Consider the following 56515-nt stretch of genomic DNA (forward strand, 5'->3'; position numbering starts at 1 on the left):
TGTTTTTCTGGGGGCCGCGTTGGCGGGGGCGCTATTTGGGGGGCGCGCGCCAAATGCCCCCATTCATAAAATCTCCTTTTTTCCCACCCCTCAAAAACCTCGGGGCGGGCGCCGGCCCCCCCCCCCTTCGTTTGGGAGGTTGTATCAGGCAGCGATGTCGAAACGGTCGGCGTTCATCACCTTGGTCCACGCCTTGACGAAATCGCCAACGAATTTCTGCCCGGCATCCGCCGACCCGTAGACCTCGGCCAGCGCGCGCAGCTGCGCATGCGAGCCGAAGATCAGGTCGGCGCGTGTGGCGGTCCACCTGACTGCCCTGGTCTTGCGGTCGCGTGCTTCATAGACCTCATGCGAGCCCGGCTCGGAGGCCGGATCCCAGATGGTGCTCATCGAGAGCAGGTTGACGAAGAAGTCGTTCGTCAGCGTGCCCGGCCTGTCGGTCAACACACCATGCTTCGAGCCGCCGGTGTTGGCGCCGAGCACGCGCAGGCCACCAACCAGCACCGTCATCTCCGGCGCCGTCAGGTTGAGCAGTTGCGCCCGGTCGACCAGCATGGCTTCGACCGACATCGGCGGTTTGCCCCTGACATAGTTGCGGAAGCCGTCAATTTTCGGCTCGAGCGCCGCAAAGGAATGGACGTCGGTCTGCGCCTGCGAGGCGTCGGTGCGGCCGGGCGTGAAGGGAACCTTCACCGCATTGCCGCCATCCTGCACCGCTTTCTCGACCGCGGCGACGCCGCCGAGCACGATGAGGTCGGCCAGCGAGACCTTCTTGCCGCCTGCGTTGAACTCGTTCTGGATGGCTTCGAGCTTCGCCAGCACGGTGGCCAGTTCGACAGGCTGGTTGACCTCCCAGTCCTTCTGCGGCGCCAGACGAATGCGCGCGCCATTGGCGCCGCCGCGCTTGTCGGAGTTGCGGAAGGTCGAGGCCGAGGCCCAGGCGGTCGAGACCAATTGCGAAACGCTGAGGTCCGAAGCCAGGATCTTGGCCTTCAGCAATGCGATATCCTGGTCGCTGACCAGCTCATGGTCGACGGCCGGAACCGGATCCTGCCAGATCAGCTCTTCCTTCGGCACCAGCGGGCCGAGATACCGCACGACCGGCCCCATGTCGCGATGGGTGAGCTTGTACCAGGCACGGGCGAAGGCATCGGCGAACTGCTCCGGATGCTCGTGGAAGCGGCGCGAGATCTTCTCATAGGCCGGGTCGGCCCGCAGCGCGAGGTCGGTGGTCAGCATTGCCGGCGCATGACGCTTCGAGGGATTGTGCGCGTCCGGCACCGTAGCCGCGCCAGAGCCGCCCTTCGGCGTCCACTGATGGGCCCCGGCCGGGCTCTTGGTCAGCTCCCATTCGAAGTTGAAGAGATTGTCGAAGAAGTTGTTGCTCCACTTGGTCGGCGTCGTCGTCCAGGTAACTTCGAGGCCGGACGTGATCGCATCGCCGGCAATGCCGGTGGCATGCTTGCTCGACCAGCCGAGGCCCTGCGCCTCGATGCCCGCGCCTTCCGGCTCGGCGCCGACCAGTGTTGCATCACCGGCGCCATGGGTCTTGCCGAAGGTGTGGCCGCCGGCGATCAGCGCCACGGTTTCCTCATCGTTCATTGCCATGCGTCCGAAGGTCTCGCGGATGTCGCGGGCCGAGGCCAGCGGATCCGGCTTGCCGTTCGGCCCTTCCGGGTTGACGTAGATCAGGCCCATCTGCACCGCGCCGAGATGGCCGTGCAACTCACGGTCGCCGGAATAGCGCTTGTCGTCGAGCCACTTGGTTTCCGAACCCCAGTCGACATCCTGCTCGGGCTCCCAGACATCGGCGCGGCCACCGGCAAAGCCAAAGGTCTTGAAGCCCATCGATTCCAGCGCGACGTTGCCGGTGAGAATCAACAGGTCGGCCCAGGAGATCTTGCGGCCGTATTTCTGCTTGACCGGCCACAGCAGCCGGCGCGCCTTGTCGAGATTGGCGTTGTCCGGCCAACTGTTCAGCGGCGCGAAACGCTGCTGGCCCGCACCGGCGCCACCCCGGCCGTCGCCGATGCGATAGGTGCCGGCGCTGTGCCAGGCCATGCGGATGAACAGCGGCCCGTAATGGCCGAAATCGGCCGGCCACCAATCCTGCGAATCCGTCATCACCTTGTGCAAATCCTCGATCACCGCGTCGAGGTCGAGCGTCTTGAACTCCGCGGCGTAGTCGAAAGCTTCGCCCATCGGGTCCGAAAGGCTCGACTGCTGGTGGAGAACGCCGATGTCGAGCTGGTTCGGCCACCAGTCGCGGTTGGTCCTGGCGGAGGTTCCATGCGCGACCGGGCATTTGCCGGCGCTGTTGTCGTCGGTCATCGCGTCCATCTTGGCCTCCGAATTGCTGATTTATGTGTTGTTTTTTCCGGGCCGGCCGGGAGCCGCGCCACTCTGGAATGGTTCCAGACTAAGCCGTCTCTTCGATAAAAACAAATTGCCTTTCCTGTTTGTTGCGATAGGCTTTCCTTATGATTGGCTTGACCGTGCGGCAGATGCAATATTTCGAGGCTTTGGCGCAAACGCTGCATTTCGGCCGCGCCGCAAAACTCGCCGGCGTCAGCCAGCCGGCGCTGTCCGCGCAAATCGCCGAGATGGAGCAAAGGCTGAACTGCCGGCTGTTCGAGCGCGGCGGCAAGACGGTGCGGATGACGGAAGAGGCGCAAGCGCTGCTGCCACGCATCGAGCGCATCCTGCGCGACATCAGTGATGTCGAGACGACGGCCCGGCGCGGCCGCCCGGCCATGGAAGGCCGCTTCCGGCTGGGCATCATCCCGACCGTGGCGCCGTATCTTTTGCCGCATGTGCTCCCGGAGCTGAAGCGGCATTTTCCGTCCCTGCAGCTCGAACTGCGCGAAGCAGTGACGGCATCACTGGTCGAGGACACGGCAACCGGACGGCTCGACGCCTTCATCGCCGCGCTGCCGCTCGAGCAGCCGGGCCTGGTCACCGAGGAACTGTTCGCCGACCGCTTCTTCCTCGCCGTGCCAGCCGGAGATCCAGCCTTCGCCTCGCCACCGGTGCCGCCGGAAAGCCCGGCGCTGGAGCGGTTGATGCTTTTGGAGGAAGGCCACTGCCTGCGCGAACAGGCGCTGGCCCTGTGCGGCAGCGTGCGTCCCGTAGCGATGGCAAGCTACGGCGCCACCAGCCTGACGACGCTGCTGCAGATGGTGGCGCATGGTCTCGGCGTCACGCTCATCCCCGAAATGGCGGCAAGGCCGGCCAGCGCCATGCCGGACCTCAAGATCGTGCCGTTCCAGGAGCCAATGCCGCAACGCACGATCTGCCTCGCCTGGCGCCGCAACAAGGTGCGGCATGATGAGTGCGTCGAGTTGGCGAAGATCATTCGCGGGCTGGATGGGGCGGTGCTGGGGTGTGAGGGGCTTGCACACTAGGTCGATGGATGAAGCGATGAGCTATGCTCTAAACGCGGTCACGCCATTTGGTCGAGAAATTGAGCTCTCGAACTAGCAAGAAACTATCACCCCATACCACATGCATTTGGTTGCAGACATCAGGAATTCTGCGATTTGCACGTTGTGCTGCCGGTTTTGAAACTTCGGTCGTGATAACCGTCCGGACATCCGGAGCAAACATGGCATACGATATCAGAAAAGGATCACGTCCGATCTTGATGATTTCGGCGTCGGTAAGGTCATGGGCATAGCCGTTCGCCAAGACATCTTGAACCCGCCCGACATCGGCTTCTTCCTCGAGGCAAAGCGCATTCTTATTGTCTTTGTCACCAAGCCATTGAGCCAGGTCGTCTGTACCCCCTACGATTTCCTCGAGGATTTCGACGGGAATCTTGATTGCACCTTGTTCACCCCAATGCAGCAACCAGTCCCAGAACTCGGGCACGCGATCAAATGCGTAATACGAGTTCTTGGCGGTGATTAGGACGTTGGCATCGAGGAGATAAATCGTTACCCCCTCAAGCTGCGCGGCCAGAGGTGCCAGCAGTCGACAACCCCGTCAGAGCGTAAACGTTGGTCGGCTTAACGCCCAAGATTCGACTCGCCATAGATGGCGAGAGAACGCCCTCGGCAAGCATCCGCCCAGAAAGGGCCACTAGTCGGTTACCCAGCCTATGCCGTCGGACTACATAATAATCGGGTCCGTTCTCGTTCTCCTTATTTCGCTCTCGCGCGGTCGCCCGGTTCTGAAGCCACAAGCGGCGAAAGATGCCACTAATCTCGGCCCACACTTCGCGCGAAATAATGCCCTCGCGAAACAGCTTATAGTTGACTGCAGAATGGCTCACGCGCCAAGCCTCAGCGAGCTGCCTTATTCTAGCGATGACTTGTTCGGTTGGCGCGCCGCGCAAAGCGTCCTCACGACCAGCTTCACCTTCGGGCATGAGGATTTGGCCAGCAACGTCGTTGCAGAATACCTCGACTGCAGTGGAAGGATTTGCGCCGCTGATTCCCGTGCGGCCGATCCAGATATGCGCCAATTCATGCAGCAGTGAAAAAGACCACGCTGCTTCACTATCCTGATCGTTTATGACGACGAAAGGCGCGATAGGATCCGCCAAGGCAACCCCACGAAAAAGCTCAACGTCAAGAGCACTGTGGTGACTTCCAAGATTCCCAATCAACAGCACGAAGACACCGATTTGTTCGGTGAGGTTCCTCAAATAAGCGAAGGCGTCATTTCGGCCACCCCGCCTGAATTGAGTAAGATTGAAACTAAGAGCGTCCTTAATTTCCTTTGCTAGTGCCTTGGTACTGCCATTAGCGTCGAAGCTTCCGACGAAAGACAGCTTTTTTGCCTCGTCTTCAACTTCGAGCAGGGAGCGAACCATCTCTTGTCTTGCCCTAACTTCGCGCAGCAAAGCATCAACTAATGCCTCGTCTCGCCGAGCATAATCCACCGGCAAGGTGCGGAAATCCTCACCACGCTCCGCCCGCTTAGGGGGTGCGGGCAGATAGAACGCAAGCAACGGGCGCCGGTAGTGTTTTGCCATCTTTAGGAGCAAGGGCCGGGAAGGTTCGCCATCGCCATTTTCCAACGCCGCAAGACGATCTGGACCTGCGACAGAACGCGTGTCCTTGAGGCCCAGCCTTTTTGCTGCACCTTCGAGATCGAACCCGGCCGTTTCGCGGGCCCACTTTAGCACGTCAGGATTGACGCTTGGCATTCCTCACCTTTGTTGAGCCGGTCATGTTTCCCGGCACCATGGTACAACCTGCAAGCAAACGCTTCGTTACGAGGTGGTCATATATTTAGGAAGTGGTCAACGGTTTCGCCCTGAGGGGAAATCGCCAATACGCTACCGATAACGACCATTGTCAGCGGCAATCCAGTCTCGTAACGCAGGCAATTAGATCACCCTACGCCGTCTTCTGCACCACCAGCCCCAGTTCCTCCACCATCGCTTCCCGCATCAGAAACTTCTGCGGCTTGCCCGTCACCGTCATCGGCAGTTCGGTGCGGAAGCGGATGTAGCGGGGGATTTTGTAGTGGGCGATCTGGCCGGCGCAGAAATTCTTGATCTCCTGCTCGGTCGCGATCTGGTTGGGCTTCAGCACGATCCAGGCGCACAGCTCCTCGCCATATTTGGCGTCGGGAATGCCGAACACCTGCACCTCCTTGACCTTGGGATGGCGATAGAGAAATTCCTCGACCTCTCTGGGATAGACGTTTTCGCCGCCGCGGATGACCATGTCCTTGACCCGGCCGACAATGTTGCAATAGCCCTCGGAGTCGATGGTGGCGAGATCACCGGTGTGCATCCAGCCATCGCTGTCGATCGCCTCGCGGGTTTTTTCCGCGTCGTCCCAATAACCCTTCATCACGGAATAGCCGCGGGTGCACAGCTCCCCGGGCGTGCCGATTGCGACGGTGGCGCCCTCGGCGTCGATGGCCTTGACCTCGACATGCGGATGGATGCGGCCGACAGTGGAGACGCGTTTTTCCAGCGGATCGTCGACGCTGCTCTGGAACGAGACCGGGCTGGTCTCGGTCATGCCGTAGGCGATGGTCACCTCTTCCATATGCATCAGCGTCACCACCTTCTTCATCACCTCGATCGGGCATGGTGAGCCCGCCATGATGCCGGTGCGCAGGCTGGAGAGATCGAAGCTGGTGAAGTCGGCGTGGTCAAGCATGGCGACGAACATGGTCGGCACGCCGTAGAGGCCGGTGCAGCGTTCCTGCGCCACCGCCTTCAGCGTCGCGCCGGCGTCAAAACCCTCGCCAGGAAACACCATGGTCGCGCCCTTGGTGACGCAGCCCATCGTGCCCATCGACATGCCGAAGCAGTGGTAGAGCGGCACCGGGATGCAGAGCCGGTCGTCGACGGTGAGCTTGATCGCAGCGGTGACGAAATTGCCATTGTTGACGATGTTGGTGTGGGTCAGCGTCGCGCCCTTGGGCGCGCCCGTCGTGCCTGATGTGAACTGGATGTTGATGGCCTCGCCCGGCTTCAGCCCTTCGGAGATGCGGTCGAGGCTGTCATGCTCGTCGCGGCCGGCCATCGACAGCACATCGGCGAAATTGAACATGCCGGGCGAGTTGTCGTCGCCCATGCTAATGACGATCTTCAGCGTCGGCAATTTCTGCGCCTTGAGCTTGCCGGGGGTGGCCTTGGCGAGCTCCGGCGCCAGCGTCTCGATCATGCCGAGATAGTCGGAGGTCTTGAAACTGGCGGCGGTGACCAGCGCCTTGCAGCCGACCTTGTTGAGGGCATATTCCAGCTCCGTCAGCCGGTAGGCCGGGTTGATGTTGACCAGGATCAGGCCGATGCGAGCGGTGGCGAATTGGGTGACCAGCCATTCCCAGCGGTTGGGCGACCAGATGCCGACACGGTCGCCTTTTTCGAGGCCGAGCGCCAGGAAGCCGGCGGCGAGCGTATCGACCGTGTCCGACAATTCGCTCCAGGTGAAGCGCTTGTCCTGTCCGACGAAGACGGCAGCATCCTGCGTGGCGTATCTGCCGACCGTGTCGGAGAAAAGCTGAGGGATCGTCTTGTCGAGCAGCGGCACCGAACGGTCGCCCGACACATGTGCCCGGCCGTCGAGCGGAGCGATGAACGCCCTGCCGCGCCCGCGCAGATTGGTGGCGTTCTTGAGCTCGTCGAGATTGATCGCCATCGCCGTTTCCTCCCGGGATATGGCGAGCCTATCAGCCTGATGGGATGGTGGAAAGTAGAGGCGGTTCCCCTCCCCCTCGCGGGGAGGGTGCCTCGCGAAGCGAGGCGGGTGGGGTCCTCGGCGAAGTGCTCGACTTCCTTGGTCACGGTCGACCCGGCTTGGGTGGTCTCGCGTCGAGCACTGCCGGAGCGACCCCACCCGTCCATCCGCCTTTGGCGGCTGTCCACCCTCCCCTCAAGGGGGAGGGAGCGCGCTCATCTTCGCGGCTATTTCCCGCACTAGCGCCTCATCCGCAGCAGCACGATCTTTCCTGGCAGCCACGAGGCAGGCCTGCGACTTCAGCACAACCCCATCGGCCAGCACCTTGAGATGGTTGGCGCGCAGGGTCGAGCCGGTGGTGGTGATGTCGACGATGACGTCGGCGAGGCCTGCCGCCGGTGCGCCTTCGGTGGCCCCGAGGCTTTCGACGATGCGGTAGACCTGGATGCCGTGCTTTTGCGAGAAGAACTGCTGCGTGAGCCGCCAGTATTTGGTTGCGATCCTCAGTCGCCTGCCGTGGCGCTGGCGGAAATCGGCGGCGACATCGTCGAGATCGGCCATAGTATCGACGTCGAGCCAGATGCCGGGCACCGCGACCACGACATCGGCATGGCCGAAGCCGAGGCGAGCGACGATTTCGGCGCGCGCCTCCCAGTCGGCGAGGTTTTCGCGCAGCAGATCCTCGCCGGTAATGCCGAGGTCGACCGAACCTTGCCCAATCTCGCCGGCGATTTCGGACGCCGACAGGAACGCCACCTCGATGCCCTCGGCGCCGTCGATGCGGGCGCGGTACTGGCGCTCATCGCCGGGCAGGCTGACGGCAAGCCCGGCCCTGGCCAGTACCTCCAAGGCCTGCTCCTTGAGCCGGCCTTTCGATGGGATCGCCAGCGTGATCATTGCGGCTCTCCCCGCAGCGCTTCGATGCGGTCGAGCCAGACAGAGAAGCCGACGCCGGGGATCGGCGTCTTGGCGCCGAGCAGGGTCAGCAGCCGGTCGTAGCGACCGCCGCCGGCCAGCGGCCGCTCGCCACCAAGTGCTGCGATCTCGAAGACGATGCCGGTGTAGTAATCCAGCGGACGGCCGAAGGCAGCGTCGTAGCGGATCGTCTTTGCAGGCAGGCCATGTGCCTCGATGGCTTTGGCGCGGGCGGCGAATTTTTCGAGCGCCGCGCCCAGAGAAAGCCCGGCAGAGGCCGCAAAACTTTCGAGCGCAGCACTCGAGCCGTCGAGCGGCACGTCAATGGCGAGAAAATCCCTGAGCGCCGCAAACGCTCCGTTCGACAGCCGCACGCTGCGCAATTCGGCCTTTTCGATCAGCCGCCGGGCAATGTCGGCGGGCGCGCGTCCGCCGGATGCCAGCAGGCCGGCCTCTTCCATGCCGCCGGCAATGTGGGCGGAAAGCGCTTCGAGATCGCCATCGAGGACAAGGGCCGCGACTTCGCCGTCAAGCTGACCGTTGCGTGGCGGGTTGGCGAGATCGGACAACGCTGCCTGCAGCATCGGCGCCGAACCGAAGGCGCGCGCAAGTCGCATGCGCCAGCCGCGCGGCAGGCCGAGGGCCGCCAGCACCGCCTCGAAGATGGTCTGGTCGCCGAGCGTGATCGCCAGAGGTTGCGCCGGCAGCACCAGCTGCAGCAGCGCATGCGCATCGGCCAGCGAACGCGCATCGGCCTTGGCCGTGTCGCGGTCGCCGAGATCCTCGATGCCGGCCTGAAAGAACTCGTTGCCGCCCTCGCGGCGCTGGCGGAACACTTCGCCGAGATAGGAATAGCGGCGCGGCGTGCCGGCCTGCGAGGCGATGTGGTCGAGGCAGACGGGGATGGTGAATTCGGGACGAAGGCACAGCGTCTTGCCGGTCTCGCTTTCGGTGAGAAAGATGCGGCGGCGCAGATCCTCGCCGGCCATATCGAGGAATGGGTCGGCCGGCTGCAGCACCGCCACCTCGACCGCATGGGTGTTGCGGGTGGCGAAGAGCTTGGTGATTTCGGATGCGATGGCGGGATAGCGAGTCATCGGCTGGTTGGGTGCGAGGCACCCCCCTCTGGCCTGCCGGCCATCTCCCCCTCAAGGGGGTAGATTGGCAGCTTGGAGCGCAGCGCCTCTTCTTCAACGCCGGAGATTGGCGAAACCATGCGCGACATCCAATCTCCCCCCTTGAGGGGGAGATGGCCGGCAGGCCAGAGGGGGGCGTTCAAGCGCCACCCTTCGCACGGTCAGCGGCCTGCGCAGCCAAAATCTTCTTCACCTCGGCGACCAGCTCAGCCTCCGCCACCGTGACCTGTGCCGGCCTTGCGGCGCGCCATTCGGCGTTGTCGGTGATCTCTGCCGACATGCGCGCGCCTTCGATCAGATCCTTGATCTGCAGCTCGCCCTTGGCGCGCTCGTCGCCGCCCTGGATAACGGCGACCGGGCTGCCGCGGCGGTCGGCATATTTCAGCTGCGCCTTCATGCCGGCGCCGCCGAGATACATTTCGGAGCGGATGCCGGCGGCGCGCAGTTGCGCGACCATCTTCTGGTAGCGGCCGAGGCTTTCGGTGTCCTTGTCCATCACCAGCACGACGACCGGCGCGATGACATCGGTGCTGTCCAGCTTGCCGAGGTTCTTCAGCGCCGTCATCAGGCGGGAGACGCCGATCGAAAAGCCGGTCGCCGGCACCGGCTCGCCACGGAAGCGCGAGACCAGCCCGTCATAGCGGCCGCCACCGCCGACCGAACCGAAGCGCACGATCTGGCCGTCTTCGTTGGGGATTTCGGCCAGAAGCTCGGCCTCGAAAACCGGGCCGGTGTAGTATTCGAGGCCACGCACGACGGAGGGATCGATTGCAACTCGGTCATCGTAGCCTGCCGCAACTAACATCTTTCCGATATCGAACAACTCGTTGTAGCCATCGAAGCCACTTTGAGTTGCGTTGGCATCGCCACCAAATTTGAAGAAAGCGGAACGCAGCACACCTAACGGCAGCGAATAGCAGCCAGCTTCTTGAGCTTGGGCAGCTAGGAGGTCTAACTCGTTAGGTTTCCTATAAACTGGCTCGTCGGGTGATAAACCGACATCTGCTACTGTACGCCCTTCAAAGCAGGCAAACAGAAATTCAAACTTATCAATCTGCCCCTCATTCAGTCCGGCGCCCTTGGCGAAATCGCCATCCCCTTCCTTGCCGCCGTCCCACCGTCCTGGGCCAAGCAGGAGCCTCACGCCTTCCGGTCGGAGCTTGTCCAGCTTGTCGATGGCGCGCAGCACCGTCAGCCGGCGGCCGGCATTCTCATCGCCGCCAAGGCCAATCGCCTCCAGCACGCCATCCAGGACTTTGCGGTTGTTAACGCGGATGACGTAGTCGCCGCGTTTGATGCCGAGCGCTTCCATCACGTCGGCCATCATCATGGCCATCTCGGCATCGGCCGCGACCCCCGGCGTGCCGATGGTGTCGGCGTCGAACTGCATGAACTGGCGGAAGCGGCCCGGGCCGGGCTTTTCATTGCGGAACACCCAGCCGGACCGGTAGCTGCGATAGGGTTTTGGCAGCCGCTCAAAATTCTCGGCGACATAGCGCGCCGTCGGCGCGGTCAAATCGTAGCGCAGCGACAGCCACTGCTCGTCATCGTCCTGGAAAGAAAATACGCCCTCATTAGGCCGGTCCTGGTCGGGCAGGAACTTGCCCAGCGCATCGGTGTATTCGATCAGGGGCTGGTCGGCCGGCTCGAAACCGTAGAGCTCATAGACCGAACGGATCGTCGCCATCATCTTCTCGACGGCGCGGATATCGTCGGCGCTGCGGTCGGCAAAGCCGCGCGGCAGCCGCGCTTTCGTCTTTTCCGATTTGTCGGCCATGGGATGGGTCTTTTCGCTAAGTAATCGATGACTTGTTTGGAGTCGGCGTGTCCTAACCGAAGCGGCTTGGTGCGGCAAGGGTTTGCGCTCTTTCCTTCTCCTTCGAAACAAAACGCACCAAAAGGAAACAATTCCGCCATCGGCGCGGCATCGTGCCGACACAATCAGAGCCGATAAGCGCGCCGAAACAAAGGGTTGGGGCCATGACTGCGGCACGCAAATTCGATATCAGAGACGGCGGCTTGCATGAAGTCCGGCTGCGGCCGGCCGAGAGCCGTGCGCATGTGACGGCGAGCCCCGGTCCGTTTGAGGTCACTGCCGACGAGCGCAAGGGTTCCACCGTGCGCGAGGCGCTGATGACTGGATTGCTGGTGATTTATCCGGCCTTTGCGGCACTGGCGGCGATTGTCGCCGGGCTTTTTCTGACGGGCGCCAGCGGGACGTGAGTTCCTTACCCTCCCCCTTGTGGGGAGGGTCGACGCGTAGCGTCGGGGTGGGGGTGCGGCGCCAAGATACCCCCACCCGCGCCTTCGGCGCGACCTCCCCACAAGGGCCCACAAGGGGGAGGTCGGGGGACAGCGCCCTACTTCGGCCTCTTAAAGGCCTTGCGTTCCTTCTCCACCTGCTCCCGGCACACGCACCCTTCGAGATGGTCATTGACCAGGCCCATCGCTTGCATGAAGGCATAGACCGTCGTCGGTCCGACAAAGCTCCAGCCGCGCTTTTTCAACTCCTTCGAAATCCTGATCGAAACCGCTGTCGTTGGGTTGGCGCGCAGGTGGGCGAGGTCGACGATCTCCGGCCGCTCGTCCGGCCCCGGCTCGAACTTCCAGAACCAGGCGGCCAGCGAACCGAACTCGTCGACCATTTCCCACGCCCGTTTGGCGTTGTTGATGGTCGAGACGATCTTGCCGCGGTGACGGATGATGCCGGCATTGGCGACCAAGCGCTCGACATCCTCGTCGGTGAAGGCGGCGACCTTGTCGAAGTCGAAACCGGCGAAGGCCTCGCGGAAATTCTCGCGCTTGCGCAGAATGGTCAGCCAGGACAGGCCGGACTGAAAGCCTTCCAAGCAGATTTTTTCGAACAGCCTGCGGTCGTCGGCGACCGGCCGGCCCCATTCATGGTCGTGGTAGTGCAGATAGTCCGGCAGATTGCCGTGCCAGAAGCAGCGCGTGATCCCGTCGGAGCCGGTAAGCAGTCCGGTGTTGTCTTGCGCCATGGCCGATCCATCCGTTAACGCGCTTTCGCGCTGCATTTACCACGGCTTTACCAGATTCCTGAACCCGGCGGTAACCACACCAAAAGGTTTACTGACAAAGCGGCATTTTACGCATTCCGATTCATGTTTCGGTTGCCGCTTCGCGCCAAGGATCGCGCAACCGGGGGCAAGTTCCGCCTCCGTCCGTTCGACGATCAAGGTGCGTTCCGATGAAGATCTTTTTGCGTTCCGTGCTCGGCGCCGTGGCCATTCTGGCCGCCGGCGTCACCTCGTCTGCCGCCAACGACCGCTATGCCGAAAGGCCGCCGGTGATGGTGAGCCCCGACCTTTCCGCACCCTGGGTGCTGCAGCTTGGCCGGGCGCCCGGCATCGTGCGGCAGAGCCGACAGGTGGTCCAACAGCCGCGCGTTCGCTATGCGCAGCCGGCGCGACCCGATCGGGTTCGCACTGCTTCCGTGCAGGCGCCGGTCAAGCGCGTGGTGATGCGGCCGCAGATCAATCCGCTCTATCTGCCGCAGGAAGTCGCCTATGACGGCCCACAGAAGCCGGGCACGATCGTCATCGATACGACGCAGAACTTCCTGTTCCTGGTCGAGAAGAACGGCAAGGCGCGGCGCTATGGCGTCGGCACCGGCAAGCCTGGGTTCGAATGGTCTGGCACGCACAAGATCACCAACAAGCGCGTCTGGCCGGACTGGCGCCCGCCAGCGGAGATGATCAAGCGCGAGGCTGCCAGGGGCCGCTACCTCCCGACCTATCTGGCCGGTGGCGAAGAGAATCCGCTCGGCGCCCGCGCGCTCTATCTCGGCACGACGGAATACCGCATCCACGGCACCAACCAGCCATGGACCATCGGCGGCTCGGTATCTTCCGGCTGTATCCGCATGCGCAACGAGGACGTGGTTGACCTTTACGAGAGGGTCAATGTTGGAACGACCGTGGTCGTGATATAGTCGGCTACCGAATCATCTGGTTCAGAAGGCTAGACCTTCAGGGATCGGGAAGAGTTTACGGGGGACGGGCCGTGTGGGGATGCGGCCAGTCAGGAAAGGGCAGCCCGGGAAACCGCGCTGCCCTTTCTCTTTGCGGCTATAGCTGAGCCAGGCTGCGCCAGAACGTCGCGCCAGGGGGATGACGGTTCGCTTTCACGCTGCCTTGCCGCATTTCCCCTGCTATAGGGACGGCCAAACTCCCCTGCGCCAAACTCGCTGCAAAGGTTCAGCCATGTCTCCGCCAGACGATAGCCGCTATCTCCGGGGCGGCCCGGTCGCCCAGCGCATCATGGCATCCGTGCGCGAGGATGCCGCCATCGCCACCGCCGAAGGTTTTCCGCCCAAGCTGGTGTCGATCACCGTCGGCGATACCGCTGCCGTCGATGTCTATGTGCGCAACCAGCGCGCCAAGGCCGCGCTTGCCGGCATCGGTTTCGAGGAGCGGCGGTTCCCCGCCGACATCAGCGCCGGCGAACTCGAGGCGGCGATCCACGGCCTGAACGCCGACCCGCGCGTCACCGGCATCATCATCCAGCGGCCGGTGCCGGCGCATATCCCGATCAAGACGCTGCAAGCGGCGGTGCATCCACTGAAGGACGTCGAGGGCATGCATCCGGCGTCGATCGGCAATATCGTCTACAACCAGCTCGACCTCGCGCCTTGCACGGCTGCGGCCTCGGTCGAGCTGCTCAAGGAAACCGGCCTCGACCTCAAGGGGCTCGAAGTCGTCGTCGTCGGCCATTCCGAGATCGTCGGCAAGCCGATTGCCTTCCTGCTGATGAGCGAAGGCGCAACGGTGACGGTGTGCCATCACATGACGCGCTCGGTGGCGGCACATGCGCGCCGCGCCGATGCGCTGTTCGTCGCCGTCGGCAAGCCGCGGCTGATCAAGGCCGACATGGTGAAGCCCGGTGCGGCCGTCATCGACATCGGCATCAATTCCGAGATCGGCCCGGACGGCACGAGCCGCATCGTCGGCGACGTCGACACCGAGAGCGTGAAGGAAGTCGCGTCCTGGATCACGCCGGTGCCGGGCGGCGTCGGCCCGATCACTGTGGCGATCCTCTTGCGCAACACAATGGTCGCGCTCAGCCGCCAGCGCGCGCGCTACCAGGCGACGTATGGCGTGGTGGACCGGCTGGCAGCGGAATAGCTGCTTACTCGGCGGCGACCAGGTTTCCTTCGGAGACGCCCTCCGGCTTCGGACCACCATAGGCCCAGTCGAGCAGCTTGATCGTGTGCACCACCGGCAGCTTCGCGGCGGAAGCGATCTGGGTGATGCAGCCGATGTTGCCGGTGGCGACGATTTCGGCGTCGGTCGCCTCGATGTTCTTCACCTTGCGGTCACGCAACCTTGCGGAAATCTCCGGCTGCAGGATGTTGTAGGTGCCGGCGGAGCCGCAGCACAGATGCCCCTCGCGCGGTTCGCGCACGACGAAGCCCGCCTTGGACAGCAATTCCTTCGGCTGGCGGATGATCTTCTGACCGTGCTGCATCGAGCAGGCGGAGTGATAGGCGACGACGGTGCCGGGTTTGCGCACCGGCTCGGGCAGGTCGAGGCTTGCGAGATATTCGGTAATGTCCCTGGCCAGCGCCGAGACCCGCGCGGCCTTGTCGGCATAGGCCGGATCGAGGCGCAGCATGAAGCCGTAGTCCTTGATCGTTGTGCCGCAGCCGGACGCGGTGATGACGATGGCATCGAGCCCGCCCTGGTCGATGGCACGCGTCCACGCATCGACATTCTGCCGGGCCGAGGCAAGGGCTGCTGCCTCGCGGCCCATATGATGGACAACCGCGCCACAGCAGGCTTCGCCCTGCGGCACCACGACCTCGACGCCAAGCCTGGTCAGCAATGCAATCGTCGTCTCGTTGATGGCGGGGTCGAGTACCGATTGGGCGCAGCCGGTGAGGATGGCGACGCGGCCTCTCTTCGTCCCCTGCCCGGCATGAATGCCGGAAGAGGCCATTGGCGAGACCGTCGGGATCGAGGCCGGTGCCAGCTTCAGCATCGCGCTGAGCGGCTTCAGGGCCGACACCTTTTCGAACAGACGAATGAATGGCTTGCCGAGTCTCGCCAATTTCAGCGCGGCGCGAAAGCGCGCGGGATAGGGCAGCACGAAGGCCAGCATGGCGCGGGTGAGCCGGTCGAGCAGCGGCCGCTTGTAAGTTTCCTCGATATGGGCGCGGGCATGGTCGACCAAGTGCATGTAATTGACGCCCGACGGGCAGGTCGTCATGCAGGCGAGGCAGGACAGGCAGCGGTCGATATGGGTGACGATCTCCTTGTCGGCCGGGCGGCCGTTCTCCAGCATGTCCTTGATGAGATAGATCCGCCCGCGTGGCGAATCCAGCTCGTTGCCCAATGTCACATAGGTCGGGCAAGTGGCGGTGCAGAAGCCGCAATGCACGCATTTGCGCAGGATCTTCTCCGATTCCGCGACATGCGGATCAGCAAGCTGGGCAAGGGAGAAGTTGGTTTGCATTATCTTAGCCTTGGGCCATGCGGCCGGGATTGAGGATGGACTTGGGATCGAACTCGGCCTTGAGCCGCGCCGACAGTGCGGCCAGATGCGGCGCCTGCGGCTCGAACACCGGAACGGCGGCGCGATACGAAGGGGTGGCGCGCACCAGCGTCGCGTGGCCGCCGCGATGCTTTCTGATCAGCCCGCGCAGCAGGGCGGCCTCGGGATCGCCCTCCTCCATGCGCAGCCAGACCAGCCCGCCCTGCCAGTCGTAGAAGGCGCTGACACCGATCTGCATGCGCAGCGTCAGCACCATCTGATGGGCCTGAGACGGCGCCATGGAGACGCGCCAGACCGGCTTTTCGCTACGGTCGGCGAATGGCGTGCAGTCCCTTATGTCACGCCAGAGGGTATGCGATGTCTCACCTGCGATCTCCTGCAGCGGGCCGGCATTTTTCAGCAGGGTCTTCAGCGCCTCAATGCGATAGGCGACCGATGGGCCAAACCCTTCGACGCGCAGCAGCGTTGCAGCGTCAGTGCCTAGACTGCCCCCGGCAATGCGCGCGGCGATGCGTTCGGGCAGATGGGCCGCGCTCGACACTTCGGCGCTGGAGCCGAGCGCCAGCGCCATGGCGGCAGAGGCGGCATCGTCGAGTAGGCCGCGCATGGCAAGCGTCACCTCGGTCTCGGCCGCCGGCAGCACCTTGAAGGTGACATCGGTGAACACGGCCAGCGTGCCCCAGCTGTTGGCCATCAGCTTCGACAGATCGTAGCCGGTGACATTCTTGACGACGCGGCCGCCGGACTTGAAGGCCTCGCCGCGTCCGGCAACCGCATTGATTCCCAGAATATGGTCTCGTGCAGCCCCCGCCTTCAGCCGGCGCGGGCCGGACAGGTTCGCGGCGAGCACGCTGCCGATCGTGCCCTTGCCGGGCTCGCCGCCGAGTAAAGGACCGTAATCCATCGGTTCGAAGGCGAGTTGCTGGCCGCTTTCGGCGAGCAGGTTTTCGATCTCGGAAAGCGGCGTGCCGGCCTTGGCCGACAGTACCAACTCGGCCGGCTCGTAGAGGGTGACGCCGGTGAGCTTCGAAAGATCGAGCGTGTGTTCGCTCTGCTGTGGCCGGCCGATGCCGCGCTTGGAGCCGTGGCCGATGATTTCCAAAGGTGACTCTTCCGCCGCCGCCCATTGGACGGTGGAGAGGATCTCGGCCGATGTGGTGGGGGTGAAGGTCGTCATGGCGAAGATGGGTCGAGTTCCTTCGCGCCCCCCTCTGTCCTGCCGGACATCTCCCCCACTTGGGGGGAGATTAGCAGCTTTGGCGACCGCGCCTCTCTAGCAACGTCGAAGGTTGGCGAAGGCAGAGATGACTGGTGATCTCCCCCCTTGTGGGTGAGATGTCCGGCAGGACAGAGGGGGGCGCGAAGGATCGCCGACGTGAGACATTCCGCCCCCATCAAAACCTCGGAATATCCGGAAATGCCAGCTGCCCCCGATGCACGTGCATGCGCCCAAGCTCCGCACAGCGGCGCAGTTGTGGAAACACTTTTCCCGGGTTAAGCAGATGGTTGGGATCGAAGGCGCATTTGACGCGCATTTGTTGGTCGAGGTCGATCTGGTTGAACATCTCCGGCATCAAATCGCGCTTCTCGACGCCGACGCCGTGCTCGCCGGTCAAGACGCCGCCGACCTTGACGCAGAGCCGCAAGATGTCGGCGCCAAAACTTTCCGCCTTGTCGAGTTCGCCCGGCACGTTGGCGTCGTAGAGGATCAGCGGATGCAGATTGCCGTCGCCGGCGTGGAAGACGTTGGCGACGCCGAGGCCGTATTTCTCCGACAGTTCGCGCATGCCGGCGAGCACACCCGGCAATTCCTTGCGCGGGATGGTGCCATCCATGCAGTAATAGTCGGGCGAGATGCGGCCGACCGCCGGGAAGGCCGCCTTGCGGCCAGCCCAGAAACTCAGCCGCTCCTGTTCGGATTGCGAGATGCGACAGGTGGTGGAGCTGTTCCTATAGGCGATCGCTTCGACGAGACCGATCAGGTGATCGACCTCGACGCCCGGCCCGTCGAGTTCGACGATCAGCAGCGCCTCGACATCAAGGGGGTAGCCAGCATTAACGAAATCCTCCGCGGCATGGATTGCCGGCCGGTCCATCATCTCCATGCCGCCGGGGATAATGCCGGCGCCGATGATGTCGGCGACGCACTGGCCGCCCTGCTCGCTGGTCGGAAAGCCGATCAGCAGAGCGCGGGCCGTCTCCGGCTTTTTCAGGATGCGCACGGTGACCTCGGTGACGACGCCGAGCAGGCCTTCGGACCCCGTCATGACGCCGAGGAGATCATAGCCTTCCGAGTCCAGATGATTGCCGCCAAGCCGCACCACCTCGCCGTTCATCAGCACCATCTCGATGCCGAGCACATTGTTGGCGGTCAGGCCGTATTTCAGGCAGTGCACGCCGCCGGAATTTTCCGCGACATTGCCGCCGATCGAGCAGGCGATCTGCGAGGATGGATCGGGCGCATAGTAGAAGCCCTCCTGCTCGACGGCGGTGGTGATGCCGAGATTGGTGACGCCGGGCTGAGCGACGACGACGCGATCGGGATAGTCGATGGCAAGGATGCGGTTGAAGCGGCTCATGACCAGCAGCACGGCATCCTCGAGCGGCAACGCGCCGCCCGACAATGAGGTTCCGGAGCCGCGCGGCACGACACGGATGTTGCGGTCGTTGCAGTATTTCAGCACCCGCGACACCTGCGCCACCGTTTCCGGCAGCACCACGACCAGCGGCAATTGCCGGTAGGCGGTGAGGCCGTCGCTTTCGAAGGCGCGCATCTCATTGGTGGCGTCGACGACGCCCTCGCCCGGCACGATGATGCGGATGTCGGCGACGATCTCCGCCCGCCTTCGCATAGTGGCGTCGTCTGGCTTGGGCATGACAAGGCCGGACATCGGCGGCGTTCTCCGCTTGGCTGGTAAAAATCTTTTACCAATTACATTCGGATGTTGCAAACACCGCGTCGGGCAAAGAGCGTACTGCCCGCCTTCCGCAGCGGCAATCTGCCGCTATTCACCCTCCCCCTTGTGGGGAGGGTCGCGAACGCAGTGAGCGGGGTGGGGGTCCGCGCGACGAAAGCTCTTTACGAGCACCCCCACCCCGATCCGCTATGCGGATCGACCCTCCCCACAAGGGGGAGGGTAAAGTGCGCTCCTACTCCCCCGGATGTTTCGCCGGCTCGGAGTGCATCCGCCTCACTCGCCGCACCCCCCACCAGACCAGCACGATGGCGACCGGCACCGAGGCGGCGGTGACGACTTCGGGCGCAATGGCATGGCCGAAGATCGAGGCGCCCTTGGCAAGGTAGGAGATCAGACCGACGACATAGTAGGACACTGCTGCCACCGACAGGCCCTCGACCGTCTGCTGCAACCGCAGTTGCAGCCGGGCGCGGTTGTTCATCGACGCCAGCAGATCGCGGTTCTGCTTCTCGACCTCGACATCAACCCACGTGCGCAGCAGCGTCGTGGCGCGGGTTAGTTTGCGCGACAGGTTGGCCTGGCGCTCCTCGACCGAACGGCAGGTGCGCATGGCAGGCGCCACCCGCCGCTGCAGGAAGCCGCCCCAAGTGTCGTAGCCGGGCACGGCTTCTTCGTCCAGCGCCTCCAGCCGCTCGACAACGATGCCGTCATAGGCGCGGCTGGCGCCGAAGCGATAGAGGCTGGAGGCGGCATCGGCTTCCAGCTCGGCGGCAAGCTCGGTCAGGTCGGCGAGCAGCGTCTGGCTGTCGCGGGTTTCAGTGACCTTCATTTCCAGCGTGGTCTGCGCCAACCGGTCTTCGATGCGGCGGGCGCGGCTCGACAGGGTCAGCGCCAGCGGCAGGCCGAGCATGGCAAGGGTGCGGTAGGTCTCGACGTCGATCAGCCGCTGCGACAGCGCCCCGGTCCGCGCCGGCGTCAGGCCGCGATCAAGCACCAGGATGCGGGTCAGGCCGTCGCCGTCCTGGCGGAAATCGGTGACGATGGCCGCATTGCCGCGCTCGACCAGCGAATAGCAGAGGCTCGTCGGGTCGAAGGCCGCAATCAGCTTCTCGCTTGCCGGCGTCCATTTGCGGATCTCCAGCCTTATGCCTGAGATCACCGTTCCCGGCGGCGAGAACCCGTTGCCGAAAGGAGAATCCTCCTGCGCCCTGCCGCTTTCGGCAAGCGGCCCTTCCCAAAGATAGGTCGAGAATTCCGTATGCCGCTCCCAGCGCAGCGTGCCCTTGCCCCACTTCATGGCGTGGTGGCGGGCATGACGGTCGGGCGCCGCGATGCCGAGGCGCCGCGACAGTTCGGAGAGCACGGCCATGTCGACGCCGGAGCCGCCCTCGGTCATGAAGGCGAGTTGCACAAGCACGCGCGGCTTCTCGATCAGCGGATGCGGCCGGGCATGGACCTCGCCGATCGCGCCGGGCCGTCCCTCATGCGCGGGAAAGCCCATCACGCTGCCCTGGGCGCGCGGCTGGAATTCGAGGTTGGACGTCTCGTCCGACACGGTGGTCCCCCTGTTCTCGACCCTTCGTGTGATGGCGTCCTCTAAAGGCAATCCATGAGGCGCGTAAACACCAAAGTCTAGCATCGTAGGTCCTGCCGGCGCGACGCGCAGACCGACCCGATTGGGCAAATTGGATAAATATTTGACCAGTTGGCGACGCTGGCTTTATCTTGCGCGACGCCGGTTCAATTTCCCAGGCCCCCGTTGAGCGATATTTTCTCCAGGATCGAGCATTCGCGCACCGCCGACGAGGTGGTGCAGCAGATCGAAAGCCTGATCCTTGAAGGCGTGCTGCGCACCGGCGACCGGCTGCCGGGCGAGCGCGAGCTGGCGCGCCAGTTCGACGTGTCGCGGCCGATCCTGCGCGATGCGCTGAAGGCGCTGGAAGGGCGCGGGCTGCTGATCACCAAGGCCGGCGGCGGCACCCATGTCGCCGACGTCATCGGCCAGTTGTTCACCAAGCCGGTGACCGACCTCATCTCGATGCACCGCAAGGCGGTGACCGACTATCTGGAATACCGCCGCGAGATCGAAGGTGTTGCGGCCGAATATGCGGCGCGGCGCGCGACAGCGGACGACATTGCGCTGCTCGACCGCATCGTGGCGCGCATGGACGAGGCGCACCGCACCGGCGATTTCGACGACGAGGCGGAAATCGACGTCGAGTTCCACCATGCTGTGTGCGAATGCGCGCACAACATCATCCTCTTGCACACGCTGCGCTCCTGCTACCGGCTGCTGTCTGAAGGCGTGTTCCAGAACCGGCTTCTGGTGTTCAGCGTGCCCGGAGCGCGCGAGGCGCTGCTGGCCCAGCACGGCGCGATCTACAAAGCCGTGAAGGCCGGCGATCCCTCAGCTGCCCGCCAAGCGGCGATGGACCATATCTCCTATGTCGAGCGCTCGATGCTCGAGGCCGAACGCAGCGGCGACTGGCAGCGCGTGTCGCGGCTCAGGCTTAAGCAGCGCTCCGACGCCGACGACGGCTTCAAGACGACTGGCTAACGAGGAACCACCATGAGCGACATCCTCACCATTGCCGATCTCAAGGACCTGGCGCGCCGGCGGGTGCCGAAGATGTTCTTCGACTATGCCGATTCCGGCGCCTGGACCGAAAGCACCTACCGCGCCAACGAAGAGGACTTCCAGAAGATAAAATTCCGTCAGCGCGTACTGGTCGACATGAGCAACCGCTCGCTGGAATCGACCATGATCGGCGAGAAAGTGGCGATGCCGGTGGCGCTTGCCCCAACTGGAATGACCGGCATGCAGCATGCCGATGGCGAGATGCTGGCCGCGCAGGCGGCAGAGGAATTCGGCGTGCCGTTCACGCTGTCGACGATGAGCATCTGCTCGATCGAGGATGTCGCGTCGGTGACCAAGAAGCCGTTCTGGTTCCAGCTCTACGTGCTTCGCGACAAGGATTTCGTGCTCGACCTGATCGACAGGGCGAAGGCTGCAAAATGCTCGGCGCTGGTGTTGACGCTCGACCTGCAGATCTTGGGGCAGCGCCACAAGGATGTCCGCAACGGGCTGTCGGCGCCGCCCAAGATGACGCTGGCCAACATTGCCAACATCGCCATGCGGCCACGCTGGCTGATGGGCATTGCCGGCACCAAGCGCCGCACCTTCCGCAACATTGTCGGCCATGCCAAGGGCGTCGGCGACGTCGCTTCGCTGGCATCGTGGACGACGGAGCAGTTCGACCCGCATCTGTCGTGGAAGGATGTCGCCTGGATCAAGGAACGTTGGGGCGGCAAGCTGATCCTGAAAGGCATTCTCGACAAGGAGGACGCGCTGATGGCGGTCGAGACCGGCGCCGACGCCATCATCGTTTCCAACCATGGCGGGCGCCAGCTCGACGGCGCATCGTCGTCAATCATGGCGCTGGAAGAGATCGCCGATGCCGTCGGCGACAGGATCGAGGTGCATATGGACGGCGGCATCCGCTCGGGCCAGGACGTGCTGAAGGCGCTTTGCCTCGGCGCCAAGGGCACCTATATCGGCCGCCCGTTCCTGTACGGATTGGGCGCCATGGGCAACCAAGGCGTGACCCTGGCGCTGGACATCATCCGCAAGGAGATGGACATCACGCTGGCACTGTGCGGCAAGCGGCTGGTGACCGACATGGGCAAGGACCAGTTGCGGCGCTAGGGTCTTGTTCACCGATTAGACCCTAGCCTCGCTGGATCACGGAGACGAAGCCGCCTTGACCGAGACCGGCATCCACTACCTCGACGCGCGCGCACCCGATGGCATGCGCCTCTATGCGATCGGCGACGTGCATGGCCGGCTCGATCTGCTCGCCGCCATGCATCGCCGCATCGAGAGCGAACTCGAATACAAGCCGACCAGCGATTGGCGCGTCATCCACCTCGGCGACTATGTCGACCGCGGACCAGAGTCCAAGGGCGTCATAGACTTCCTGATCGAGGCACAGAAACGCGATCCGCGGCATCTGATGCTCGCCGGCAACCACGATATCGGCTTCCTCGACTTTCTCGACGAGCCTGACCCGGAAGGGCTGTTCATCCGTTATGGCGGCGTGCAGACGGCACAATCCTATGGTGTCGACTTAGCGGGACACGCAAGCTGGTTCGGCAAGGCCGAGGCGTTACGGCGGGGACACCAGGCACTGGTCAATGCTGTACCGCAAGCCCATGTCGACTTCCTGCGGTCGCTGCAATTGTCACTGATATCAGGTGATTTCTTCTTATGCCATGCCGGCGTCAGGCCTGACGTGCCGCTGGCGAGCCAGAGCCCGCAGGATCTGGTCTGGATCCGCGACGTCTTCCACAACCATCCAGGGCTTTACCCGAAGGTGATCGTGCACGGCCACACACCGGTGCCGCAGGCGGAGGTGATGCCGAACCGCGTCAATGTCGACACACTCGCCTGGCAGTCAGGCATGCTCAGCGCGCTCGCCGTGGACGGCGCGGACAAGCGTATCCTGACTGTGCAGGGAAAAGCGTTTTAGCGAAGCGCGGCGGTGACGCCGTAGCCGTCGACGGCCTGATGGTTGTTGGCTGCATCGGCGGAATAAATGCCGAGACCGCACAAAACGATGGCAGACAGCATGACAAAGGACAGAAGCGCTGCTTTCACGGACGTCATCTCTAGTTGAGCTTCCTGCATCTGGGCACGAGGCGGTTACCAATGGGTTGAAACCGAGAATTCGTCTCAAAGTTTCGACGATTTCGCGTTTGTAGGTCGATTCTGTATCGGCGGTGTGTCGCGCGGATCACACAGAAGGTTCATCGCGGTTGCATTGCCGTTGCATAGCGCGCGCCTTGTAGGATAGCGTTCGGCCACAAACCAAGGACGAAAGAAGTTGTCCCCGGCAGATTCCCCGCCGCGTGCCAATTATGCAACGGATAGAGCGGTTCGCCGCTACGGCGAACCGCTCTATCTTTTTATCTGACGCAATTCCGGACGGAAAACCGCTTCACACTTTTCCTGGAATTGCTGACTGCGCGCGGCCAGTCTCAGATCGTCGCCACCCAGGCGCGGGCAATGGCCAAGCCCGCGGCGTCGGCCTCGGGGCCGTTGCGTGCCATTTCGCTGTCGAGGCGATCCTGCCAGTCGGGATGGCGATCGGCAATCAGCGGCGCGAAGGATGTGCTCCAGTCCCTCACCATCGGCTGGTCGGCCTCGAAATGGAACTGGAAGCCGTAGACGGCGCGGCCGATACGGAACGCCTGGTTCTCGGCAATTTCGCTGCCGGCAAGCCGCACCGCATTTGACGGCAGCGCGAAAGTGTCGTCGTGCCATTCGAAGATGGGGAAATCCTGGGGAAGTGCGCCAAGCACCGGATCGGTTCTGGCGTCCGGCGTCAGCGATACCTTGTGCCAGCCGAATTCCGAGGCGCCGCCGATCTGGTTCTCACCGCCGAAAGAGCGGGCAACCAACTGGCTGCCCAGGCAGATACCGAGAACCGAGCGATCCTTGGCGGCGAAATCGCGGGTCAGTTCGAGCAGCACCGGGAAATACGGGTAGTCATCGTCGGCCAGCGCATTCTGGCCGCCGCCCAGCATCACCATGGCATCGTGTCCGGTCGCGTCGTCCGGCAGCGCATCGCCCTTGTAGGGCCGGCGCAGGTCGAGATCGGCGCCGGCTTCGGCGAGCGCGGCACCAACCTGGCCAAGGCCGGTGTTGTCGTAGTTCTGGACCACCAGCACCCGCATCGCAAAACCCTGCTGACATGAAATGACGCGACGAGCGATATCATGTCGCCAGCATTGCAGCCAAGATGCGTATTCGGGAGAGAGCTATGCCACTGCAGAACCGGGTCGATCCGTTCGGCGCCATCCATGCCATATCCGAGCGCGGCCTGTTCACCGGCAATCGCGGCATCATCCACGATCCTGAGACCAAGACGCTGCTGAAAAAGCGTTGGGCCTTGCCGGCCTGGATCATCTGCGTCTGCCAATTCCGCAATGTGCGGCGCGAGCCGATGGGCAGGAATCGGCCGGGCGGCAGGGCCGGCTGGACCGAGTTGTTCTTCCTCGACGAGGTGACGGCGCTGGCCGCCGGGCACCGTCCCTGTTTCTATTGCCGGCGTGAGCGAGCCACGGATTTTGTCGGGCGTTTCGGCAAAGTCTTCGGTGTAAACGAACCGCGCGCGCCAATGGTGGACAAGCGGCTGCACAAGGAGCGGCTGGCTTCCGGCGGCAAGCCACCTGATGTCACCATGGGAGAGCTTGCCGAATTGCCGGACGGAGCGATGATCGCGGATGGCGGCTCGGCCTATGCGCTGCGCGGCGGCAACGCGCTGCCCTGGTCGTTCGCAGGCTATGGCGATGCGGCGGCCTTCGACAGCCTTGCCGGCCGGTCGCTGCGCCTGCTCACACCGGCCACGACCGTTTCGGTGCTGCGGCACGGTTTTGAACCGGTGTGGCATCGTTCCGCCGAGACTTGACGCCAGGCACCGCCTCGCCCATTCCTCGGCGATGCGCGCCAATTACAAGATGCAGCGGCTGTTCGTGCCGGACGACCTCGCGGCAGGCATCGAATTCGATGCCGGCCAGCAGCAGAGCCATTATCTCATGCATGTGCTGCGGCTCGGCGAAGGCGCCGAGATCCTGGTCTTCAACGGCCGCGACGGCGAGTGGTCGGCGGCGATTGCCACCAGGTCGAAAAGGGCGGTGCGGCTGAAGGTGCTGGCCTCGCAGAGACCGCAACCGCCCCTGCCTGACCTGATCTATTGCTTCGCGCCGCTAAAACAGGGCCGGCTCGACTATCTCGTGCAGAAGGCGGTCGAGATGGGCGCCGGCATCCTGCAGCCGGTGATCACCCAGCACACGCAAGTGGCAAAACCCTCCATCGACCGGCTGCGCGCCAATGTCGTCGAGGCGGCCGAGCAATGCGGCATACTGGCGGTGCCGGAAGTGCGCGAGGCCGAGAAATTCGAGCGCCTGCTCTCCGGCTGGGACAAGGAACGCCGGCTTATCTTCTGCGACGAGGATGCCTCGACCAACAATCCACTGCCAGCGCTGCAGGGGTTGAGGGAAAAGAAACTGGCGCTGATGGTCGGACCGGAAGGCGGCTTTTCCGACGAGGAACGCAAGATGCTGCGGGCGCTCCCCTTCGTCACCGCCATCCCGCTCGGACCGCGCATCCTGCGCGCCGATACGGCAGCGGTGGCGGCGCTTGCGGTGATGCAGGCGACGGTCGGAGACTGGTAAGAGGCGTAAAGATCAATTCCTGTTGACCTGTGGCTCAGGATTTTTCGCTTGATCGGCTGCTGACATTTCGTCCATTTAGCGCCGGCGGGCTCCGAGAGCCGCAGAGGGGGCCCCATGGCGCGCGACACAACCGATTTCCGGCCAATCGAAGGCATCGACGAACTGGTCGAGCATCTGGCCGAAGGCAACAAGCCGCGCGACAAGTGGCGCATCGGGACCGAGCACGAGAAGTTCCCCTTCTATGTCGACGGGAACGCGCCGGTGCCCTATGGCGGCGAGCGCGGCATCCGCGCCATCCTCGAAGGCATGCAGCAAAAGCTCGGCTGGGACCCGATCATCGATGACGGCCGCATCATCGGCCTGGTCGAGCCGACCGGACAGGGCGCGATCTCGCTGGAGCCTGGTGGCCAGTTCGAGCTGTCGGGCGCGCCGCTGGAAACGATCCACCAGACCTGCCGCGAGGGCAATGCGCATCTGGCGCAGGTACGCGAGATCGCCGAGCCGATGGGCATCCGCTTTCTCGGCCTCGGCGGCAGTCCGAAATGGTCGCTCGCCGAGACGCCGAAAATGCCGAAATCGCGCTACGAAATCATGACCCGCTACATGCCGAAGGTCGGCACCAAGGGTCTCGACATGATGTATCGCACCTGCACCATCCAGGTGAACCTCGACTTCGAAAGCGAAGCCGACATGCGCCGCAAGATGCAGGTGTCGCTGAAGCTGCAGCCACTGTCGACGGCGCTGTTTGCCAACTCGCCCTTCACCGACAGCCGGCCGAACGGGCTGCAGAGCTGGCGCGGCGACATCTGGCGCGACACCGACAACCAACGCTCGGGCCTGCTCGAATTCTGCTTCTCGCCCGAGTTCGGCTTTGCCGACTATGTCGAATGGGCGCTCGACGTGCCGATGTATTTCGTCATCCGCGACGGCCACTATCACGACATGACGCACATCACCTTCCGCCAGTTCATGGCCGGCGCTGCCCGCAATGAAGTACCGGACGGACTGCCGACCATGGGCGACTGGGCGAACCATCTGTCGACCCTGTTCCCTGACGTCAGGCTGAAGCGCTTCCTCGAAATGCGCGGCGCCGATGGCGGGCCGTGGCGCCGCATCTGCGCGCTGCCGGCCTTCTGGGTCGGGCTGCTTTATGACGAGGCCGCGCTCGACGCCGCCGAGGCGCTGACTTCGAGCTGGACCTATGAAGAAACGCTGGCGATGCGCAATGCGGTGCCGGAACAAGGCATTTCCGCGCCGTTCCGCAACACGACGCTGCGTGAGATCGGCCGCGATGTAATGACCATTTCGCGCCTTGGGCTGAAAAATCGCGGCAGGAAGAACCGCGACGGCTATGACGAGACCTCGTTCCTCAACACGCTGGACGAAGTCGTGGCGCGCGGTACCACCAGTGCCGAGGAAATGCTGTCGGCCTACCACACGCGCTGGGGCGGCTCGATCGAGCCGGTGTTCATGGAATATGCGTATTAGCGTCGCGCCTTGAGCAGCGGCAAAAGCCGCTTCAATCGAACATCGAAACGAACTAGGTTCTCCCTCGAGGATTTCCCGGAGGACAAACCGATGCCTACCTTGTTCGACATATTGGCGCAGGCGCAGAACGGCAACGGCATGCAGGCGCTTGCCCAGCAGTACGGGCTTTCCATGCAGCAGACGCAGGCGGCTGTCGCCGCTCTGCTGCCGGCCTTCTCGCAAGGGCTGCAACGCAACACCGCCGATCCCTATGGGCTAGGCGCCTTCATGACGGCGATGGCGAGCGGCCAGCACGCCAAATACTTCGAGGACGCGACCAGGGCTTTCTCGCCGCAAGGCGTCAATGAGGGCAATGGCATTCTGGGTCATCTGTTCGGCTCGAAGGAGCTGTCGCGCGCGGTGGCCAGCCAGGCCGCGCAGGCGACCGGCGTCAGCCAGCAGATCTTGCAGCAGATGCTGCCGGCCATCGCTTCGATGGTGATGGGCGGACTGTTCAAGCAGACGACAAACCAGTTGACCGGGGGTCAGATGCAGGCCGCCGGTGGCTTCGGCGGTGGCAGCAATCCGCTAGGCGAGATCATCGAACAGATGATGCGGCAGGCGGGCGGCGGGGCACAGCCTGCGCCGCAGCCAGCAACCAATCCTTACGGTGAGAACCCGCTGGGCAAAGTGCTGCAGGACATGTTCGGCGGTGGTGCTGCACAGCAACCGCAGGGCCGTTCGCAGCAACCGACACAGCCGCAACAGACGCAGAGCCCTTACGGCGACAACCCGCTGGGCAAGATTTTTGAAGAGATGATGCGGCAAGGCGGTGGTGGCGGCTTCGGCCTGCCCGGTGGGCAGCCGGCGCCGCAGCAGCCGCAAGCACCCCAGCGGCGACAGGCACCGCAGGAGCGCCAGGCGCCGCAACCGCAGGCCAATCCGAGCGGCAGGCCACGCAATCCGTTCGACGATATTTTCGGCAAGATGTTCGAGACCGGCGCCCAGCAGCGCGACGACTATCAAAAGGGCGTGGAAACGATCTTCGACCAGTTCAAGCGGGACATGGACCGGCGGTAGTTGGCGGTAGTTGGCGGTAGTTGGGCGCTGACCTTCGCGGCTTCGCAGCAAGGAGCGAAGCGACGCGGCGCAGACCGCACGATGACGACGGAGCTTTAAAAGAAAAAGCCCGGTCCTGGAGGAGGACCGGGCCAGTGTGCAGGCTGGCCGGCGGGGAACCGGCAGGGAGTGGGGAGCCTGCTATACTCGTTGGTCGCGGCGAGCCTGAGAAAGGTTCACGGCAACCGAAACAATGCGCCCGATATCACACTATCTGGCGGGCGAGAGATCTTCGATCGTATCGGCACGATCGCTCGCAATCGCACGCAGCTTCACGGTTGGATCGGCGCCGAACGGCACATCGATGGCGACATGGAGATCCGCGCGCGTCAGGCCGATATCGGCGAGTTCGGCGTCCGACATCTCGCCGAGGCGATAGAAGGCCCGGCGATTTTTCCAGGCCTGGTAGGCATTGAGAAGGGTGTTGGCCACGCGCGTCGCAACGGCCGGACGCGAGGTTATCCGCGAGGTCTCGGTGGCGAAATCAAACGTGGTCATGTCGGCCTCCTTCAGACTCGAACTGGACAAGACCAGGCGATCGGCGCTGGGGACAGCGGCCGTTCCGGTCTCGATTCACATGCCTTCATGTGGACAATGTGAATTTGCCACGCACCGATTGATTAATCCAACGAATGTTTCTAATCTTTAGCATCAACGCTAGTGATGGATTGGACCGATGAAAGCGCCACTCGATCTCGACCAGTTGCAGACCTTCATCTCGATTGCCGATACCGGCAGCTTTACCCGCGCGGCCGAGGAAGTGCTGCGCACGCAATCGGCGGTGTCGATGCAGATGCGCCGGCTGGAAGAGCGGATCGGCAAGCCGCTGTTCGAAAAGGACGGCCGCACCAACAGGCTGACCGAGGAAGGCGACAAGCTGCTCTCCTACGCGCGCCGCCTGCTCTATCTCAACCGCGAAACGCTGGCCGCCTTCGATGACCAGCGGCTCGAAGGCACCATCCGCATCGGCACCCCCGACGACTATGCCGACCGGTTCCTGCCCGAAATCATGGCACGCTTCACACGGTCAAACCCGCGCGTCGAACTGACCGTCATCTGCGAGCCTACGCCAGGCTTGGTCGAGCATATCAAGCGCGGCAATCTCGATCTTGCGCTGGTGACGCACAACGATACGCGCGGCCAGTCGGAAGTGGTGCGGCGCGAGCCGCTGCTATGGGTGACCTCGGCCAACCATGCCACGCACGAACAGGAAGTGCTGCCGATGGCCTTCGGCCGGCCGAACTGCATCTGGCGGCGCGCCGCCGTCGATGTGCTCGACCGGCAAAACCGCGACTATCGAATCCTGTTCACCAGCTTCTCGGCCACCGTCATCACCGCCGCGGTGCTGTCGGGGCTGGCGATCTCGGTGCTGCCGGAATGCGCGCTGCGGCCCGGCATGCGAGTGCTGGGCGAAGCCGACGGTTTTGGCGCCCTGCCCGACTGCCGCATCGGCATCATGCGCGGCCAGACCTCGCGTCCCGAAATCGTCGACGCGCTGGCCCGGCACATCTCGGAAAGCCTCGACAATATTTCCGTGCCGCTCGGCGAAGAAACGGGAAGCTTCGATTTCGCCTCGCTCGCCTTCGCCAAGATGAAGCGGAGCAAGCCGAACCAGATCCTGCCTGGCTGGTAGGAACGATCAGGCCGACGCTGCCGCCTCCGTCGTTGCGTTGGCCGACGACAGGCCGGGCAGCGCCACCAATTGCGCCGGCTCCAGCGGCGGCGACAAGAGGTAGCCCTGCAGCTGCTGGCAGCCCATGGCGACCAGCAGCGCCTTTTGCACCTCGGTCTCTACGCCCTCGGCGGTGACCTCGACCTTGAGCGCGCCGGCGAGATCGATCAGCGCCTTGACGATGGCGCCCGAATTGCCGTCGCCGTCGAGAAGCCGCACGAAGGAGCGGTCGATCTTGAGCTTGTCGATGGCATGGCGGCGCAGATAGCTCAGCGACGAATAGCCGGTGCCGAAATCGTCGAGCACAATGCCGACGCCCGACTGGCGCAAGGCTGCCAGAGCCGCTCTGGTGGTGTCGTTGTTTTCCAGGAGAACGTTTTCGGTGATTTCGAGCTGCAGGCGCTTCGGCGCCAGTCCGGTTTCGGCGAGGATCGAGGCAACCTCTTCGGCAAAGCCGGCGTCGCGCAATTGCAGCGGCGAGACATTGACGGCGAGCCACGGCAGTTTGGTCTTCACGGCGAAGCGGCAGGCTTCCAGCAGGGCCCATGCGCCGAGCTGCCCGATCATGCCGCGTTCCTCGGCGATGGCGATGAACTGCGCCGCCGGCAGTGCGCCATGGACCTCATGCGCCCAGCGGATCAGCGCCTCGGCGCCGACAATGGTCTTGCCGTCGCTGGCAAAGACCGGCTGGTAGGCGAGCTTGATACCGGTGCCGCCATTCAGCGCGCTGCGCAGCTCGCTCTCGACCTTGCGCTTGCGCAGCAAAAGGTCGTCCATGTCGCCGGCGAAGACCTGGTAGCGGCCACGGCCGTTCTTCTTGGCTTCGTAGAGCGCGATGTCGGCCTTGCGCAGCAGATCGTCTGCGTCGGCATCAGGGCCTGTCGACAAGGCTATGCCGATGCTGGCGCTGATAAAGACCTGATCGTCCATCAGCTTGAACGGCTCCTGCAGTTTCTGCAGCACCCTCTCGGAAATATCCTCTGCGTTCCTTACGTCGCGGACATCGATCAGGATCACCGCGAATTCGTCGCCACCCAGTCTTGCCACCGTGTCGACGTCGCGAACCGTATGCTGAAGCCTGGCCGCCGTCTGGCGCACGAGTTCGTCGCCTGCCGGGTGACCAAGCGTGTCGTTGACATGCTTGAAGCGATCTAGATCGAGATAAAGCAGCGCGACCTTGCTTTCATTGCCGGAGGTAAGCAAGGCACGCCGCAGCCTGTCCTCGAACAGTGCCCGGTTGGGCAGGCCGGTGAGCGTGTCGTGAAAGGCGAGATATTGCGCCTGGGCCTGGCTGGTCTGCAGCGCCGATGACGCACGGCGCAGACGCCGGAGCAGAAAGGCGAGCACGCTCGCCGCAACCAGCGCGGCCAGAGCCAGGGCCGGGCTGGCCTTGCCCACCAGCGTCAGGCCGGGCCGTTCCTGGTCCCAGGCAATATAGCCGAGGATGACACCCTGTTTGTCGATAAGCGGAATGGCAGCCGAGCCAAGCGGCTGAGCCATCGGCAGGAGATGCGCCCCCGCCAGCAGATATTTCTGCGCGATCTTGCCGATCACCGCGTCGTTGATGAACTCTATGGAGACATGCAGATATTCGCTGCCGGATGCCTGGGTGACGCGATCCGAACTCGGCACCAGAGGCATGACGCTGAGTATGGCAGGCTGACCGCCAAGCGAGACCAGATCGTCGGCAACGAATTTTGCGCCGGCCTGGCTTGCGTCCTTGCTCATCATCTGGCGCAACCTGGCGATGGTCGGCCGCAAAGCGGGTTCGTCCTCGCCAAAGACGGCAGGCGACACGACCTTGCCTTCGCGCATGGCGTGGACCGGCCGGTTGGCGTTGTCCAGCACATAGACCCGGTTGTGGCCGTAATACGAGTACATCCAGACGCTGAAATTCTCGGCCATCCAGGTCTGGTTGCCGGCCTTGGCGTTTATAACGGAATCATCCCAGACGGCGACGCTTTCCTGCTCGCGCTTTACCGCGGCGATCTGGTCCTGCAGGCCGTTGGCAAGGAAAACCTTCTCCCGCTCGAGCGAGACCCGGTCGGCCTGCATGGTGGCGTAAAGGCCGAAGCCGACAACGATGGCCAGTGCAAAAACGGCAAGCGTCAGCACCGTCAGGGTGACCTGGAACGTCAACGGGCTGCGTTGTTTGCGGGCGCTCATGCGTCCTCCTTGGCCCAGAGTCAATCAGGCCAGGCTTAAGATCAAGTTATGGAATCTTGACGCGGAGCGACAACAGCCGCTCAATCGGCCGATGAGCGACGCAGAATCCGAATCACGAACCAATGCCACCGAATACACGGTGAGCGAGATTTCCGGCGCGCTGAAGCGTACGGTCGAGGATGTCTTCGGCCATGTGCGGGTGCGCGGCGAAATTTCCGGCTATCGCGGGCCCCACTCTTCCGGCCATGCCTATTTCACGCTGAAGGACGACCGCGCGCGGCTTGACGCGGTGGTCTGGAAAGGCACGATGGGCCGGCTGAAATTCCGCCCCGAAGAGGGGATGGAGGTGATCGCCACCGGCAAACTCACCACCTATCCCGGCAAATCCAACTACCAGATCGTCATCGACAATCTCGAGCCGGCGGGCGCCGGGGCGCTGATGGCGCTTTTGGAAGAGCGCAAGCGGCGACTGCAGGCCGAAGGGCTGTTCGACGCCGGCCGCAAGCGGCGGCTGCCGTTCATGCCGCGCACCATCGGCGTCGTCACCTCGCCGACCGGATCGGTGATCCGTGACATCATCCATCGCATCAAGGACCGCTTTCCGCTGCATGTGCTGGTCTGGCCGGTAAGAGTGCAGGGCGAGACGGCGGGGGCGGAAGTGACGGCGGCCGTCAACGGCTTCAACGCGCTGGCCTGGGATGGAGCGATCGTGCCGCCCGACCTTCTGATCGTGGCGCGCGGCGGCGGCAGCCTCGAGGACCTCTGGGGGTTCAACGATGAAGGGCTGGCGCGCGCCGTCGCCGCCTCGCGCATCCCGGTGATTTCGGCCGTAGGGCACGAGACCGACTGGACCTTGATCGATCTCGTCGCCGACATGCGGGCACCCACGCCGACAGGTGCGGCGGAGATCGCGGTGCCGGTGAAAGCGGACCTCGAAGCGACACTAGCCAGTCTTGGCGCACGGCTCAAAGCAGCCACCTTGCGCAATTTCGAACGCAAGCGGCAGGCCTCGCGTGCGGCCGCCCGGGCACTGCCCTCACCCGACCAGTTGCTGGCGCTGCCGCGACGGCGGCTGGACGAGGCGGCCAGCCGGCTTAGCCGGGGGCTGATGGTCTCCACCGAAAGAAAGCAAGCTCGGTTCTTCGCCGTGAAGCTCACTCCGGCAACGCTGTCGCGGCGAATTGCCGAGGCGCGACGCACCAACGGCCGCAACCTTTTGCGCGCTCAAGGGGCGCTGCGCGCATTGGCGAGAGCCCGGCGCGCGGAGTTGAATCGTGCGGCGGATCAGTTGCCAAAATGTGCGAAAGCATCCCTGCAACGGCACAGGCAGCAACTGGCTTTGCTGCAAGGCCGCATTACGATCGAGCCAACGGCACGGCGGCAAACCGTGCAGAGGGATCTGCTGACAGCTTTGACGAGACGTGGCACGCAAGCGGTACTGCTCAGGCTGGAGCGACTGCGCGGCCGCATCGTCCAATCCGAGAGGCTGATGGCAACGCTGTCGCACAAGGCTGTGCTGGCCCGCGGCTTCGCGCTGGTCAAGGATGCCGACGGCGCGGTGATCAAACTGGCAGTTGATGTGGCGCCGGGCGCTGGCCTGCAGCTGGAGTTCGCCGACGGCATCGTAAATGCAGTCGCGACCGGCGACGCCGAGCGGGTGCAGGCCGTTGCCAAACCAGCGGCCAGCAAACCCGCCGCAAAGCCGACGGCCAGCAAACCGAAAGAGCCGGGCAATCAGGGCTCGCTTTTTTAGAGGACCGCATGACCGAACATGACCCGCATCTTCAAACGCCGGCGGGCAAGCCGCGCGCGCGTGCTTTCGGCATTGCCTTCGAGGGCACGCCGGGCGGCTTCAACGCCATCACCGATGTGCCCGGCGTATCGGTCGGCTATGCGACGCTGATTTCCGGCGAGGGTCTGCTCGAGGTTGGCACGGGGCCGGTGCGCACCGGCGTCACCGCCATCCTGCCGCGGACGTTGGCTGAGCTCGCCACGCCGGTGTTTGCCGGTGTCTTCAGCCAGAACGGCAATGGCGAGTTGACGGGGTCGCACATTATCGAGGAAGTCGGCGCCTTCAACCTGCCGGTCACGATCACCAACACGCATTCCTGCGGCGTCACCCGCGACGGCACGCTGCGTTGGATGCAACGCGTGCTGCCGGCGGCGCTCGAAAGCGGCTGGGGCCTGCCGGTTGCGGCGGAGACCTATGATGGTTTCCTCAACGACATCAACGGTCATCACGTCGGCTTCGAAGATGTCGAAGCCGCGCTCGACGGTGCCGCCGGTGGAGCGATCGAGGAAGGCAGTGTCGGCGGCGGCACCGGCATGATTGCCTTTGGCTTCAAGGCCGGCTCGGGCACGGCATCGCGCATCGTCGAGTGGCAGGGCATCAGGCATACGGTCGGCGTATTCGTGCAGGCGAATTTCGGCAAGCGGCGCAATTTCACACTGCGCGGCGCCCGCGTCGGGCCCGATCTGGTAGAGCCGGCGATGCGCGAAGGCACGCCGCGTGCCGAAAAGGGCTCGATCATCGCCATCGTCGCCACCGATGCGCCATTTCTGCCGCACCAGCTGAAGCGGCTGGCAAAGCGCGTGCCGCTCGGCATCGCCATGACAGGCGGCTTCGGCTACCACAGTTCGGGCGACATTTTTCTGGCCTTCACCACCGCCAATCCGCAAGCAGCACTTGCACCGTCGGGACGAACCGCAAACGCCGCTTACATCCCGGACGTCGATATCGATCCGTTCTTCGATGCGGTGGCGCAAGGCGTAGAGGAGGCGATCCTCAATGCAATGGTCGCCAATGAGGATATGAGCGGACGCGACGGCAATTTCGTGCCGGCGCTGCCGAAGGCCTGGCTGAAAGATCGATTTGGATAGAGGACAAGGCCTGGCGGCGCCAGGCCTGTTGCGTCACGGCTTGGCCGCGTTGCTCTGGTCGGCCTCGGCCGCCTCTTCGAGCCGCGATGCGATCAGTTCCTGGATGTCGCCGACTTCTTCCTGGATATCTTCCAGCGGAATGCCGACCTCAGCGGCCTTGGCCGCGCACTCCTTGGCGAGGGTCTCGGCCTGCTTCTCGATCTTTACCGGCGAGTGCTGGCAGTGGACCTTTTCACCGATCCATCCGCGCAAGAACTCGATCGCATGTTCACTCATACTGCTTTTCCCTGGCGGCTATGCCGGTTGGTAACCGTAAACGTCCGCACCCGGTAAAGGATGCATGCTGCCATTCGAACCGAGTCGGCTTCGCCCGGCAAGTTGATCTTGTCGGAGGTCCGAAGAGCCGAATGAAGGGAAGGGTTCAATGAGCACGTTCTGATTGTTTGATAGAGTGGTGCGTTGGCCGGGATCGGCATCGGCTCTATGCTGTTGTTCTTACGATCTTTTCCTGCTGTCGACGGCCGATTTGTATCACAATAGGGATCACAACGCGTAACACATTTTCTGCTGCTTCGTGGTACACTGCCACAGCTACACGGTCGAAGCCGCCGCTATATAGTGACATCATTATGCGATGTCGACTCTATCAGCCATCCTGCTTCTTTCCGCCGCGCTGTGTCAAATGTCATCCCCGTCCAGTATGGGGATTGGATGGCCCCGGAGGGCGTATGAAGATGTTGATTTTATTGCGTTTCGTGGGCCAAAATCAGAAAGCTCTCGTCAGCGTCACCCCGCTCGACTGTCTCCGCCACACTCAGCGCCTCCGACGTCGATTCCTTGCACGTAAGGCGCGGGCCGGATGAACGACAACATCGGCGCTTTGGCAGCGCGCTCCTGCTAAGGACGATGTCTCGATGCGACAAGCTCTGCCTTGCGCTGCGCCGTCTCCAACCCGATTGCGATGAAGGCGCGCGCATGCCGGGCCAGTTCCATATTGTCGGCCCACAGATTGCGCCAGATCGCGGTCTTCCGTGACAGGTTCTCGTCGACGATCTTCGACGAGAAGGATTCAAAGCTGAGGTCGTCCCTATAGCCGATTGCGGTCAGCGCATCGAAGATGGCGGCAAAGTCGATATTGCCGGTGCCGAGGAAACCGCGATGGCTCTCGCCGATATGGACATAACCGATCTTGTCAGCGGCATGGCGGATAGCCAGTCCGACATCGGCCTCCTCGATGTTCATGTGGAAGGTATCGAGATGCAGGAAGATGTTGTCGGAGCCGGTGTCCGCGATGAAGGCCAGGCCTTGTGAAGCGGTGTTGAGAAGATTGCTTTCGAAGCGGTTGACGATCTCCAGATTGAGCGTGACGCCGGCGGCCTTGGCCGTCTCCGCAACCTTCGCAAGTGTCCCCGCGCTGCGGTTCCACTGATCGCGCGTCGGCGCCTGCGTCTGCAAGCCGTGGCTGGTACTGAGGATGCCGCCAATCTTCTGGCCGCCGAGATCGCGGGTGAGCGCGATCGTCTCGTTGAGGATCTTGACGCCGCGCGCGGCAACCGCCTTGTCGGCACTCGAAATGTCGCCGTCGGCCGGCAGGCCGATGCTGATCGCGACGCCGAGCTTGAGGTCGGCGATGCGCCTGGCCAACCCGCCAACGTCGACATTGGCGGGGTCAAGATAGGAGAACTCGATCAGGTCGAAACCGGCCTCCTTGGTGTTGCCCAGCGTCCGTTCGAGGTCGCCTTGCTCCGAACTCGCCGACCAGACGAAGGAATGAATACCGATGCGCGACATGATCGTCTCCCGTTTCTGGAATTGAGATGCGGCCGGGTTGCCCCGGCCGCATCGGCCTTGGGAGGCTTAGCGGGCCGCGGTCCAGCCCTTGTAGTCTTTCAGATTCTCGGCCGTGATCAGCTTCGGGTCGAGCAGCACGGTCGGCTCCGCCGGCTTCTTGCCGGCAAGCAGCTCAGCCGCCATCGTCAGCGACTGGCCAGCCATCACGTAGGGATCCTGCGAAGCCGAGGCCTTGATCATCGAGGTGCCGGAAGCGAGTTCCTTCTCGATATCGGGAGCGCCATCCACTGCGGTGAAGATGAACTCCGAGCGATTGAGCTGCTTGGCCGCAAGCTGGGCGCCGATCGCCGTCGGATCGTTGATGGCAAACACCGCATCGATCTTGTCGAAGCGGGTGAGCAGCGACTGGAAGACCTTCAGGCCGCCGTCGCGCGAGCCTTCGGCATTCTGGTCGTCGGAGAGGATCTTGATGTCGGGGTGTTTTGCAAGGACGTCCTTGCAGCCCTTCACCCGCTCCAGGATCGACGACGACGCCGGGCCGTTGAGGATAACGTAGTCGCCCTTGCCGCCGGTGTGGTCGACCAGATACTGGCAGGCCTCTTCGCCGGCCTTGACGTTGTTGGTCATCACGGTGACGTCGGCGCCTGGCGCCGAAACGTCGAAGGCGGCAACGACGATGCCCGCTGCTTGCGCCTTCTTCACCGCCGGGCCGATCGCCTTGGCATCGACCGCATTGAGCATGATGACGTCGACGCCGGCGGCGATGAAGGAATCGACCTGAGAGACCTGCTTGTTGAGGTCGTAGTCGGCCGACACTGACGTCACCTCGACCTTCGGGTTGATCTTCTTGGCCGCGTCCTCGATGCCCTTGATGGTGGCGACGAAGAAGGGGTTGCCGAGCAGGCCGACCGAGATGCCGACCTTGTTGAGGTCCTTGGCCGATGCGGGCGCGATGGCGGCAGCCGCGAGTGCGACGCCGCAGAGCAGTTTAGCGATGGTCTTCATTGCTTTCCTCCAATTGCCCCGCGCCTCTCACGGTGCGTTACACAAACCGGTCGTTTACGCCGGCGACCAAGGTCAATCACGTTCTCGCTCCTGCCTGGAGCCTGTAGCGGTCGAGGGCGACTGCCACGATGATGACCAATCCCTTGATGATGTACTGCCAGATGTCCGAGACACCGGCCAAGATAAGCCCATTGGAGAGCACCGCTATGATCAGGCCGCCGATCAGCGTGCCCCAGATCGAGCCGACGCCGCCGACGAAGCTGGTGCCGCCGAGAATGACCGCGGCGATGGCATCCAACTCGTAGGACTGGCCGAGTTGCAGCCCGTTGGCCGCATAAAGCCGGGCCGCTGACATGGCGCCGCCAAGGCCGGCCAGCAGGCCGGAAACGCCATAGACAAAGAGCAGCACCAGCGGCACCTTGATGCCGGTCAGCCGCGCCGCTTCGGCATTGCCGCCGACGGCATAGATCCAGGTGCCGAGCACGGTGCGCTTGAGCACCAGCCAGGACAGCACCACGACCGACAAGGCGATGATGACCAGCCAGGGAACGCCGAACAGCGTACCGTTGCCGATGAAGTCGAACGGCAGGTCCGAGTTGAACACCGTGGTGTCTTGGCCGAGCAGGCGGGCGACGCCGCGCACAGCGGTCAGCGACCCCAGCGTGACGATGAAGGGCGGCAGTCTGATATAGGCGATCAGCAGCCCGTTGATGACGCCGAAGCCGAGGCCGACGAGAATGGCCGCCGGCACGCCCAGCAGTCCCCAATCAGGCACCAGCGACACCATCACCGCCACCATCGCCGAGGCGGCAAGTATCGAGCCAACGGACAGGTCGATCCCGCCGGTCAGGATGACGAAGGTCATGCCCGCTGCCAGCACGATGTTGATCGACGATTGCTGCATGACGATCAGCAAATTGGTCTGGGTGAAGAAGCGCGCGTTCATCAACTGAAAGCCGACCGCCAGCAGGATCAGGATCGGCAGCATACCAAGGGCGGCGAAGGCGGTGCGCAACCGCCGGCTCCTGCCGACAACCTGGCCACTGATCTCGGTCGCCTTGTCGGTCATCCCTTGGCCGCTCCCGTTGCAAGTTCCATGATTGCTTCCTGGCGCAGCGGCTGGTCTTTGGACGCCGTAACCTCGCCGGCAATCGTGCCGTCGCGCATTACCAGCACGCGGTCGGCAACGCCGATCACCTCCGGCAGTTCGCTGGAGATCATCAGGATGGCGATGCCCTTTTTGGCGAGATTGTCGATCAGCCGGTAGATTTCCGACTTCGCTCCGACATCGACGCCGCGCGTCGGTTCATCCAGGATGACCACTTGCGGCTCGGTCTCGAGCAGGCGGGCAAGCAACACTTTCTGCTGGTTGCCGCCCGACAGCGAACCGGCATTGGCCTGTACCGACCTGGTGCGGATGGAGAGATCCGAAACGGCAGTGGCAGCACGTCTCTCGGCGGCTTTGAAATCGCGCAAGCCGCCGGGCCGCGCATCCCTGGCCAGCACGCCCATGCTGATGTTGTCGGAGATCGACATGTCGAGAAAGAGGCCGAGCTCCTTGCGGTCCTCGGTGAGATAGGCGATGCCGGCATTCAGTGCCTCGCTTGGCGAGCCGATGGTTACGGGCTTGCCGTCGAGTTCCAGCGTGCCGGCGATGCGTCTGTCGGCACCGAAGATCAGTCGCGCGAGTTCGGTGCGGCCCGAGCCGACAAGGCCAGCCAGAGCCAGCACCTCGCCCTTGTACAGTTCGAAGGAGCAGTTCTTCAGGAGATTGCCGTCCGCCATGCCGCGCACCGACAAGGCGACCGCGCGCTTGTTGTCCGGCGGGCGATGATCCTTCCTGTAAAAAGCGGACAGGTCGCGGCCAACCATCATCGAGACGAGGCGCGAGGCGTTCAGCTCGGCGCGCTCGAGTGTGCCGACATAGCCGCTGTCGCGCAGCACGCTGACACGGTCGGCCAACTGGTAGACCTCTTCCATGCGGTGGCTGATGTAGATGATGGCGATGCCTTGCGACTTCAGCGTCGCGATGACCTCGAAGAGACGGTCGGTCTCGCGCGAGGTCAGCGAGGTGGTTGGCTCGTCCATGACGATGATGCGCGCGCTGGTCGAAAGCGCGCGGGCGATTTCGACCAGCTGACGCTCGCCGAGCGACAGGCTGGAAACCTGAGCCCGTGCGGAGAAGGACACGCCGAGACGCTTGATGATCTCATTGCTGCGCCGGTAGCACTGGTCGCGGTCGACGATGCCGAAACGCCTCGGCTCATTGCCGAGGAAGATGTTCTGCGCGACCGTCAGGTTGGGCGCCAGCGACAGTTCCTGATAGATAACCGCAATGCCGTGAGCCCGCGCCTTGATCGGGTCGCCGGTGACGACCGGCACGCCGTCGATCAGTATCTCGCCGCCGGCATCAGGCCGATAGGCGCCGGACAGCACCTTCATCAAAGTCGACTTGCCGGCACCGTTTTCACCCATCAGCGCATGGACTTCGCCGGAATGGACGGTCAGCGACACGTCCTGCAAGGCGCGGACTGACCCGAACGTCTTCGAGATGTGCCGCATTTCCAGCACTGGCTGGCGCGTGACTTCGGCCTGAGCAGCGACAATCACCGTGCGCCTCCCGCTGCCGCGCGGGGGATGCCCTGCTCGCCGATGAGGCCACGCCATGTGTCGCGATATCGGGCAAGTCCGGTGAAGCTTGCGGCACGCACGGGCTCCGGCACTTCCGCGGCAAATTCGCGGCCGACGGTCTCGAAGGCCAGCGCCGCCGCCCCGGTGGCGCTGCCCTCCAGTGTGGCCCCTTGCAGGAAGGCCTGGCTGGGACGCAGTTGCGCCACTAGCCCGGCGAGCAGGCCGCCAGCGTTCAGTCCGCCATCGACGATCACGGTGTTGTCCGAATGGATCTGGTCGAGGCAGAGGTCGACCATCAGCGCGACGTAGAGCAGCGCCACGGCTGCGCGTTCCTCGGCGCTTGGCATGCGGCCGACCAATTTGCCGGCGCGGCCGGGCATTGGTCCGCCCGGCGCGAAGCTCGGCAGCGCCATGCTGCCGGCGTTGATCACCCGCTGCACTGCCGCCGGCGCGATCGCGCCTTGCCAGCCGTCGCTGATCGTGGCGAATTCGCGCCCGCCCATGAAGCGGATGGTCGGCACAGGGCCGCCGTCGATATCGACATTGACCAGCATGTCGCGCTGGCCATCGAGCGCGTCGAGCAGGCAATCCGGATTAAGCACGACGACCCAGGTGCCGGTCGAGACGACGGTGACCGGGCCAAGCTCCTGCCGGCGATAGGCATGGAGCGCGGCATTGCTGTCATGGACACCATTGTGGATGGCGATCCGCCGCTTCCTGTCGCCGAGGCGTTGCTCGCCGACAACCGAGCCCGCCCGCTCGAAAGCGGGCATCCGGTCGCGCCAGCCCTCAATATCGACCAGCGAACTGAAGTCGCGCTTGCGCGGCGCCCATAAATGCGAGTGGCAGCCGAGATAGGACACTTCCGAGACCGCCCGGCCGCCAAACCGCCAGCTCCAGTATTGTGGATAGCCGAGGATCGATTTCGCGGCCGTGAATGCACCGGGTTGCACCGCCTGTAGCCACAGCATGTGGCGACCGTAGTTGAAGCCGAGCGGCAATCGCGGCGAGAAGGTCTCGGTGAAATCCGGAACGAGGCGATCAATTTGCGCGGCAATATCAGCGGGCGGCTCTTGCTCATAATCGAGTATCGGATGCGTCAGCGCCGCCTCGTCGACCAGGGCAAAGGTGCAGCCATGGCCCGACACCATCACGCCCTGTACGCCATGGACGTCGGAGGCCTCGCTTACGGCGCGAACCGCCCAACTGTGAAGTGCTGCCTCATCAAGCACGCTGAAGCCATCTTTGCGCATCCAGTTCGGCCGGGTCCGGCGCTCGTCGACGATGCGCCCGTCCTGAGCGAAGACGAACAGCTTCGAATTGGTCTTGCCGAAATCGAGGACGGCCATCTTCACTGGATGGCTCCCGAAGCCGAAGCGATGCGCACCATGACGCCCGCGTCTTCCAGCATGCGCGCGTCGACGTCGGACAGGCCGTCATCGGTCACCAGCGTGCCGATGCGCGACAAGGGCAGCGCGATGTTACGGGCGTGGATCGACAGTTTGCGGCTGTCGGCCAGCACCACGATCTGGTCGGCACACAGGCTGAGATCGGCGATGGAGCGGACCAGCAGCGGGTGCGATTCCAGCACGCCCTCCTGGCCAAGGCCTTGCGCGCCGAGAAAGAACTTCGATGCGTAGAACGGCTCCGCCTGGGTCGGTGAATGGATGATGCCCGGCTCACGATGCAGATCGCCGCCGGCAACGGTCAGGCTGCAATGGCCGTGGTCGCTCAGATAGGCCGCGAGCGGCATCGAATTGGTATAGAGACGGATGCTGCGCTCAGCCAGCTTGACCCCAAGGTGGAAGCAGGTCGAACCGCCATGCACGATGACCGCATCGCCGTCGCGCACCATCGTGGCCGCGAGAGCGGCGATCTGCCGCTTGGCCTCGACCGCGAGGTCGCGGTTCTCGTCATAGGGCCTGGCATAGGCAACACCCGCCTGTGAAGCGCCGTCGAGCGCCGAGATGCCACCATAGACCTTCCGTGCTTCACCGGCCTCGTCGATCTTGTCGATGTCGCGCCGCACCGTCGCCGCCGACACGCCGAGCTGCTCCTGCAGTTCGCGCACCGACGCGAAGGGGCGATCCCGCAGCAACTCGACGATCTGACGCTGGCGGCCGGAGTCGCTCAATCGTTTTCCTCCCAGGAGCCGTTTTTGCCACGGCATTTGACGTAACTTACTCAACATCTTTCCGATTGCAAGAACCTTTGATGACATTAGATCACTATTGACGTAAGTCGCTCGCATCTGCGATACACATCAACATCCCACGACGGGTATCCGAAGCTGCGAGGCTGACGGAGCTGATAGAGGAAATGCGCCATGGCGAGCTATGCGGATGCGCAGGAAATGGCTGCTTTGCGGGCGCTTTCGGCCAGCATCGGGCGCAATCCAAATCTGACCCAGGCCGCCGGCGGCAACACCTCGCTGAAAGCCGGCGACACGCTGTGGATCAAGGCTTCCGGCACATGGCTGAAGGATGCGCTCTCCGAAGACATCATGGTCCCGGTGACGATGGCGCCGCTGCTCAGGGCTGTCGAACAGCGCGACAGCGCCGCCGACCAGCCGCAGATCTTCGCCATCGAGACGCTCAACGCCCGGCGCCTGCGCCCTTCGATTGAAACCACCGTTCACGCGCTGATGCCGCAGCGCGTCGTCCTGCATGTCCATTGCGTCGAAACCATTTCGCTGGCGGTACAGGCCAATTGCGAGGTGGAAGCCGCCAGACGCCTTGATGGTCTCAAATGGGCGTATGTTCCTTATTTCCGGCCAGGCCTGCCGCTTGCCCAGGGTATTGCCGAGCGGCTTCAGGCTGGGGTCGACGTGCTGATCCTTGCCAATCACGGGCTGGTCGTCGCGGCCGATACCGTCGCCGAGGCCGAAGTGCTGCTGCGCCGCGTCACGCTGCTTCTGGCGCGGCCGGCGCGCCAAGTGGCGGAACCGGATGTTGCGGGATTGGCGGCGCTGGCCGGGAAAACCGGTTACAGGCTGCCGGCGGAAATCGAGGCGCACGCGGTCGCCATCGATCCCGAAAGCCGCCGCATGGCGTCCGGGGGCAGCCTCTACCCCGATCACGTCATCTTTCTGGGTCGGGGGTCGGTGGTGGCAAAGCCCGGTGAGGATGTGCCGCGCGTCATCGAGCGGTGCGGTACAAACCCCGTGGCGATCCTGTTTCCCGGGCTGGGCGTGCTGATGCGCGGCGATGCCAGTGCGGGCGCCGACGCCATGCAACGCTGCCTTGCCGACGTGACGGCACGCATCGACATTGCAGCGCGGCTGAACTACCTCACCGCCGCCGAGAACGATGAACTGGTCAACTGGGACGCCGAGAAGTATCGCCAGAAACTCAATGCCGCCAGCCGCTGACACGCCGCTTGCCATAGGCATCGACATCGGCACGTCCGGCGCGCGCGCGGTCGCCATGCGTCCGGATTTTTCCATTGCCGCGCGTTCCGCCGTTTCGCTCGAGTTGTTTGGCCGGAATGCCCGCGACCCTGCAGTGTGGTGGTCAGCGGTCGGCGCAGCGCTGGCGGAACTGCTTTCGGGCATCGACCGAACAGCGGTCCGGTCGATCGCTGTTGACGGCACTTCAGGTACGTTGCTGCCGGTCGACGGCGCCGGGCGGCCGCTGGCCGAGCCGCTGATGTACAACGATACGGTCGCCGACAACGCCATTCTGGTCGCGATCGCTCGCGAAGCCCCAGCGACCAGTGCCGCACTTGGGGCGACGTCCGGTCTCGCCAAGGCGCTCTGGTTCCAGCGCACGCCCGGTGTTGCCGCGGTGCTGCATCAGGCGGACTGGATCGCGGGACAATTCTCCGGTCGCTTCGATGTCAGCGACGAGAACAATGCCTTGAAAACCGGTTACGACATCACGGCCCGCTGCTGGCCGGACTGGATTGCGGCCACCGAAATGCGCATGGAGTTGCTGCCCGGTATCGCCAGGCCGGGCGATGTCGTCGGCAAACTCACCGCGGATGCCGCGGATATGTTCGGCTTACCGCGCGAAATCGCCGTCGTCGCCGGAACGACCGATGGCTGCGCCTCGTTCCTGGCGACAGGTGCCGCGGCAATAGGCGACGGCGTCACCGCGCTGGGGTCGTCGTTGACCGTCAAGATCCTGTCCGACCGGCCTATCTCGGCGCCACGCTTCGGCATCTACAGCCATCGGCTTGGAGATGTCTGGCTGGCGGGCGGCGCATCGAACTCCGGCGGCAAGGTGCTGACACAGCATTTCCCTCTGGCGCGCATCGTCGAGCTGAGCATGGCGATCGACCCGATGACCGAGACCGGCCTCGACTACTATCCTCTTGCCACTGCAGGCGAACGCTTTCCGATCGCCGATCCGGCACTGCCGCCGCGTCTTGTGCCGCGACCGGTGGAGGACGCCGACTATCTGAAAGCCATGTTGGAGGGTATCGCCGCGATCGAGGCGCTCGGCTATGACAGGCTCGCCGAGCTCGGCGCTCCGCAGCTGACGTCGGTCAGAAGCGTCGGCGGCGGTGCGGCGAATGCCGCCTGGACGGCGATCCGGCAGCGCAGACTTGGTGTTGATTTCCTGCCGGCGCTTTCGGACGAAGCCGCCGCCGGCACAGCGCGGCTGGCGCTGATGGGCGCAAGCGCGGCGGGGCTTCTATGAGCGCGAAAACAGTCGAACACCTCAACGGCGTCAACCAGCTGGCCGAGCGCTATGATTTTTTCCTGCTCGATCAGTTCGGCGTGCTGCATGACGGCGCCAGCCCCTATCCAGGGGCAGTGGAAGCACTGTCGGCGCTGAAGCGCGCCGGCAAGACCATTGTGCTGATCTCGAACTCCGGCAAGCGGGCGGGGCCTAACGAGAGCCGGCTGCTAAAGCTCGGCTTCGAACCGGGAAGCTGGGACCATTTTGTTTCTTCCGGCGAGGTCGCGTGGGAGTTCTTCCACGACATGGCGGTATCCGGAAAGCTACTGCCAAACACGAAATGCCTGTTGATAAGCCGCGACGATGACCGCTCGGCGATCGAAGGTCTGCCGTTCGCATTGACTAAGGACGGTGACGATGCCGGGCTGGTGCTGATTTCGGCCAGCGAGGGCGACCGCTATGATCTTGAGCACTATCGCCGACTTCTTGCGCCGGCTGCGGTGCGGCAGGTGCCATGCTTCTGCACCAACCCTGACAAGATCATGCTGACGGCAGTGGGGCCGCGCTTCGGCGCCGGCCGGCTGGCGGATCTCTACGAGGACCTCGGTGGTAGCGTCACGCGTATCGGCAAGCCTTACCCCGCCATATTCGGCGCCGCACTAGCGCTGGCAGGCGATCCAGACCGCGGCACTGTGGTCTGCGTCGGCGACAGTGTCGAACACGACATCGCCGGCGGACTTGCTGCCGGCGTGGCCACGGTGCTGGTTCTGTCAGGAATATTGGCGGAGACCCCTGACCTGTTCGATCTGTTCGACACGATGGACGCCTACCCGGATTACACCATGGATCGCTTCAGGTTTCGCTGATTTGATTCACCTGGCAGCGCTCGCGCGCGAATCCGGCCTCAACGCCTCGTGGCCGACGAGCATTGGCCGGCTGGCTCAAGACCGCCGAACAGCGCGGATCCAGTCGAGCCGCGCGGCTGGAATGAGGCCGTAATTGTAGAAATTGATGCCGTCAACACCGGGCGCCAGCGCCGGCTTCACCTTGGCCGCGAGGATGTCGGGGCGGACCATTTCCGGATAGAACAGCCGGTAGCCGGCGCCGAGGAATTTGTCCGCGCCCAGTGCCGCACGGCCGGCCGCCATCAGGCTGGCGACATCGCCGGCCTGCATGTCGTAGGCGCACAGGATCGCCCCGTCGCAGACCTTGCCCAGCGCTGCCAGATCGCAACCGCCAAGCCAGCCGTCTTTCAGATCGATAATAACGACCCGCGTCGTGGGATCGGCTACCTCGCGCAGTTCGGCGACCAGGCTGGTCACTGGCTCGAATCGCCACAAGAGATAGGCATGGAGCTCCGGCCACGGGGCAAAGGCGTCGAGGCCGCAGGCGGGGAAATCGGGAAAGCGCCGCTCAGGCACCGCACGCTCGCAGGTCTCGACGATCCATTGCCTGGTCAGCTTGCGCGCCGCCTCGGCATCGATGCCGGCTTTTGCCGCACGGGCGACGCAGGACGGACAGAAGCACAGAGACAAAAGAAAATCGTCTTCCGGCGTCAGCCCGACACCGTCCTTCTCGTGATGGTATTCATGGGCAAAGCCCATGAAGGACGGGCTTTCAAGTTCTATCCGGTCCGGCCGGTAGCTGTGCGAGATGTCGGCGATCAGCGCGCGGACATAGGCGCGCGCATCGGGATGGGACGGGCAGAGATTGTAGTAGTTGGCATCGCCGAAGGCGTTGCGGGTGACGGCCTGCGGATGCAGCATGCCCAGGCGGGTGTTGTGCAGGCAGACCGTCCAGCACGAAACGCCTAGCCCGCCTGCGTCGCGCCTGCGGATAAGCTGACCGAGCACGTCGCCGCCCTCAGCGATCACGTCAGCCACCTTGGGCTGGATGGCTAGACTTCCCCAGCGCGCAGCGGTCGGCTTGAAATAGATGGTGCCGTCCTCAGGGAAATAGGCCTTGCGGCGCGGGCTGCGCGGCTGCAGGAAGCGCCCGGCATGATAGGATGTCGCCAGGCTGATCATGTTGAGCCCGGCGCGCTCGACAAGATCACGTTCGACCGTCTCCAGGCCGAGATCCTGGATGTCCCAGGGATAGGTCCACATGGACAGTTGCTGCATGGAATATCCTCTGCCTTTGGCTCAGCCGTCGACCGGCTCTGCGACCTGCATTAGGCAGTCGCCCGCCTCACACATCGTGTGCAGCCGGCGCGACAGCACCAAGCCGCTTTCGGCGAAATGCAGGGCCTCCTCGGCAACATTGAGCCGCTCGAGATCGTGGTACCAGCCGGCCAATTGTCCTGAAGTGACACTGTCGCCGAGCCTGGCGGCGGGCTCGAACCAGCCGCGGCGGGTGGCATAGAGGCCCTGGCTGTGCCTGGACAGGGACAGCAGCCTTGTCGGCGCTGAAGGCTTTTCGCCAGCGCCAAGAACCGGCGCGCCGACCACACCCATTGCTATCATCAGACGGTCGAGCGCGCGGGCCGTGATCGCCATCGAATCGACCGTTGCGGTGCCACCGCCGCCGAACTCACCGCTGACGCCGATGGCGCCGGCGCGGCGCGCTGCGCCCATCGAGGTCGGCGAGGCCTGGCCGTTGTCAGCGATAAAGCCGTAGGGCATGCCGAGCGTGCGCATCAGCTCGACGCCACGCCGGTGGCGCTCGGGATCGGCGTTGCGTTCGACCAGCGCGGTCGGCAGATGCTCCATCGACGTGCCGCCCGAATGGATATCGAAGACGACGTCGTGACGAGGAAACAGCTCCGTCTCAAGGAAATTCGCGAGCCGGCTTGTCGGCGTTCCCGAGGGATCGCCGGGAAACGCCCGGTTGAGATTGCCGCCGTCGAGCGGCGAGCAGCGCTTGGCGGCCATCACCGCAGGGGCGTTGGCCATCGGCATGATGGTGATGCGGCCCTTGATCCGCTTCGGATCGAGCCGGCGCGCCAGTTTTGCCAGCGACAGCTCGCCCTCATATTCGTCGCCGTGATTGCCGGCCATCAAAAGCAGTGACGGGCCGTCGCCATTGCGGATGAGGCAGATCGGCACCTTGACCTGAAAGTAGGGCGAGCGATCGATCGAGAACGGAATGCTTAGATGGCTGAGCGTCTTGCCGTGGCGGTCGAAATCGAGCGTGTGGGCGAGGCCGGTGTGCATGGTCAGACCGCCGCGACGGCGGTGATTTCGATGCGCAGATCAGGGTCGGCAAGCCGCGCCTCGACGCAGGCCCGCGCCGGCAGGCGGGCAGGATCGACCCAGGCATCGTAGATGCTGTTCATGGCCTCGAAATCACCGATCTGCGGCAGGAAGATGTTGACCGCCACCAGCTTCGACTTGCTGCTGCCGGCCTCGACCAGCAGCGCCTCGACTTTGGCCAGCACGTCGCTGGTCTGGCCTTCGATGCCGGCCTTGCGATCGTTGGCCACCTGGCCGGCTATGTGAACGAGGCCGCCATAGACGACTGCCTGCGACATGCGCGAGCCGGACTGAAAATACTTGATCATATCGGATCCTTTCGAGGTTCTCTTTTTGGGGGATCTGGTCAGCCGAACCAGGTGGGGAAAGCGTGGCGGACGTGGCCGGTCGCGTCGACGCCGAAGATCACGCGATAACGGTCGAGGCAGGTGCAGGGATGCGAGATGCCGAATTCGACGACGTCGCCGACGGCGATGTCGTCGCTCGGCGCAATCGACAGGAAGGAATGCTGGTCGTTGAGCTTGACCACCTCGGCGCGCGCCGCCGGCATCGGCAGCGGCTTGCGGGCACGAAAGACGGTGAGCGGCGTTGGAAAGCCCTGGTCGAACGACACGTCGCGCATGCCCATGCCGCAGATGGCAAGGCCTGGCTCCGGCCGCGACAGCACTTCGGCCCACAGGCGTAGCGCAGGGCGAAAGGAATGCCGCGCCGAAGCGCTGATGCCGCCTATGGCAAAACCCTTGCGGGCATCGAGGGCGCCGAGCGAACGGTCATAGGTGCCGTGGTCGTGGAAGAAGATGGCGCCGCTGCGCAGCACCAGCGTTGCGTTGCCGTCGCTGGAAACGAGGGGTGCAAGCGCCGCGACCGCCTGGTCGAAGAAGGCGGAGCCGCCGGCCGTGACGATCAGCGGTGCGTCGCCGCCGACGCGGGCACGCAGCCGCAGGAACATATCGGCGGTCATTGCCAGCAGGCCGGATATCACCTCATCGGTGCGACCGGGCTCGGGTTGCGCCGCCGCCCCTTCATAGGTCGCAACGCCGGCGATCAGCAGCCGCCCGCCGGCAGCCGTGATCGCATCGGCGATGGCCTCGGCTTGCGCGGTGGTGCGGGCGCCCGCCCTGCCCGCACCAAGTTCGACCAGCACGCGCAGCGGCGGCAGCGCCGCATTGGCGCGCCAAGCCTCGGCAAGCGCGTTCACGGCGTCGACCGAGTCGGCAAAGACATAGAGCTCGGCATCCGGCCAGGCACCAGCAAGCACGGCCAGCCGGTTGGCGCCGCCGGCTCCTCCAACCTCATTGGCGATGATCAGCCGTGTCAAGCCGGCCTTCAGCATCACTGTCGCTTGCCTGATGTCGGCGACCGTCGTGCCCCATGCGCCGGCCTCGACCAGCGACCGGGTAAGATCGGGCGCCATCGGCGTCTTGGCATGCGGAGCGATCTCAACATTGTGTTCGCGCGCATAGCGCAGGAACAGGTCGCGATTGGCGGAGAAGGCCGCCTCGTCGAGGGTCAGCACCGGAAGCGCCATGCGTCCATCCGCGGGATGCCAGCGCTCGGCCGCGACAAGGCTGCTGTCAAGCCCGGTTGTGCCGGGAGGCACGCCGCGGATGCGGTCGTCGAGCCGAAAATTTTCGTGCACCGAAAGGGCTGGAACCGGTGAGTTTTCAGTCATCCGATGCTAACCCTTTCACCGTCGCAACGAAGCCAGATCGATCGCCGGTCACAGCCTGAGAGAGATACGTGCCAGAACCTTACGCCGGACCGATCATCGACGCCCATCATCATCTTTGGGATCTCAGCCTGGGACGGCATCCCTGGCTCGCCGCCACGGCCGGCGAGCGCGGCGGCCTGGGCGAGCTTGGCCCCTTGCGGCGGAACTATCTGCCTGGGGATTATGCGCGCGATGCCATAGGGCATAAAGTCCTCGCCACCATCCATGTCGAAGCCGGCTGGGCGAGTGGCGACTGCATCGGAGAAACGCGCTGGCTTGAAACACTCGACAAATCGCGCGGCGTCGCCGCTCGCTATGTCGTTCACGTGCCGCTCGCCGATCGCCAGGCGCCGGCGCTGATCGAAGCGCAAGCCGCGTTCGAGCGTGTCGTCGGCGTGCGCGACATATTGAGCTGGGATCCCGACCCTGCCCGCCGTTTTGCGACCCGTGACGGCATCATGGAGGAGCCGGCCTGGCGTGCCGGGCTTGCCTTGCTTGGCCAGCATCGGCTGGCCTTCGACCTGATGGTGTTTCCGCGCCAGCTCGCCGGCGCGGCTCGCCTTGCGGCTGCCTTCCCCGATCAGCAATTCGTGCTCAACCATTGCGGCAGTCCGATCGACCGCGACGCCGACGGCATGCAGAGATGGCGCGACGGGCTGCGGCTTCTGTCGCAATGCGACAACGTCGCCATCAAAATATCGGATCTGGTCGCCTACGATCATGACTGGACGCTCGACAGCCTGAAGCCCGTCGTCCTGCATTGCATCGATTGTTTCGGCACCGGTCGCGCCATGTTCGGCAGCGACTTTCCGGTCGCCGGCCTGCATGCCTCGTTCGATGACATATATGACGGCTTCAAAACCATCACAGCGGACTTTTCCGCCGACGAGCAGACGGCGCTGTTCTTCGGCAACGCAAGGCGCATCTATCGGCTCGACGATGTGTCATCGGCGCGCCTGCTCCCGGCCTGAGAGCAGCAGCAGGCCGAGGATCAGCGAGCCGAACAGGATGCTGCGCCAGCCGGGCGATGCGTTGACGACGGTGATCAGCGCGGTGATGGTGACCAGCAGGATGGCGCCGGGGATGGTGCCGGCATAGGTGCCAAGCCCGCCGAGGATCGAGGTGCCTCCGAGGACCACAGCGGCAATCGAGGCGAGCAGATAGGGATCGCCGATGCCGACATAGCCCTGTCCGTTCATGCCCAACACGAGCACGCCGGCAAGTCCCGAGCAGAAGCCGCTGATGCCGTAGACCGCAAGCGTCGTGGACGTGACCGGAACACCGGACAATGCCGCGGCAAGTGGGTTGGCGCCCATGGCGAAAATCCGGGCGCCGAGCGATGTCGCATGCATCGTGGTCAGCACGATCACCGAGACGACCACCCACAACAATACGCCAGCGGGAATGCCGGCCGGCCGGCCATTGCCGAGCCAGTGGACCAGCGGGTTCTCGGCGGTCACGGCGCTGCCGCCGGCGATGATGATCAACAGACCCTGCAAGAATGTCGCCATGGCCAATGTCATGATCATCGGGTGGACGCGCAGCAAAGCGACGCCGAGCCCGTTGACCAGGCCGATTGCCGTGGTCAGCACCAGAACGGCAAGAATGGCGGTGATGCCGGTCGGATCCACCTGCCACGACAGCAGCGGCAGGCTGACGGCGCTGACCGTGACGATGGCCGCGACGGAAAGGTCGATGCCGCCGGCGATCACCACAAAAGTCTGGCCCGCGGCAACCAGGCCGATGACGGCGCCGAGCTCCACCAGATAGCGCAGATGGCCATAAGCGCCGAAGCCGCGCGAAACGAAGCTCGCCACGATCCAGACCGCGGCAACGATGGCAACGGTGAGAAACGGCCGGCTGCGCAGGACCGTCAGGGCGCGTTTGCCGCCCGCGCTGTCATTCCATGCTGTCATTGCTGTGCCTTGCGGAATTGCGGGATGGCGACCGCGCCGATGATGATCAGGCCCTGGGCCACATATTGTGCGACCGGCGTGAAGCCGAGGAAGAACATGACGCTGATCATCAGGCTGAGCAGCAGGCTGCCGGCAAGCGCGCCGCGCATCGTGCCCTGGCCGCCGAGGAAGCCGATGCCGCCGAGCACCGCAGCGGCAATCGAGTTCAGGGTAAAGGCGGCGCCGATGACCGGGTCGCCCGAACCGGTCTGTGCGGCGACGAACAAGCCGCCGCCAGTGGAGAGCAGACCGCTGATCGCATAGGCCGCAATGCGCGCGCCGTCGACCGGCACGCCGGAGCGATAGGCGCCGACCGGATTCTCGCCGGCGGCATAGAGGCTCAAGCCAAGCGGCGTGGCGAGATAGAGCTTCCACAGGAGAATGATGACCACCAGCAGCACGAATGCCGCCGGTGTGTTGCCGGCAAGCAGGTCGGACAGCCACGCCGGGATTGCGCCGCCGGGCCGCGGCAGGGTCAGCAGTGCGGCGCCGCCGATGATGAACGACCCGGCAAGCGTCACCACGATCGCCGGCAGGCGAAGCCGTACCACGATGAAGCCGGTCGCCGCCCCGATGCCGAGGCCCGTCAGCGCCACTGCGGCAGTGCCCCCGGCGACGCCCAGCGGCCCGGCCATCGTCGTCGCGGCGATGACCGCGCCCAAGCTGACCGTCGCGCCGATGGCTAGGCTGATGCCGCCGGTGAGCATCAGGATCGCCTGCGCCATGGCGACCAGCGCCAATGGAAACCAGCTCTGCGTGAATTTGGCGAAGCCGGACGCCGTGAACAGGCCCGGAAAGAGGACGCCATAGGCGATGAGAAACACCAGGACGACGGCAAACAGGCTGCGCACGCCGACATTGCGACGCATCTGCACCGGCCAGTAGAGCGCATCGGTCTGCCGGGCGGAGGAAGATCCTTTCATGCCGCAACCTTCCGCTGTTCGGCGCCCATCGCCGCGGAGACGATGGCTTCCTCGCTCAGCGCTCCACGCGCCAGCATGGCGACGATGCGGCCTTCGCGGACGATGGCTACACGGTCGCAAAGGTGCACGAGTTCGGGCGTGTCGGAACTGAGCAGCACGACCGCCTTGCCGGCGGCGGCGAAATTGCGAAGCATCATGTAGATCTCACGTTTTGTTTCGACGTCGACGCCGCGCGTCGGATCGTTGAGCAGAAGCACCAGCGGGTCGTGCGGCATCCATTTCGCCAGCGCCACCTTCTGCTGGTTGCCGCCCGATAGAGCCTGCGCCGCCCGCCCGAGGTGACCCTTGATGCCGAGTTGGGCGGCAAGGCTTTTGGCCGTCTCGCGCTCTGCGCGGCGGCTGCGCAGCTTCAGCGCCGGCAGCCTGGCAAAGGCGGGCAGCATCATGTTGGTGATGATGGGATGGATCAGGTGCAGGCCCTCGCGCTTGCGATCCGCGGGCACATAGGCCAGCCCCAGCGCGTTGGCTTTCGGCACGCCGCCGGGCAGGCCGGAGGCGCCGTTGACGGTCGCCGACGCCGTCCGTGCCGGAATGGCGCCGTAGAGACCGAGCAGCAGATCTTCCTGCCCTTGCCCGACCAGGCCGCCAATGCCAAGCACTTCGCCCGTTTTGATATCCAGATCGACGTCGCGCATCAGGCCGGCCGAAAGATTTCGGACAGAGATAGCGTCGGCAGGCAAACTGGAAGGCTGCCATTGCGGAAAAAGATCACCGGGATCGCGGCCGACCATCAGCCGAACCAACCCGGCGGCGTCGGTGCCTTCCAGGGTGCGGTCGGCCGTGCAGGTGCCGTCCTTCAGAACGGTGACGTGCTGGCACAGCGCCATGACTTCGTTCAGTCGGTGCGAGATGTAGAGAATGGCGATGCCTTCGCCGCGCAACCGCTGCAGCAGATCGGTGAGGATTTTGGTTTCGGTTGCCGATAGCGACGATGTCGGTTCGTCGAGAATGAGCACGCGCGGCCGGCGGTAGAGCGCCTTGGCGATCTCCACCATTTGGCGGCGGCCGAGCGACAGATGCCCGACCGGCGTCGACAGCGGCTCGTGCAGCCCGACAAGTTCGCATGCGGTCCTCGCCCGCGCAGCGAGTTCGCGGTAGTCAATCAGGCCGAACCGTTTGGGATAGGCGCCGAGACCAATATTTTCGGCGATGGAAAGACTGGCCGTCAGGCTGAGTTCCTGCTGGACGACGGCGATGCCGGCCTGCCGCGCAACAGCCGGCGTCATGCGTGAGACCGCGCGTCCATCGACCTCGATCGTCCCGCCATCCGGTCTCAAGGCGCCGGACAAAAGGTTGATCAAGGTCGACTTTCCGGCGCCGTTCTCGCCGAGCAGCGCATGCACGCGGCCCGGCTGGAGAGCGATTGAAACGTCGCGCAGGACGGGGTTGCCGAAGAAGGACTTCGACACACCCCGCGCCGCGAGCAGCGGAGCCATGGTTGTCAACGCTACAACCCTTCAGGCTTATTTCTGAGCCAGCAGCTTCTTGAACAGCTCCTCATCGTAAGGAGAAAAGATGTAGCCGTCAGCCGGGAAGTCCTTGGCCCGGGCGAGGTATTCGTCGATGTTGGAATTGTCGATTACCGGCAGCGGAATCTTGACGAAAGCCGGCACATCCTTGCCTTCCAGCGCCTGGACGGCAGTGTAGGTGGCGAAGGCGCCGAGCCAGTTCGGCTGCATCGTCGCCCAGCTCTTCAAGCCCTTTTCTTTCCAGAGTTCCAAAAACTGCCGGGCGTTCTCACCGGTGATCGGCACCTGTTCACGGCCCTGCTTGTCGAGGGCCAGCACGGCGCCTGCCGACAGAGCGCCGCCGAGCGACAGGATGCCGTCGATCTCGGGGTTGGCGAAGAGGAGGCTGGTGACGGCTTCCTGTGCCGGCGCGACGTTGTAGGGCGTGTTGGTCTCGGCAAGCACCGTCACGTCGGGATGGGCCTTGAGCTCAGCGTCGGCGCCTTTGCGCCTGTCATCGCTGACCGAAACCCCGGCCGGGCCGTTGAGGATGAGAATCTTGCCCTTGCCGCCGATAGCGTCGATCAGGAACTTGGCCGCCTGGTCGCCCCACTGCGAAGAATCGGTATTGACCTTGGCGGTGACCTTGTCGGTATCGACGAGGCTGTCGAAGTTGATGATGGCGATGCCCTTGGCGCAGGCATCGGCCAGAACGCGTGCAGGTGCGGTCGACGAACCGGCGATCAGGATGATGGCGTCGACATCGGAATCGATCATCGACTGGATCTGCTGGATCTGGACGTTGGCATCGCCCTGAGCGTCGGTGACGACGAGCTTGTCGACCAGTCCCTGCTTCTTCAGGGTCTCGACTTCGGCTTCGATCGTGCCTTGGGTCTGCTTCATCCAGGTCGGCACGGAATAGATGTTGGCCCAGCCGATCGTGTACGGCGCCTTGCGGTCGCCCTTGATGCAGTTGGCGGCGGCATTGGCTGCCGAGCCGGCGCCAAAGCTCAGCACGAGACCGAGGCAAAGCGCGCTGGCGGATGCGAAAAACGGTGATTTCATCATGACTGTTCCCTTCAGAGGTTGTGGCCTCGACGTGCAGAACAAGGGCGAGGAAACCCGTCGGTCGCCGGATCTTGGAAACCGTGTGTCGCCTCGGGATTTGTCTGCGTCAGGCTCGTTAGTTTGTCTGGTATTTCAGACAATGTGTCTGTATATCGGACAAACTGGATGCTAGTCCGAGCCTTGACATCTTTCAAGCGCCCTGAGACGAGAACCGAAATGATTTTGGCGGAGGGTCATGAGCGAGGGCACTAACGATGCGATCGGGAAGGAAGCCGGCGCGGAGCCGCGCAACGGCGAACGACGACGCGGCATTGACCGCGTCATCATGCTGCTCGAGGCGTTGCTGCGGCACCGCGCGCCAATGCGCGTCGGCGACATCGCCAAAATGATCGGCGCGCCGCGTTCGACCACCTACGAGATCGTCAACAGCCTGCTCGACGCCGAAATGCTCGAAAACGTCGGCGGTGAAGGTTACGTCTATTTCGGACGCGCCATGCATCTGTTCGGCTGGGCCTACTCACATCACAATGCCCATTACCGTCGCATCATCGAGACCTTGGATAAGTTGGCCGCCGAGACAGGCGAGACGGTCCAGCTATGCGGCCTGCGTGGCAACAAATACGTCGTTCTTGACTGCCGAGATTCCCCAGGCCCGTTCCGGATCTCAAGCGATGTTGGGGTTGAGGTGCCGATCCCATGGACGGCATCCGGACGGCTGCTCCTCGGCCATATGAACGAGCAAGAGTTGAGGGATTTCATCCCATCTGGCGACTACAGGCTTCCCGACGGCCGCATCATTGCACCAGCCGAATTCTTTGCCGATGTTGCCTTGGCCCACCGGCAGGGTTTCAGCGAGACCACAGCCTTGGCCGACCGTTTCACCTGGTGCATGGCGGCCCCCATCCGTGACGGCCACGGCGCCATCAAAAGGACCTTG

The 56515-nt window shown here is 63.9% G+C and carries 50 protein-coding genes (1 of these 50 cut by a window edge); 19 read left to right on the plus strand and 31 right to left on the minus strand.

Translation table 11 applies throughout. The features are described 5' to 3' along the window. Positions 1-144 precede the first annotated feature (144 nt). Positions 145-2340 carry a catalase/peroxidase HPI gene (gene katG, locus NKJ64_RS20400; protein ID WP_352463225.1) on the minus strand — a complete coding sequence of 732 codons (2196 nt, stop codon included), beginning with the start codon at positions 2338-2340 and terminating at the stop codon, positions 145-147. A 140-nt stretch (positions 2341-2480) separates the two neighbouring features. Here katG and NKJ64_RS20405 point away from each other — a divergent pair, with 140 nt between their 5' ends. Then, positions 2481-3404, plus strand: coding sequence for a hydrogen peroxide-inducible genes activator (locus NKJ64_RS20405; RefSeq protein ID WP_352463226.1), 924 nt, complete (start codon positions 2481-2483; stop codon positions 3402-3404). Between the two features lie 28 nt (positions 3405-3432). Here the strand turns inward: NKJ64_RS20405 and NKJ64_RS20410 are convergent, their stop codons facing one another. The 6 genes from NKJ64_RS20410 to NKJ64_RS20435 all read right to left on the minus strand — a co-directional run bounded on the left by NKJ64_RS20410 (position 3433) and on the right by NKJ64_RS20435 (position 10973). Further along, the gene (locus NKJ64_RS20410) at positions 3433-3972 is read right to left on the minus strand and encodes a DUF4411 family protein (RefSeq protein WP_352463252.1); all 540 of its coding nucleotides are present in this window, start codon (positions 3970-3972) and stop codon (positions 3433-3435) included. Continuing rightward, on the minus strand, positions 3944-5152 hold the full coding sequence (locus NKJ64_RS20415) for an ImmA/IrrE family metallo-endopeptidase (protein WP_352463227.1): 1209 nt from the start codon (positions 5150-5152) through the stop codon (positions 3944-3946). The genes NKJ64_RS20410 and NKJ64_RS20415 overlap by 29 nt, the downstream gene beginning before the upstream one ends. A gap of 193 nt (positions 5153-5345) precedes the next feature. Then, positions 5346-7106, minus strand: coding sequence for an AMP-binding protein (locus NKJ64_RS20420; RefSeq protein WP_352463228.1), 1761 nt, complete (start codon positions 7104-7106; stop codon positions 5346-5348). 234 nt (positions 7107-7340) lie between these two features. Continuing rightward, on the minus strand, positions 7341-8042 hold the full coding sequence (gene hisG, locus NKJ64_RS20425; protein WP_023695113.1) for an ATP phosphoribosyltransferase: 702 nt from the start codon (positions 8040-8042) through the stop codon (positions 7341-7343). After that, on the minus strand, positions 8039-9157 hold the full coding sequence (locus tag NKJ64_RS20430; protein WP_352463229.1) for an ATP phosphoribosyltransferase regulatory subunit: 1119 nt from the start codon (positions 9155-9157) through the stop codon (positions 8039-8041). The genes hisG and NKJ64_RS20430 overlap by 4 nt, the downstream gene beginning before the upstream one ends. A gap of 178 nt (positions 9158-9335) precedes the next feature. Further along, a complete protein-coding gene (locus NKJ64_RS20435) occupies positions 9336-10973 on the minus strand; it encodes a histidine--tRNA ligase (protein WP_352463230.1) in 1638 nt (545 codons plus the stop codon). A gap of 203 nt (positions 10974-11176) precedes the next feature. On the opposite strand from NKJ64_RS20435, the gene NKJ64_RS20440 reads away from it, so the two are divergent. Next, positions 11177-11419 (plus strand): hypothetical protein, encoded by a 243-nt coding sequence (locus NKJ64_RS20440; protein ID WP_023738275.1) that lies wholly within the window; start codon positions 11177-11179, stop codon positions 11417-11419. 137 nt (positions 11420-11556) lie between these two features. On the opposite strand, the gene NKJ64_RS20445 is transcribed toward NKJ64_RS20440, so the two are convergent. Further along, entirely contained in the window at positions 11557-12195 is a 639-nt protein-coding gene (locus NKJ64_RS20445) for a DNA-3-methyladenine glycosylase I (RefSeq protein ID WP_352463231.1), read from the minus strand. A 209-nt stretch (positions 12196-12404) separates the two neighbouring features. On the opposite strand from NKJ64_RS20445, the gene NKJ64_RS20450 reads away from it, so the two are divergent. Together NKJ64_RS20450 and NKJ64_RS20455 are read left to right on the plus strand one after the other, a co-directional pair. Then, entirely contained in the window at positions 12405-13148 is a 744-nt protein-coding gene (locus NKJ64_RS20450; protein WP_352463232.1) for a L,D-transpeptidase, read from the plus strand. Positions 13149-13419: 271 nt separating this feature from the next. Continuing rightward, the gene (locus NKJ64_RS20455) at positions 13420-14340 is read left to right on the plus strand and encodes a bifunctional 5,10-methylenetetrahydrofolate dehydrogenase/5,10-methenyltetrahydrofolate cyclohydrolase (protein ID WP_023670547.1); all 921 of its coding nucleotides are present in this window, start codon (positions 13420-13422) and stop codon (positions 14338-14340) included. Positions 14341-14344: 4 nt separating this feature from the next. Here the strand turns inward: NKJ64_RS20455 and glcF are convergent, their stop codons facing one another. From glcF to NKJ64_RS20475, 4 genes are all read right to left on the minus strand, one after another. Next, positions 14345-15670 (minus strand): glycolate oxidase subunit GlcF, encoded by a 1326-nt coding sequence (gene glcF, locus NKJ64_RS20460; protein ID WP_023681832.1) that lies wholly within the window; start codon positions 15668-15670, stop codon positions 14345-14347. 4 nt (positions 15671-15674) lie between these two features. Then, on the minus strand, positions 15675-16886 hold the full coding sequence (locus tag NKJ64_RS20465; RefSeq protein ID WP_023681833.1) for an FAD-binding protein: 1212 nt from the start codon (positions 16884-16886) through the stop codon (positions 15675-15677). A 217-nt stretch (positions 16887-17103) separates the two neighbouring features. Further along, on the minus strand, positions 17104-18600 hold the full coding sequence (locus NKJ64_RS20470) for an FAD-linked oxidase C-terminal domain-containing protein (protein ID WP_352463233.1): 1497 nt from the start codon (positions 18598-18600) through the stop codon (positions 17104-17106). 259 nt (positions 18601-18859) lie between these two features. Further along, a complete protein-coding gene (locus NKJ64_RS20475; RefSeq protein ID WP_023686827.1) occupies positions 18860-20182 on the minus strand; it encodes a DUF3422 family protein in 1323 nt (440 codons plus the stop codon). Positions 20183-20386: 204 nt separating this feature from the next. On the opposite strand from NKJ64_RS20475, the gene NKJ64_RS20480 reads away from it, so the two are divergent. From NKJ64_RS20480 to NKJ64_RS20490, 3 genes are read left to right on the plus strand one after another with little or no spacing between them, the layout of a single operon-like run. Then, on the plus strand, positions 20387-21184 hold the full coding sequence (locus NKJ64_RS20480) for an FCD domain-containing protein (RefSeq protein ID WP_023692349.1): 798 nt from the start codon (positions 20387-20389) through the stop codon (positions 21182-21184). A gap of 12 nt (positions 21185-21196) precedes the next feature. After that, positions 21197-22333 carry an alpha-hydroxy acid oxidase gene (locus tag NKJ64_RS20485; protein ID WP_352463234.1) on the plus strand — a complete coding sequence of 379 codons (1137 nt, stop codon included), beginning with the start codon at positions 21197-21199 and terminating at the stop codon, positions 22331-22333. A gap of 55 nt (positions 22334-22388) precedes the next feature. After that, a complete protein-coding gene (locus tag NKJ64_RS20490; protein ID WP_023681837.1) occupies positions 22389-23156 on the plus strand; it encodes a metallophosphoesterase family protein in 768 nt (255 codons plus the stop codon). On the opposite strand, the gene NKJ64_RS20495 is transcribed toward NKJ64_RS20490, so the two are convergent. Next, the gene (locus NKJ64_RS20495; RefSeq protein ID WP_006206855.1) at positions 23153-23293 is read right to left on the minus strand and encodes a hypothetical protein; all 141 of its coding nucleotides are present in this window, start codon (positions 23291-23293) and stop codon (positions 23153-23155) included. The two genes, NKJ64_RS20490 and NKJ64_RS20495, sit on opposite strands and share 4 nt — an antisense overlap. Positions 23294-23664: 371 nt before the next feature. Further along, positions 23665-24363 carry a type 1 glutamine amidotransferase gene (locus tag NKJ64_RS20500; RefSeq protein WP_023681838.1) on the minus strand — a complete coding sequence of 233 codons (699 nt, stop codon included), beginning with the start codon at positions 24361-24363 and terminating at the stop codon, positions 23665-23667. Positions 24364-24449: 86 nt separating this feature from the next. Between NKJ64_RS20500 and NKJ64_RS20505 the strand changes: the two genes are divergently transcribed. The 4 genes from NKJ64_RS20505 (at position 24450) to NKJ64_RS20520 (ending at position 28410) form a co-directional block, all read left to right on the plus strand. Next, positions 24450-25097 carry a hypothetical protein gene (locus tag NKJ64_RS20505; RefSeq protein WP_023692351.1) on the plus strand — a complete coding sequence of 216 codons (648 nt, stop codon included), beginning with the start codon at positions 24450-24452 and terminating at the stop codon, positions 25095-25097. A 31-nt stretch (positions 25098-25128) separates the two neighbouring features. Then, complete coding sequence (locus NKJ64_RS20510; protein WP_023692352.1) at positions 25129-25863, plus strand: 16S rRNA (uracil(1498)-N(3))-methyltransferase; 735 nt, start codon at positions 25129-25131, stop codon at positions 25861-25863. 114 nt (positions 25864-25977) lie between these two features. Then, complete coding sequence (locus NKJ64_RS20515) at positions 25978-27351, plus strand: glutamate--cysteine ligase (protein ID WP_023729092.1); 1374 nt, start codon at positions 25978-25980, stop codon at positions 27349-27351. A gap of 90 nt (positions 27352-27441) precedes the next feature. Beyond that, positions 27442-28410: a DUF937 domain-containing protein gene (locus tag NKJ64_RS20520; RefSeq protein ID WP_352463235.1), complete on the plus strand. Its 969-nt coding sequence runs from the start codon at positions 27442-27444 to the stop codon at positions 28408-28410. A 249-nt stretch (positions 28411-28659) separates the two neighbouring features. Here NKJ64_RS20520 and NKJ64_RS20525 read toward each other — a convergent pair whose 3' ends face one another. After that, positions 28660-28947, minus strand: coding sequence for a DUF1127 domain-containing protein (locus NKJ64_RS20525; RefSeq protein ID WP_352463236.1), 288 nt, complete (start codon positions 28945-28947; stop codon positions 28660-28662). A gap of 178 nt (positions 28948-29125) precedes the next feature. On the opposite strand from NKJ64_RS20525, the gene NKJ64_RS20530 reads away from it, so the two are divergent. After that, the gene (locus NKJ64_RS20530) at positions 29126-30082 is read left to right on the plus strand and encodes a LysR substrate-binding domain-containing protein (protein ID WP_023695095.1); all 957 of its coding nucleotides are present in this window, start codon (positions 29126-29128) and stop codon (positions 30080-30082) included. A 6-nt stretch (positions 30083-30088) separates the two neighbouring features. Here NKJ64_RS20530 and NKJ64_RS20535 read toward each other — a convergent pair whose 3' ends face one another. Then, on the minus strand, positions 30089-32287 hold the full coding sequence (locus NKJ64_RS20535; protein ID WP_023723354.1) for a bifunctional diguanylate cyclase/phosphodiesterase: 2199 nt from the start codon (positions 32285-32287) through the stop codon (positions 30089-30091). A gap of 91 nt (positions 32288-32378) precedes the next feature. On the opposite strand from NKJ64_RS20535, the gene xseA reads away from it, so the two are divergent. Next, positions 32379-34040: an exodeoxyribonuclease VII large subunit gene (xseA, locus tag NKJ64_RS20540; RefSeq protein ID WP_352463237.1), complete on the plus strand. Its 1662-nt coding sequence runs from the start codon at positions 32379-32381 to the stop codon at positions 34038-34040. Positions 34041-34048: 8 nt separating this feature from the next. Further along, positions 34049-35167: a DmpA family aminopeptidase gene (locus NKJ64_RS20545; RefSeq protein ID WP_352463238.1), complete on the plus strand. Its 1119-nt coding sequence runs from the start codon at positions 34049-34051 to the stop codon at positions 35165-35167. A 33-nt stretch (positions 35168-35200) separates the two neighbouring features. On the opposite strand, the gene NKJ64_RS20550 is transcribed toward NKJ64_RS20545, so the two are convergent. From NKJ64_RS20550 to NKJ64_RS20580, 7 genes are all read right to left on the minus strand, one after another. Beyond that, entirely contained in the window at positions 35201-35443 is a 243-nt protein-coding gene (locus tag NKJ64_RS20550) for a DUF768 domain-containing protein (RefSeq protein ID WP_023670565.1), read from the minus strand. A gap of 621 nt (positions 35444-36064) precedes the next feature. Further along, positions 36065-36958, minus strand: a complete 894-nt coding sequence (locus NKJ64_RS20555; RefSeq protein WP_352463239.1) for a sugar phosphate isomerase/epimerase family protein — start codon at positions 36956-36958, stop codon at positions 36065-36067. Between the two features lie 66 nt (positions 36959-37024). Further along, positions 37025-37963: an ABC transporter substrate-binding protein gene (locus NKJ64_RS20560; RefSeq protein ID WP_023670567.1), complete on the minus strand. Its 939-nt coding sequence runs from the start codon at positions 37961-37963 to the stop codon at positions 37025-37027. Positions 37964-38039: 76 nt separating this feature from the next. Further along, complete coding sequence (locus NKJ64_RS20565; RefSeq protein ID WP_023738261.1) at positions 38040-39032, minus strand: ABC transporter permease subunit; 993 nt, start codon at positions 39030-39032, stop codon at positions 38040-38042. Continuing rightward, complete coding sequence (locus NKJ64_RS20570) at positions 39029-40525, minus strand: sugar ABC transporter ATP-binding protein (protein ID WP_352463253.1); 1497 nt, start codon at positions 40523-40525, stop codon at positions 39029-39031. Before NKJ64_RS20570 ends, NKJ64_RS20565 begins: the two co-directional genes overlap by 4 nt. A 44-nt stretch (positions 40526-40569) precedes the next feature. Then, on the minus strand, positions 40570-41949 hold the full coding sequence (locus NKJ64_RS20575; RefSeq protein WP_023827912.1) for an FGGY-family carbohydrate kinase: 1380 nt from the start codon (positions 41947-41949) through the stop codon (positions 40570-40572). Beyond that, positions 41946-42728 carry a DeoR/GlpR family DNA-binding transcription regulator gene (locus NKJ64_RS20580; protein WP_023701285.1) on the minus strand — a complete coding sequence of 261 codons (783 nt, stop codon included), beginning with the start codon at positions 42726-42728 and terminating at the stop codon, positions 41946-41948. The genes NKJ64_RS20575 and NKJ64_RS20580 overlap by 4 nt, the downstream gene beginning before the upstream one ends. 192 nt (positions 42729-42920) lie before the next feature. Here NKJ64_RS20580 and NKJ64_RS20585 point away from each other — a divergent pair, with 192 nt between their 5' ends. The 3 genes from NKJ64_RS20585 to NKJ64_RS20595 are packed head-to-tail and all read left to right on the plus strand — an operon-like array spanning position 42921 to position 46085. Further along, positions 42921-43964 (plus strand): class II aldolase/adducin family protein, encoded by a 1044-nt coding sequence (locus NKJ64_RS20585; protein ID WP_023827911.1) that lies wholly within the window; start codon positions 42921-42923, stop codon positions 43962-43964. Continuing rightward, the gene (locus NKJ64_RS20590) at positions 43948-45237 is read left to right on the plus strand and encodes an FGGY-family carbohydrate kinase (RefSeq protein WP_023723356.1); all 1290 of its coding nucleotides are present in this window, start codon (positions 43948-43950) and stop codon (positions 45235-45237) included. The genes NKJ64_RS20585 and NKJ64_RS20590 overlap by 17 nt, the downstream gene beginning before the upstream one ends. After that, positions 45234-46085, plus strand: coding sequence for a TIGR01459 family HAD-type hydrolase (locus NKJ64_RS20595; RefSeq protein WP_023732354.1), 852 nt, complete (start codon positions 45234-45236; stop codon positions 46083-46085). Before NKJ64_RS20590 ends, NKJ64_RS20595 begins: the two co-directional genes overlap by 4 nt. Before the next feature lie 75 nt (positions 46086-46160). Here NKJ64_RS20595 and NKJ64_RS20600 read toward each other — a convergent pair whose 3' ends face one another. Genes NKJ64_RS20600 through NKJ64_RS20615 form a run of 4 tightly spaced genes read right to left on the minus strand, consistent with a single transcriptional unit; the run spans position 46161 to position 50085 of the window. Then, positions 46161-47342: a hypothetical protein gene (locus NKJ64_RS20600; protein ID WP_031194650.1), complete on the minus strand. Its 1182-nt coding sequence runs from the start codon at positions 47340-47342 to the stop codon at positions 46161-46163. A 21-nt stretch (positions 47343-47363) separates the two neighbouring features. After that, on the minus strand, positions 47364-48374 hold the full coding sequence (locus tag NKJ64_RS20605) for a succinylglutamate desuccinylase/aspartoacylase family protein (RefSeq protein ID WP_023827910.1): 1011 nt from the start codon (positions 48372-48374) through the stop codon (positions 47364-47366). A gap of 2 nt (positions 48375-48376) precedes the next feature. Next, on the minus strand, positions 48377-48721 hold the full coding sequence (locus NKJ64_RS20610) for a RidA family protein (RefSeq protein ID WP_023804501.1): 345 nt from the start codon (positions 48719-48721) through the stop codon (positions 48377-48379). Positions 48722-48759: 38 nt separating this feature from the next. Next, on the minus strand, positions 48760-50085 hold the full coding sequence (locus tag NKJ64_RS20615; RefSeq protein WP_352463240.1) for an alanine racemase: 1326 nt from the start codon (positions 50083-50085) through the stop codon (positions 48760-48762). A 68-nt stretch (positions 50086-50153) separates the two neighbouring features. On the opposite strand from NKJ64_RS20615, the gene NKJ64_RS20620 reads away from it, so the two are divergent. Beyond that, the gene (locus tag NKJ64_RS20620) at positions 50154-51095 is read left to right on the plus strand and encodes an amidohydrolase family protein (protein WP_023753898.1); all 942 of its coding nucleotides are present in this window, start codon (positions 50154-50156) and stop codon (positions 51093-51095) included. Here NKJ64_RS20620 and NKJ64_RS20625 read toward each other — a convergent pair. From NKJ64_RS20625 to NKJ64_RS20640, 4 genes are read right to left on the minus strand one after another with little or no spacing between them, the layout of a single operon-like run. Continuing rightward, the gene (locus NKJ64_RS20625) at positions 51069-52040 is read right to left on the minus strand and encodes an ABC transporter permease (RefSeq protein ID WP_023748645.1); all 972 of its coding nucleotides are present in this window, start codon (positions 52038-52040) and stop codon (positions 51069-51071) included. The genes NKJ64_RS20620 and NKJ64_RS20625 overlap by 27 nt on opposite strands. Next, the gene (locus tag NKJ64_RS20630) at positions 52037-53002 is read right to left on the minus strand and encodes an ABC transporter permease (RefSeq protein WP_023753897.1); all 966 of its coding nucleotides are present in this window, start codon (positions 53000-53002) and stop codon (positions 52037-52039) included. Before NKJ64_RS20630 ends, NKJ64_RS20625 begins: the two co-directional genes overlap by 4 nt. After that, the gene (locus NKJ64_RS20635; RefSeq protein WP_196813807.1) at positions 52999-54498 is read right to left on the minus strand and encodes a sugar ABC transporter ATP-binding protein; all 1500 of its coding nucleotides are present in this window, start codon (positions 54496-54498) and stop codon (positions 52999-53001) included. Before NKJ64_RS20635 ends, NKJ64_RS20630 begins: the two co-directional genes overlap by 4 nt. Positions 54499-54525: 27 nt before the next feature. Further along, a complete protein-coding gene (locus NKJ64_RS20640; RefSeq protein ID WP_023723360.1) occupies positions 54526-55578 on the minus strand; it encodes an ABC transporter substrate-binding protein in 1053 nt (350 codons plus the stop codon). Between the two features lie 235 nt (positions 55579-55813). Between NKJ64_RS20640 and NKJ64_RS20645 the strand changes: the two genes are divergently transcribed. Continuing rightward, positions 55814-56515, plus strand: the 5' portion of a protein-coding gene (locus NKJ64_RS20645; protein ID WP_023753895.1) for an IclR family transcriptional regulator. It continues 99 nt past the right edge of the window; 702 of the gene's 801 nt are visible here — the first part of the coding sequence; it begins with the start codon at positions 55814-55816; its stop codon lies beyond the right edge, outside the window.

Source organism: Mesorhizobium sp. M0062, from assembly GCF_040323125.1.
Lineage (GTDB): Bacteria > Pseudomonadota > Alphaproteobacteria > Rhizobiales > Rhizobiaceae > Mesorhizobium.

Bases quoted from the DNA above. Each gene is read 5' to 3' on its own strand.
- NKJ64_RS20420 (WP_352463228.1), bottom strand. From the start codon at position 7,106: ATGGCGATCAATCTCGACGAGCTCAAGAACGCCACCAATCTGCGCGGG.
- NKJ64_RS20405 (WP_352463226.1), top strand. From the start codon at position 2,481: ATGATTGGCTTGACCGTGCGGCAGATGCAATATTTCGAGGCTTTGGCG.
- NKJ64_RS20605 (WP_023827910.1), bottom strand. From the start codon at position 48,374: ATGCACACCGGCCTCGCCCACACGCTCGATTTCGACCGCCACGGCAAG.
- NKJ64_RS20535 (WP_023723354.1), bottom strand. From the start codon at position 32,287: ATGAGCGCCCGCAAACAACGCAGCCCGTTGACGTTCCAGGTCACCCTG.
- NKJ64_RS20510 (WP_023692352.1), top strand. From the start codon at position 25,129: ATGCGCGCCAATTACAAGATGCAGCGGCTGTTCGTGCCGGACGACCTC.
- NKJ64_RS20525 (WP_352463236.1), bottom strand. From the start codon at position 28,947: ATGACCACGTTTGATTTCGCCACCGAGACCTCGCGGATAACCTCGCGT.
- NKJ64_RS20560 (WP_023670567.1), bottom strand. From the start codon at position 37,963: ATGAAGACCATCGCTAAACTGCTCTGCGGCGTCGCACTCGCGGCTGCC.
- NKJ64_RS20530 (WP_023695095.1), top strand. From the start codon at position 29,126: ATGAAAGCGCCACTCGATCTCGACCAGTTGCAGACCTTCATCTCGATT.
- NKJ64_RS20465 (WP_023681833.1), bottom strand. From the start codon at position 16,886: ATGACGACCTTCACCCCCACCACATCGGCCGAGATCCTCTCCACCGTC.
- NKJ64_RS20565 (WP_023738261.1), bottom strand. From the start codon at position 39,032: ATGACCGACAAGGCGACCGAGATCAGTGGCCAGGTTGTCGGCAGGAGC.
- NKJ64_RS20440 (WP_023738275.1), top strand. From the start codon at position 11,177: ATGACTGCGGCACGCAAATTCGATATCAGAGACGGCGGCTTGCATGAA.
- xseA (WP_352463237.1), top strand. From the start codon at position 32,379: ATGAGCGACGCAGAATCCGAATCACGAACCAATGCCACCGAATACACG.
- NKJ64_RS20600 (WP_031194650.1), bottom strand. From the start codon at position 47,342: ATGCAGCAACTGTCCATGTGGACCTATCCCTGGGACATCCAGGATCTC.
- NKJ64_RS20495 (WP_006206855.1), bottom strand. From the start codon at position 23,293: ATGACGTCCGTGAAAGCAGCGCTTCTGTCCTTTGTCATGCTGTCTGCC.
- glcF (WP_023681832.1), bottom strand. From the start codon at position 15,670: ATGCAAACCAACTTCTCCCTTGCCCAGCTTGCTGATCCGCATGTCGCG.
- NKJ64_RS20485 (WP_352463234.1), top strand. From the start codon at position 21,197: ATGAGCGACATCCTCACCATTGCCGATCTCAAGGACCTGGCGCGCCGG.
- NKJ64_RS20590 (WP_023723356.1), top strand. From the start codon at position 43,948: ATGCCGCCAGCCGCTGACACGCCGCTTGCCATAGGCATCGACATCGGC.
- NKJ64_RS20415 (WP_352463227.1), bottom strand. From the start codon at position 5,152: ATGCCAAGCGTCAATCCTGACGTGCTAAAGTGGGCCCGCGAAACGGCC.
- NKJ64_RS20505 (WP_023692351.1), top strand. From the start codon at position 24,450: ATGCCACTGCAGAACCGGGTCGATCCGTTCGGCGCCATCCATGCCATA.
- NKJ64_RS20455 (WP_023670547.1), top strand. From the start codon at position 13,420: ATGTCTCCGCCAGACGATAGCCGCTATCTCCGGGGCGGCCCGGTCGCC.
- NKJ64_RS20630 (WP_023753897.1), bottom strand. From the start codon at position 53,002: ATGAAAGGATCTTCCTCCGCCCGGCAGACCGATGCGCTCTACTGGCCG.
- hisG (WP_023695113.1), bottom strand. From the start codon at position 8,042: ATGATCACGCTGGCGATCCCATCGAAAGGCCGGCTCAAGGAGCAGGCC.
- NKJ64_RS20430 (WP_352463229.1), bottom strand. From the start codon at position 9,157: ATGACTCGCTATCCCGCCATCGCATCCGAAATCACCAAGCTCTTCGCC.
- NKJ64_RS20570 (WP_352463253.1), bottom strand. From the start codon at position 40,525: ATGCGGCACATCTCGAAGACGTTCGGGTCAGTCCGCGCCTTGCAGGAC.
- NKJ64_RS20545 (WP_352463238.1), top strand. From the start codon at position 34,049: ATGACCGAACATGACCCGCATCTTCAAACGCCGGCGGGCAAGCCGCGC.
- katG (WP_352463225.1), bottom strand. From the start codon at position 2,340: ATGGACGCGATGACCGACGACAACAGCGCCGGCAAATGCCCGGTCGCG.
- NKJ64_RS20520 (WP_352463235.1), top strand. From the start codon at position 27,442: ATGCCTACCTTGTTCGACATATTGGCGCAGGCGCAGAACGGCAACGGC.
- NKJ64_RS20555 (WP_352463239.1), bottom strand. From the start codon at position 36,958: ATGTCGCGCATCGGTATTCATTCCTTCGTCTGGTCGGCGAGTTCGGAG.
- NKJ64_RS20640 (WP_023723360.1), bottom strand. From the start codon at position 55,578: ATGATGAAATCACCGTTTTTCGCATCCGCCAGCGCGCTTTGCCTCGGT.
- NKJ64_RS20585 (WP_023827911.1), top strand. From the start codon at position 42,921: ATGGCGAGCTATGCGGATGCGCAGGAAATGGCTGCTTTGCGGGCGCTT.
- NKJ64_RS20515 (WP_023729092.1), top strand. From the start codon at position 25,978: ATGGCGCGCGACACAACCGATTTCCGGCCAATCGAAGGCATCGACGAA.
- NKJ64_RS20500 (WP_023681838.1), bottom strand. From the start codon at position 24,363: ATGCGGGTGCTGGTGGTCCAGAACTACGACAACACCGGCCTTGGCCAG.
- NKJ64_RS20445 (WP_352463231.1), bottom strand. From the start codon at position 12,195: ATGGCGCAAGACAACACCGGACTGCTTACCGGCTCCGACGGGATCACG.
- NKJ64_RS20550 (WP_023670565.1), bottom strand. From the start codon at position 35,443: ATGAGTGAACATGCGATCGAGTTCTTGCGCGGATGGATCGGTGAAAAG.
- NKJ64_RS20470 (WP_352463233.1), bottom strand. From the start codon at position 18,600: ATGTCCGGCCTTGTCATGCCCAAGCCAGACGACGCCACTATGCGAAGG.
- NKJ64_RS20615 (WP_352463240.1), bottom strand. From the start codon at position 50,085: ATGACTGAAAACTCACCGGTTCCAGCCCTTTCGGTGCACGAAAATTTT.
- NKJ64_RS20435 (WP_352463230.1), bottom strand. From the start codon at position 10,973: ATGGCCGACAAATCGGAAAAGACGAAAGCGCGGCTGCCGCGCGGCTTT.
- NKJ64_RS20610 (WP_023804501.1), bottom strand. From the start codon at position 48,721: ATGATCAAGTATTTTCAGTCCGGCTCGCGCATGTCGCAGGCAGTCGTC.
- NKJ64_RS20595 (WP_023732354.1), top strand. From the start codon at position 45,234: ATGAGCGCGAAAACAGTCGAACACCTCAACGGCGTCAACCAGCTGGCC.
- NKJ64_RS20635 (WP_196813807.1), bottom strand. From the start codon at position 54,498: ATGGCTCCGCTGCTCGCGGCGCGGGGTGTGTCGAAGTCCTTCTTCGGC.
- NKJ64_RS20625 (WP_023748645.1), bottom strand. From the start codon at position 52,040: ATGACAGCATGGAATGACAGCGCGGGCGGCAAACGCGCCCTGACGGTC.
- NKJ64_RS20450 (WP_352463232.1), top strand. From the start codon at position 12,405: ATGAAGATCTTTTTGCGTTCCGTGCTCGGCGCCGTGGCCATTCTGGCC.